The organism is Anaerobacterium chartisolvens, assembly GCF_003337415.1.
Taxonomy (GTDB): Bacteria; Bacillota; Clostridia; order Acetivibrionales; family DSM-27016; genus Anaerobacterium; species Anaerobacterium chartisolvens.
The window spans coordinates 175,385-233,055 of the sequence record NZ_QPJT01000002.1 but is presented as its reverse complement, the minus strand read 5'-3'; the positions used below and the strand labels follow the sequence as shown (position 1 = coordinate 233,055).

General features: G+C 45.3%; 44 protein-coding genes, 1 pseudogene, 1 CRISPR repeat array and 3 riboswitches. Of the genes and pseudogenes, 4 read left to right on the top strand and 41 right to left on the bottom strand.

All coding sequences use genetic code 11. The annotated features are described in order from the left end of the window. The first annotated feature begins 293 nt into the window (after positions 1-293). Both DFR58_RS02645 and DFR58_RS02640 read left to right on the top strand, forming a co-directional pair. Positions 294-902, top strand: coding sequence for a DUF4912 domain-containing protein (locus DFR58_RS02645; RefSeq protein WP_114296256.1), 609 nt, complete (start codon positions 294-296; stop codon positions 900-902). A 62-nt stretch (positions 903-964) separates the two neighbouring features. After that, positions 965-2,539: a glycoside hydrolase family 57 protein gene (locus DFR58_RS02640; protein ID WP_114296255.1), complete on the top strand. Its 1,575-nt coding sequence runs from the start codon at positions 965-967 to the stop codon at positions 2,537-2,539. A gap of 27 nt (positions 2,540-2,566) precedes the next feature. Here DFR58_RS02640 and DFR58_RS02635 read toward each other — a convergent pair whose 3' ends face one another. From DFR58_RS02635 to pdxR, 41 genes and pseudogenes are all read right to left on the bottom strand, one after another. Further along, the gene (locus DFR58_RS02635; protein ID WP_114296254.1) at positions 2,567-2,917 is read right to left on the bottom strand and encodes a cupin domain-containing protein; all 351 of its coding nucleotides are present in this window, start codon (positions 2,915-2,917) and stop codon (positions 2,567-2,569) included. A gap of 93 nt (positions 2,918-3,010) precedes the next feature. Then, complete coding sequence (locus DFR58_RS02630) at positions 3,011-3,379, bottom strand: hypothetical protein (protein ID WP_114296253.1); 369 nt, start codon at positions 3,377-3,379, stop codon at positions 3,011-3,013. Between the two features lie 76 nt (positions 3,380-3,455). Next, the gene (thrC, locus tag DFR58_RS02625; protein WP_114296252.1) at positions 3,456-4,955 is read right to left on the bottom strand and encodes a threonine synthase; all 1,500 of its coding nucleotides are present in this window, start codon (positions 4,953-4,955) and stop codon (positions 3,456-3,458) included. A gap of 168 nt (positions 4,956-5,123) precedes the next feature. After that, positions 5,124-6,299: a patatin-like phospholipase family protein gene (locus DFR58_RS02620; RefSeq protein ID WP_114296251.1), complete on the bottom strand. Its 1,176-nt coding sequence runs from the start codon at positions 6,297-6,299 to the stop codon at positions 5,124-5,126. A gap of 61 nt (positions 6,300-6,360) precedes the next feature. Next, complete coding sequence (locus tag DFR58_RS02615) at positions 6,361-7,455, bottom strand: tetratricopeptide repeat protein (RefSeq protein ID WP_114296250.1); 1,095 nt, start codon at positions 7,453-7,455, stop codon at positions 6,361-6,363. Between the two features lie 81 nt (positions 7,456-7,536). Then, a complete protein-coding gene (locus DFR58_RS02610) occupies positions 7,537-8,811 on the bottom strand; it encodes a bifunctional folylpolyglutamate synthase/dihydrofolate synthase (RefSeq protein WP_114296249.1) in 1,275 nt (424 codons plus the stop codon). Between the two features lie 50 nt (positions 8,812-8,861). Continuing rightward, a complete protein-coding gene (gene secA / locus DFR58_RS02605; protein ID WP_114296248.1) occupies positions 8,862-11,594 on the bottom strand; it encodes a preprotein translocase subunit SecA in 2,733 nt (910 codons plus the stop codon). A 20-nt stretch (positions 11,595-11,614) separates the two neighbouring features. Continuing rightward, entirely contained in the window at positions 11,615-12,181 is a 567-nt protein-coding gene (locus tag DFR58_RS02600; RefSeq protein WP_207659097.1) for a DUF5317 domain-containing protein, read from the bottom strand. Between the two features lie 121 nt (positions 12,182-12,302). Continuing rightward, positions 12,303-12,707 carry a hypothetical protein gene (locus DFR58_RS02595; RefSeq protein ID WP_114296246.1) on the bottom strand — a complete coding sequence of 135 codons (405 nt, stop codon included), beginning with the start codon at positions 12,705-12,707 and terminating at the stop codon, positions 12,303-12,305. Between the two features lie 28 nt (positions 12,708-12,735). After that, complete coding sequence (locus tag DFR58_RS02590; RefSeq protein WP_114296245.1) at positions 12,736-13,029, bottom strand: YerC/YecD family TrpR-related protein; 294 nt, start codon at positions 13,027-13,029, stop codon at positions 12,736-12,738. A gap of 448 nt (positions 13,030-13,477) precedes the next feature. Further along, complete coding sequence (locus DFR58_RS02585; protein ID WP_114296244.1) at positions 13,478-13,999, bottom strand: folate family ECF transporter S component; 522 nt, start codon at positions 13,997-13,999, stop codon at positions 13,478-13,480. 114 nt (positions 14,000-14,113) lie between these two features. Further along, a riboswitch (THF riboswitch) is annotated at positions 14,114-14,251 on the bottom strand. 256 nt (positions 14,252-14,507) lie between these two features. Continuing rightward, positions 14,508-14,675, bottom strand: coding sequence for a DUF559 domain-containing protein (locus DFR58_RS22580; protein ID WP_114296243.1), 168 nt, complete (start codon positions 14,673-14,675; stop codon positions 14,508-14,510). Between the two features lie 93 nt (positions 14,676-14,768). Then, a complete protein-coding gene (locus DFR58_RS02575; RefSeq protein WP_114296242.1) occupies positions 14,769-15,563 on the bottom strand; it encodes a HesA/MoeB/ThiF family protein in 795 nt (264 codons plus the stop codon). 8 nt (positions 15,564-15,571) lie between these two features. Continuing rightward, the gene (thiS, locus tag DFR58_RS02570; protein ID WP_114296241.1) at positions 15,572-15,772 is read right to left on the bottom strand and encodes a sulfur carrier protein ThiS; all 201 of its coding nucleotides are present in this window, start codon (positions 15,770-15,772) and stop codon (positions 15,572-15,574) included. 14 nt (positions 15,773-15,786) lie between these two features. Next, the gene (thiC, locus tag DFR58_RS02565; protein WP_114296240.1) at positions 15,787-17,088 is read right to left on the bottom strand and encodes a phosphomethylpyrimidine synthase ThiC; all 1,302 of its coding nucleotides are present in this window, start codon (positions 17,086-17,088) and stop codon (positions 15,787-15,789) included. Further along, positions 17,085-18,146 carry a thiamine phosphate synthase gene (locus DFR58_RS02560; protein ID WP_114296239.1) on the bottom strand — a complete coding sequence of 354 codons (1,062 nt, stop codon included), beginning with the start codon at positions 18,144-18,146 and terminating at the stop codon, positions 17,085-17,087. The genes thiC and DFR58_RS02560 overlap by 4 nt, the downstream gene beginning before the upstream one ends. Before the next feature lie 18 nt (positions 18,147-18,164). Beyond that, positions 18,165-19,268, bottom strand: a complete 1,104-nt coding sequence (gene thiH, locus DFR58_RS02555) for a 2-iminoacetate synthase ThiH (RefSeq protein WP_114296238.1) — start codon at positions 19,266-19,268, stop codon at positions 18,165-18,167. A 42-nt stretch (positions 19,269-19,310) separates the two neighbouring features. Beyond that, positions 19,311-20,081, bottom strand: coding sequence for a thiazole synthase (locus DFR58_RS02550; protein ID WP_114296237.1), 771 nt, complete (start codon positions 20,079-20,081; stop codon positions 19,311-19,313). 142 nt (positions 20,082-20,223) lie between these two features. Beyond that, a riboswitch (TPP riboswitch) is annotated at positions 20,224-20,328 on the bottom strand. Between the two features lie 66 nt (positions 20,329-20,394). Beyond that, positions 20,395-22,419 (bottom strand): alpha-amylase family glycosyl hydrolase, encoded by a 2,025-nt coding sequence (locus DFR58_RS02545; protein ID WP_114296236.1) that lies wholly within the window; start codon positions 22,417-22,419, stop codon positions 20,395-20,397. An 87-nt stretch (positions 22,420-22,506) separates the two neighbouring features. Continuing rightward, positions 22,507-24,138: a PfaD family polyunsaturated fatty acid/polyketide biosynthesis protein gene (locus DFR58_RS02540; RefSeq protein ID WP_114296235.1), complete on the bottom strand. Its 1,632-nt coding sequence runs from the start codon at positions 24,136-24,138 to the stop codon at positions 22,507-22,509. 16 nt (positions 24,139-24,154) lie between these two features. Beyond that, positions 24,155-29,764, bottom strand: coding sequence for a beta-ketoacyl synthase N-terminal-like domain-containing protein (locus DFR58_RS02535; protein WP_114296234.1), 5,610 nt, complete (start codon positions 29,762-29,764; stop codon positions 24,155-24,157). 233 nt (positions 29,765-29,997) lie between these two features. Beyond that, positions 29,998-35,538 (bottom strand): annotated as a pseudogene (locus DFR58_RS02530) (SDR family NAD(P)-dependent oxidoreductase); the annotation flags it as partial. Positions 35,539-35,965: 427 nt separating this feature from the next. Next, positions 35,966-36,475 (bottom strand): GNAT family N-acetyltransferase, encoded by a 510-nt coding sequence (locus DFR58_RS02525; RefSeq protein ID WP_114296232.1) that lies wholly within the window; start codon positions 36,473-36,475, stop codon positions 35,966-35,968. Positions 36,476-36,512: 37 nt separating this feature from the next. Beyond that, positions 36,513-36,863 carry a hypothetical protein gene (locus DFR58_RS02520; protein ID WP_114296231.1) on the bottom strand — a complete coding sequence of 117 codons (351 nt, stop codon included), beginning with the start codon at positions 36,861-36,863 and terminating at the stop codon, positions 36,513-36,515. Beyond that, positions 36,856-37,365: a DUF6036 family nucleotidyltransferase gene (locus tag DFR58_RS02515; protein WP_114296230.1), complete on the bottom strand. Its 510-nt coding sequence runs from the start codon at positions 37,363-37,365 to the stop codon at positions 36,856-36,858. The genes DFR58_RS02520 and DFR58_RS02515 overlap by 8 nt, the downstream gene beginning before the upstream one ends. Before the next feature lie 122 nt (positions 37,366-37,487). Next, a complete protein-coding gene (locus DFR58_RS02510; RefSeq protein ID WP_114296229.1) occupies positions 37,488-38,597 on the bottom strand; it encodes an iron ABC transporter substrate-binding protein in 1,110 nt (369 codons plus the stop codon). A gap of 54 nt (positions 38,598-38,651) precedes the next feature. Further along, positions 38,652-39,404 (bottom strand): ABC transporter ATP-binding protein, encoded by a 753-nt coding sequence (locus DFR58_RS02505; protein WP_114296228.1) that lies wholly within the window; start codon positions 39,402-39,404, stop codon positions 38,652-38,654. After that, complete coding sequence (locus DFR58_RS02500; protein ID WP_114296227.1) at positions 39,401-40,495, bottom strand: FecCD family ABC transporter permease; 1,095 nt, start codon at positions 40,493-40,495, stop codon at positions 39,401-39,403. Before DFR58_RS02500 ends, DFR58_RS02505 begins: the two co-directional genes overlap by 4 nt. A gap of 3 nt (positions 40,496-40,498) precedes the next feature. Continuing rightward, positions 40,499-41,023 (bottom strand): FmdE family protein, encoded by a 525-nt coding sequence (locus DFR58_RS02495; RefSeq protein WP_114296226.1) that lies wholly within the window; start codon positions 41,021-41,023, stop codon positions 40,499-40,501. 164 nt (positions 41,024-41,187) lie between these two features. Next, positions 41,188-41,988: an ABC transporter ATP-binding protein gene (locus tag DFR58_RS02490; protein ID WP_114296225.1), complete on the bottom strand. Its 801-nt coding sequence runs from the start codon at positions 41,986-41,988 to the stop codon at positions 41,188-41,190. After that, positions 41,985-43,040: a FecCD family ABC transporter permease gene (locus tag DFR58_RS02485; RefSeq protein ID WP_114296224.1), complete on the bottom strand. Its 1,056-nt coding sequence runs from the start codon at positions 43,038-43,040 to the stop codon at positions 41,985-41,987. The genes DFR58_RS02490 and DFR58_RS02485 overlap by 4 nt, the downstream gene beginning before the upstream one ends. Before the next feature lie 18 nt (positions 43,041-43,058). Continuing rightward, complete coding sequence (locus tag DFR58_RS02480) at positions 43,059-44,003, bottom strand: ABC transporter substrate-binding protein (protein WP_114296223.1); 945 nt, start codon at positions 44,001-44,003, stop codon at positions 43,059-43,061. 132 nt (positions 44,004-44,135) lie between these two features. Continuing rightward, positions 44,136-44,326, bottom strand: a riboswitch (cobalamin riboswitch). Between the two features lie 272 nt (positions 44,327-44,598). Next, positions 44,599-45,486 carry a transposase gene (locus DFR58_RS02475; protein ID WP_278278794.1) on the bottom strand — a complete coding sequence of 296 codons (888 nt, stop codon included), beginning with the start codon at positions 45,484-45,486 and terminating at the stop codon, positions 44,599-44,601. Between the two features lie 116 nt (positions 45,487-45,602). Next, positions 45,603-45,898: a CRISPR direct-repeat array (repeat unit 28 nt; unit sequence ATTTCAATCCACACTCCCCATACGGGGA). A gap of 177 nt (positions 45,899-46,075) precedes the next feature. Further along, positions 46,076-46,366, bottom strand: a complete 291-nt coding sequence (gene cas2, locus DFR58_RS02470) for a CRISPR-associated endonuclease Cas2 (protein ID WP_114296221.1) — start codon at positions 46,364-46,366, stop codon at positions 46,076-46,078. Positions 46,367-46,377: 11 nt separating this feature from the next. Next, a complete protein-coding gene (gene cas1c / locus DFR58_RS02465; RefSeq protein WP_114296220.1) occupies positions 46,378-47,409 on the bottom strand; it encodes a type I-C CRISPR-associated endonuclease Cas1c in 1,032 nt (343 codons plus the stop codon). Beyond that, positions 47,406-48,068: a CRISPR-associated protein Cas4 gene (gene cas4 / locus DFR58_RS02460; protein ID WP_114296219.1), complete on the bottom strand. Its 663-nt coding sequence runs from the start codon at positions 48,066-48,068 to the stop codon at positions 47,406-47,408. Before cas4 ends, cas1c begins: the two co-directional genes overlap by 4 nt. Next, a complete protein-coding gene (cas7c, locus tag DFR58_RS02455) occupies positions 48,058-48,906 on the bottom strand; it encodes a type I-C CRISPR-associated protein Cas7/Csd2 (RefSeq protein WP_114296218.1) in 849 nt (282 codons plus the stop codon). The genes cas4 and cas7c overlap by 11 nt, the downstream gene beginning before the upstream one ends. Next, positions 48,903-50,852, bottom strand: a complete 1,950-nt coding sequence (gene cas8c / locus DFR58_RS02450) for a type I-C CRISPR-associated protein Cas8c/Csd1 (protein ID WP_114296217.1) — start codon at positions 50,850-50,852, stop codon at positions 48,903-48,905. The genes cas7c and cas8c overlap by 4 nt, the downstream gene beginning before the upstream one ends. After that, a complete protein-coding gene (cas5c, locus tag DFR58_RS02445) occupies positions 50,849-51,565 on the bottom strand; it encodes a type I-C CRISPR-associated protein Cas5c (RefSeq protein ID WP_114296216.1) in 717 nt (238 codons plus the stop codon). Before cas5c ends, cas8c begins: the two co-directional genes overlap by 4 nt. A gap of 23 nt (positions 51,566-51,588) precedes the next feature. Further along, the gene (cas3, locus tag DFR58_RS02440; RefSeq protein ID WP_114296215.1) at positions 51,589-53,952 is read right to left on the bottom strand and encodes a CRISPR-associated helicase Cas3'; all 2,364 of its coding nucleotides are present in this window, start codon (positions 53,950-53,952) and stop codon (positions 51,589-51,591) included. A 264-nt stretch (positions 53,953-54,216) separates the two neighbouring features. Next, a complete protein-coding gene (gene pdxR / locus DFR58_RS02435) occupies positions 54,217-55,605 on the bottom strand; it encodes a MocR-like pyridoxine biosynthesis transcription factor PdxR (RefSeq protein WP_114296214.1) in 1,389 nt (462 codons plus the stop codon). A 119-nt stretch (positions 55,606-55,724) separates the two neighbouring features. Here pdxR and DFR58_RS02430 point away from each other — a divergent pair, with 119 nt between their 5' ends. Then, the gene (locus tag DFR58_RS02430) at positions 55,725-56,711 is read left to right on the top strand and encodes a DMT family transporter (protein ID WP_242987359.1); all 987 of its coding nucleotides are present in this window, start codon (positions 55,725-55,727) and stop codon (positions 56,709-56,711) included. Between the two features lie 244 nt (positions 56,712-56,955). Continuing rightward, the coding region (locus DFR58_RS21740) for an Ig-like domain-containing protein (RefSeq protein ID WP_170138001.1) at positions 56,956-57,671 on the top strand (716 nt) is incomplete at its 3' end.

The window sequence follows — 57,671 nt, the reverse complement described above, 5'->3', positions numbered from 1 at the left end:
TTGTATATTACTGCCTTAAATGGTCTTCGAAGATTATTATATAACAAAATCCCAAAATATCAAAATATATATTTTTTATTAATATATGTAAATAATAGGTTGAATTTAAAGCAAAACAGTATTAAAATCAAAGTATGGGTATAAAAGCATTATGCTATATAGGACGCGATAAAGATTTTACAAACATAGAGGATATAATTGCAGTTATATCCTCAATGTAAAATATTTATCGCTACATATAACAAGAGGCATATGCCGGATATCCAATTGAAATTTAGGAGGAAATAAAAAACATGTCTGAGATTCAAGCACATAGTGAGAGCTGCTTGCCTTTTGCCTGTGATAAAGCAAGAATATTGCTGCTGGCAAGGGATCCTCACTGCCTGTATGCATATTGGGAAATTCCGGATTCGAAGAAGACATCGTTTTGCGAGCACTTCGGCTTTGAATTGTGGGAGAAATCTGTGCCTGTTCTCAAGGTTTCAAATGTATCTAAAAACACCGAATTTGATATAGCTATCAATGATCTTTCAAGCAGCGCATACATAAACGTTCCCGATGCAGGCTGTCTTTATTGCGTGCAGCTCGGGAGGCTGGTTTCGGATAAATTCTTTATAAGCTTTGCCAGCTCCGATTACGTGTTTACTCCGGGCGGAAATTTAAGTACAAATACTGCTGTTTATTTTATAAACTATAAAATTCTAAAGCACAAGCAAGCCTGCGATACGGGGAATGACTGCACAGCGTCATATCCCAGCATGAAAAGCAAATTGCCTGCTCCCGCAGTCAGCTCACATGAGTTTCTGAGGACGGGGCCGGAGGAATTGCCATTAGGAATAAGCTCCGCAGAGCTTTTGGGGATACCTCCTGGCATAAGCTCCTGCAATTTGTTCAAATACTGAAGATGCCGGCCATATGCTTAGCAAGGTTTATACTTTGTCCGGCTTAGAGAGGATGAATTCCAATGGTTAAAGGAAATGTTGCCTTTATACTTCATGCACATCTTCCATATGTTCACCACCCTGAACAAGAAGGCTTTTTGGAGGAGAGATGGCTTTTTGAAGCCATCTCCGAAACATATATTCCACTGCTGAATACCTTTGGGGCACTGTCACGGGAGGGAGCCGCTTTTAAATTGAACATGTCCTTAAGTCCCACTCTTCTGTCAATGCTCACAAATAAGCTCCTCCAGTCCAGATATATAAAATATCTTGAAAACCTTATAAGCCTGTCCGAAAGAGAAATTGAAAGAACACGGAATGAGCCTGAATTCAACAGCCTTGCAATAATGTACCACGATAAATATTGCAAGGACTTAGAGGATTTTACCCATGTATACGGCTGCAATCTGGTGAATGCTTACAGGGAATTTCAGGAGTCCGGGCATATCGAGATAATGTGCAGCGCGGCAACTCACGGCTTTTTGCCTCTTATGAGCAGCAGCGCCGTGCGTGCTCAAGTGTCTCTTGGAGTGGAAATATACCTTAAGTATTTTGGCAGGCGGCCTTTGGGCATATGGCTTCCCGAATGCGGGTATACTCCGTCAATAGAAAATGTGCTGAAGGAAAACGGGCTTGAGTATTTTATCACCGAGTCCCACGGAATACTCTATTCCGACCCTAAGCCTGTATTCGGCACCAATTGCCCTGTGGTGACCCCAAACGGGCTGGTGGCCTTCGGCAGAGACCCTGATTCTTCAAAACAGGTGTGGAGTGCTACGGAAGGGTATCCTGGAGATTTTGACTACAGAGAGTTTTACAGAGATATAGGATATGACTTGGATTATGAGTATATAAGGCCCTACCTGCCCCCTGACGGTCAGAGGATACATACGGGAATAAAATATTACAGGATAACGGGAAAAACGGATCTCAAGCAGCCCTACAACCCTTTATCCGCAAAATATAAGGCCGACTGTCATGCAGAAAATTTTCTCTGCAGCAGGCAAAAGCAAATAATTGATTTGTCCCAAAAAATGGACCGGCCTCCCATAATAGTATGCCCTTATGATGCGGAGCTGTTTGGGCATTGGTGGTATGAAGGCCCCTTCTGGCTGTACTGCCTGTTTAAGAAAGCAGACTGCCGCCAGAGCGATTTTAAGCTCACAACCCTCAGTGAATATATGGAGCGCAATCCCTCAATGCAGGTATGCTCTCCGTGCCCTTCAACATGGGGGCATAAGGGATACAGCGAGGTTTGGCTGAATGAGTCCAACGACTGGATTTACAAGCACCTGGACAATGCTGCACAAATGATGTCGCGGCTGGCAAATGAAAATCCATGCTGTGAAGGCCTAAAAAAAGATGCCCTGAATCAGGCAGCACGCGAATTGCTATTGGCGCAAAGCAGCGACTGGGCATTTATAATGAGAACCGGCACAGTGACACCCTATGCCATAAAGCGCACACAACAACATATAGACCGCTTCACAAGGCTCTATAATGATATTAGTGCCGGCAATATCGACCCGTCATGGCTGAGAGGCATACAGGCACAGGACGATATATTCCCCGAGCTGGACTACAGGATATACCTGTAGTCCAACAGGCTGTGCCCGCACCGCCTGTTATACGTACAGCAAAATAACCGCAAGCATTTCCAGAGGCTCACTGCCGTTATTTTCTACCATATGGGCTGCTCCTCCGCCTGTTAAAACGGCATCTCCTACCGAAACCTCACGCTTTTCACCGTTATCGTCAATTATACCGCTGCCTTTTATTATATAAAATATTTCTTCTTCATTGTCATGCTCATGGAGCCCTATAGAGCAACCGGGATTAACGGTAATCTTGGCGCACAGCCTTGCCTTGCCCTTGAGATCCTCCTGCTTAAAAATATGAGTAATTTCAATTACGCCGTTTCCTCCGCGCATTTTTTCGTTCAACTGCTTTGTCATTTCATCCGACTTTCTAATCATTTTTTTGCCCTCCGAAAAACTTGGTTTTATATTGTGTTTATGCGTAATTCAGGGCAGACACGCAGGTCTGCCCCTGCGATTTCTATAATACAATTAGGTTTTTCTCATAAATTTAAAGCCGCACACAGGGCATGTTCCTTCAAGCTTGCCTTTATTTTTGGGGAGTCTCAAATTGTTCCTGCACTTCTCACATTTTAAAAAAACATACTGGTTTCTCTGCCGGAAGGCTGTCCTGTAAAAATACAATTTTGCAACAACCCTTTTAATAAGCCCTTCAAAAGCCTGCTTTTCCTTAAATCGTCTGCCTGTGTCCTTAGACAGCATTCTGTAAAACGCATATCCCGCTAAAGCAGCTCCTATTATCCATAAGTACTTAAATTGGAAAAATATTACAGCTACAAAAATAATAACCAAAGACAGAGTATCTGATCCATACCTTCCGTTCATAAGCTTGCGGATCACTATTTTCCCCTCCCTTGCGCCTGCCCTTCCTGCAAAATCATATATGCCGTGATTTTTTGGATAAAGCTTAATTTTCTTAAATATTCAATATTTTCTTTACCTGCTCGGCCATTTCCTCCCTGCTGCATACTCCCTTGTGGATTACCGTCTTTTTATCCAAATTTGCAAGCCCCTGAGGAATAGGCAGCCCGCATTCCTCCGATAAGGCATCAAGCAACTGGAATTCGCTTTTGCCCTCTATCTCCGATTCTCCGAATATTGCTCTCGCAACACTTTCATTAAACTTAAAAGGACTTGCGGTTGAGGCTATTAAAGAAGCTGAGACATCCCCCGTCGAAATGACATATTTGTCATAAACATCTATCCCTACCGCTGTGTGGGTGTCTACAACATAGTTATATTCATTATATATATATTCTATTGTTTTAAGTGTCTCATTTTCATTGGTATAGCCTGCCCAGAACAATTTGGAGAGCTTTCTTCTGGTATTGTCGTCAACGGTATATTCTCCATTTTCCTTAAGCTGCTCCATCCATCCCTTCACAGCGTTGGAATCATGATCTGTTATTTCAAACAGCAGCCTTTCTAAATTGCTTGAGATAAGTATATCCATTGATGGAGAAACCGTCCTCTTAAACTCTCTCTTGCTGTCATACCTGCCGGTATTAATAAAGTCGGTCAGCACATTGTTTTCATTTGAGGCACATATCATTTTGTTTATGGGCAAGCCCATTCTCAAGGAGTAATATGCGGCAAGAATGTTTCCGAAATTTCCCGTAGGCACCACCACATTGATTTTATCCCCAAGCCTTATATCTCCCTTTTTAACCATGTCGGCATACGCAGAAAAATAATAGACAATCTGTGGCAGAAGCCTTCCCCAGTTAATTGAATTTGCCGAAGAAAATTTTATGCCGTTTAAGGCCATAAGACCGTTAAGCTCAGGATTTGTAAATATAGCCTTAACTCCGTTCTGGGCATCGTCAAAATTGCCTTCTACCGCTATTGCGTGAACATTTTTCCCCTCCTGAGTAACCATCTGCATCTTCTGGACTTCACTTACTCCGTTGTACGGGTAAAACACTATTATTTCAGTGCCAGAAACATCCTTAAAGCCCTCAAGCGCGGCCTTTCCCGTATCCCCCGAGGTAGCGACAAGTATAACAATCCTGCTGTTCTCCCCTGTCTTCCTTACGGCGTTTACAAGCAGATGCGGCAAAATCTGAAGCGCCATGTCCTTAAAGGCACATGTGGGCCCGTGCCACAGCTCAAGAATATATACATTTTCATTCAGCTTACGCACGGGAGCAATGTCATCGCCCTCAAATTTTTGGCGTGCATATGCGTTTTCAACACATTCCTCTATTTCCTCATCGGTATAGTCGTCAATGTAATATTTTAAAACAGCCGTCGCCCTTTCCCTGTATGTCATATTTACCATATTGCCTATTTGCTCCAATTCAAGCTTACAGACCGATTCAGGAACAAACAGCCCCCCGTCAGGAGCTATCCCTTTTTTTATGGCGTCCGCCGATAATACTGATCCGGCTCCCCCTCTTGTACTTTTATAGAACATTCTTACGCCTCCAATAAAGTTAAAGCCGCACCCATTGCAAAATATTATTGCTCTTGGTGTTTAACGGCTTCAAAAGCAGTATAGATTTATATAATATCATAATACAAATAGGGGAAAAAGAAAAGCACAAATAATATCCTTTAAAATTGTCAGCTTGGATTTGATGTACTACCTTCTGAAAAATCTATGAATTCCATTTAGCATTTCTATCTTTTTTTTGGGGCGGGTAATGTTTAGCTTATTGAAAAAGTCAGTTGCAGCCTTTCTCCCTTCATTGATCAAATAGGCTTTTTCCTCCTCATCCAGATTAAAATCTAAAAACGATATATTGGAGGTATTAATGTCCGCAACATATTTTACCGGAGGAATACTTTTATCCACCCCAATGTCATGTACCGCACAAATCAACGCCTTTAAAATGTTTAGAGGAGTATTTATACTGAGCAGCTTTTTCTTGTCGCTCCCTACCAGCCTGAAGCCCAGCGTGGAAGCGCTGTTTTCATTATCAACAAGCCAGTACGGAAAGCCGTCAAATACTCCTCCGTCTATCATGCTGTATTTTTTTGCGTAATTGCCCTTCCACTTTTTTATTTCCACAGGCTTAAACGCAAAGGGCACGGCGGTACTCATTCTTACAGCCTTTGCAACCTCAAGCTTATCGGGGTCCATGCCGTAAAAAGCTATATCGTCAGGGAGAACTACCATCTTAACTCTGTTTATGTCAACGGCAGTCATCCGTATTTTATAACCCCGTGGATTCATTTTATCCGGCTTTCCTGTCCTTAAATCGCCAAACGTTTTTACTCCTTTTAAAAGAAGCGATTTTGACACCCATTCCTCAAGATAATCTCCGTCGCAGAGATAACCCCGCTTGCTCAATTTTGATATGTTGTCAAGCATTGCTCCCCTGTATCCGTCACATTCCATTCCGCCTCGGTTCAAGGCTCCCCGCATGTCCGTGTGACGCCTGCACAAAAAATACTCAATAGCCTTGTCTGCGTCTGCCTGCATTCTCCGGGCCTCTGTGAGCTGCCTGTTAAACTCAATAAATTCCGAAACTGCGGGCACCCTTTTGGGTATGTCCTTTATTTGAATTTTGCTGAAGTTAAACTCACTAAGTACTTTTTTTAATTCCATTGCACTGTAGCCTGCCGCTGTGAAGGCTCCCGCCAGTGCTCCCGCCGAAACCCCCGCAATGTTATTCCATCTTATGCCCTCTTTTTCGGCTGCTTCAAAAACCCCGGTATATGCGACTCCCTTAATTCCTCCCCCGCTAAGTACAATATTATATGCTTTATTTACATGCAACACTTCAACCTCTCCAATATAAATTGATCTATACATTAATATACGTAAAATGCCTCTCACAGGTGAGAGGCATTCTACGTATATTAATGTGTTGTTGTCAGGATGCTCCCAGGCTTTTCAGCCAGCCCTCGGAATAACCGGCATAGGAGCCCGACGGATACTTTTCCACAATCTCCTCAAACGCAGCTATGGCCTTTGCAGAGTCATCCAGACCCATATAGCATTTTCCGGTATAGTATATGGCTCTGTCCATAAAATTAAAGCTGTTTCCGTAAACAAAAATTTTATTAAGCTTAAGCAGGGCATCATTATATTTTTTTGAATTGGTAAGCTTTACTCCCTCGTTCATCATAGCGGTGGCAGCCTTAGGGATAATATTGTTATACATTTGCTCAAACGCACTCTTTTCACTGTCCTTAAATGTAACAGTCTTAAGAAGCACAAGCATATCCGCAGCCTCCTCATACCTCCGCTCTGCCGCCAATCTATCCACCTCGGATAGCTTAAAGGCATTTTTATAGTAGTCTGCCTCGGCATTTGATGTCTGAAGGCTATTCTCAAGCTTTTGGTATTTTATATTTAAATCTTCATACATTGCTCTGTATTTATCATTCTCCAAATTATCGGTGTCCCCGGCAATCTGTGAGTTATTCAAAGCAGCCGCAGGTCTGTCCTGAACAGACCACGCAATACCTCCCGCCGCAAAGAGAATTAACGCGCCTATGGCGGCACTTGCGATATACCTTATTGCATCTCCTTTAACACTGTCTCCAAATTTAACAATACGCCCCATCATAGAAGGATCTTTCTTTTTATGTCCGCCTGTTCTCCTATCCTCATCCGGTGACAGGGAATCGGAGTTTAAAAGCCTTAAATACCTCATGGCTCTTACACTGTTTTTTTCAGCATCAATTACCCTCTGAAACATTTCGGCGGCTTTTGCGGGTTCTTTCATATAGCTGTAGCATATGCCGAGAAGGTTGATTGCCTCATGAAAATCAGGGTTCATAGACACAGCCTTCTTAAGCTCAATTACCGCAATATCCTCACTTCCGCCTTTAAGACTTTCCAGAGCCTTATTATAGAGCATAACAGAATTTTTTATATTGTCAGGAAGGTGTGTATCATCCTTACCTATGCTGTCCAAGTTAATAGAAGTATAGTCCTGCAATTCCTGTTTCAAGCTAATCAAAAAGAACACCTCCTTGATAAGGGCAGCTCATAGTTGGGCCTCCCGCTCCGCCGCGATAAACACTTTTTCTCCCATTGGCTTTTAAATGAAGCAGCCCCTGACCTCCCCTATATAATAAAGAGACCCGAAGGCACACACAACGTCATTCTCCGAGGCCATATCCAATGCAAGCCTCACAGCCTCTTTAATTGTATCACCAATTATTACATTTTTACAATAGCCCTTTAAAAATACCGCCAGCTCATCCGCCGGCAAAGCCCTCTCGCTGTTTGGGGAAACTGTTATAAAGCAATATGCTATGGGAGCTATGACTTCTATTATTGTATTATAATCCTTATCCTTTAAGACTCCTATAATAAAAATCTTTCTCCTGCCCTGAAAATATTTTTCCATTGCCGCATATAATGCCCTTGCCCCTTCGGTGTTGTGAGCCCCGTCAATAAGCACGGCGGGCCTGTCCCGCAAAACCTCAAGCCTTCCGGGCCATTTTGCTTTAAAAAGCCCTTCCCGTATAGAATGTGCGGGTATATTAAAGCCCTTTGCGCGGAGAATCTCACAGCATTTTACAGCCATTACGGCGTTATTTGCCTGATGATCTCCCATAAGGGTGATTTTTAATCCCTTGTATCCCTCACAGTCAAAAACCTGCCCCTTTATTCCAGATTCAACAACATTTATTTCTTCAAGGCTTACACTGTGCATAACAGCTCCCTGTCTGCGGCATACGTCAATAAAAACCTCTTGCGCTTCCTCCTGCTGGGGGTATATTACCACCTCTCCTCCCTGCTTGATAATTCCCGCCTTTTCAAAGGCTATCCGGGACAGGGTGTTTCCCAATATGGATGTATGGTCAAGGCTTATTGTCGTAATAACTGAGACACACGGCGTTTTTATTATATTTGTAGAATCAAACCTCCCGCCTAAGCCAACCTCCAGCACAACTATATCGCACTTTTGCTCGTAAAAATACTGAAACGCTATGGCAGTAACTATTTCAAATTCAGTGGGGTGATTGTCTCCTCGCTCGACCATTGTATCAGCCATGGATTTTACAAGCTCCGTTATCCTCGCCAATTCCTCCGGAATTATCTCGGTAGCATTTATTTTTATTCTCTCTGTAAAACGCTGAATATAGGGCGAGGTATAAATCCCCACTTTATACCCCGCACTCATTAAAATACTGCTTATAAAAGCTGACGTAGAGCCCTTGCCGTTAGTTCCCGCCACATGCACATACTTAAGCTCATCCTGAGGATTGCCCATCAGCTCCATAAGCATCCCTATATTGTGAACGCCCAGCTTACTTCCGAATTTAAGTGTATTGTGAATATATTCAAGTGCCTCTGTGTAGTCCATCTATTCCTTCAATGCAAGAGAATGCACATCCTCCTCTTTTTTTGTAATTGTTAATTTGCCCCGCAGCACCTTTTGTACTTTTTGCCGCTTCCGCAAGGGCAGAGGTCGTTTCTGCCGACATGATCTCCCTTTACCACCGTCTTCTTTACCTCTTCCTCTCCATGCCTTGCATTGACAGGCTCGGCAACCTTTTCACGCTGGGGCAGGTTTTTGGTGTCTATATGTGAATTCAATATCAGCTTTACGGCATCCTCATGTATGCTGCGTATCATCTCTTCAAACATTTCAAAGCCCTCAAACTTATACTCAATTACAGGGTCTCTCTGTCCGTATGCACGAAGCCCTATTCCATGCTTGAGCTGATCCATGGCATCTATGTGATCCATCCATTTCTGATCAACCACCCTTAAAAGGATTACCCTCTCGACCTCACGCATAAGCTCACTGCCGAATTCCTGCTCCTTAAGCTCATATTTTTCATTTGCAAATTTAAGCAGAATTTCCTTTAAATGCTCTTTATTCATCCTTTCAAGCTCTTCTATTCCGAAGTTAAGAGAATCCTTAGGAACGAATGCCCCCTCGACATGAGCCTTTAAGCCCTCCCAATCCCAGTAGTCGGGATGTGGATTTTCACCGCAGAAGGTTTTAACGATGCCGTCACAGGTCCCCTCCAGCATTTTTATAAAGGAATCCTTGAGATTTTCGCCATCTAACACCTGTCTTCTCTGCTTGTAAATTATTTCTCTCTGCTTATTCATTACATCATCATACTGAAGCACATGCTTTCTTATATCAAAGTTCTTTCCCTCAACCTTTCTCTGAGCGTTTTCTATTGCATTTGAAAGCATTTTATGCTCTATGGGCTGATCGTCCTCTAAGCCAAGCATATTGACGACATTTGTAAGCCTGTCGGAGCCAAACAGCCTCATCAAATCGTCCTCAAGGGATATATAGAACCTTGATTCTCCCGCATCTCCCTGCCTTCCGGCACGTCCCCTTAGCTGATTGTCTATGCGCCTTGACTCATGCCTTTCTGTACCTATTATATAAAGCCCTCCGGCCTCAAACACCTTTTCCCTCTCGGCCCCCGTCATTTTTTTATGTTTATCATACAGCTCCCTGTATGAATTTCTTGCGTCTATAACAAGCTCATCCTCAGTTTCATTAAAGCCGGTGGACTGGCTGATAAGCTCCTCGGAATATCCTGCCTTCTTCATCTCCTGCTTGGCCATAAACTCGGCATTTCCGCCCAGCACTATATCGGTACCGCGGCCTGCCATATTGGTTGCAATGGTTACAGCCCCGAACTTTCCGGCCTGTGCGATTATTTCGGCCTCCCTTTCATGGTACTTTGCATTCAGCACCTGATGGGCTACGCCCCTCTTTTTGAGCATTGATCCGAGCAGCTCCGACTTTTCGATTGAAATTGTGCCTATAAGCACCGGCTGTCCCTTTTTATTGCACTCTACAACCTGATTTATAACGGCGTTCAGCTTACCTTCCTCATTTTTATAAACACTGTCGGCGTTATCCTTTCTTATCATAGGCATGTTTGTCGGTATAATTATGACATCGAGCTTATATATTGTCTGAAATTCCTGCTCCTCAGTCTGCGCCGTACCTGTCATGCCGGACAGCTTTTTATACATTCTGAAATAATTCTGAAAAGTAATAGTGGCAAGGGTCTTGCTCTCCCTCTCCACCTTTACTCCCTCCTTGGCCTCAATGGCCTGATGCAGCCCTTCGCTGTAACGCCTGCCGTACATCAGTCGGCCTGTAAACTCATCAACTATAATTACCTCTCCGTCCTTTACGACGTAGTCAATATCTTTTTTCATGAGTCCGTGCGCTCTTATGGACTGATTTATATGGTGCATAACCGTCATGTTCTCTGTGTCGGAAAGGTTTTCTATCCCGAAATACTGCTCTGCCTTGGCTATGCCCTTGGCGGTCATTGTCGCCGTATGGGCCTTTTCGTCAACAATATATTCCTCGTCGAGATCATCGTCGTGCTTTTTGTCGTCCGACTGCTTATAGACCTTCGCTTTAAGCCTGCTTGCAAAGGAATTGGCTTTTTTGTACAAATCAGTGGATTTGTCACCCATTCCCGAAATTATCAGAGGGGTTCTGGCCTCATCTATCAATATGCTGTCAACCTCGTCCACTATTGAGTAATGCAGATCCCTCTGCACCATATCCTGCTTGTATATAACCATATTATCCCTTAAATAGTCAAAGCCGAACTCATTATTTGTGCCGTAGGTGATATCACTGGAATAAGCAAGCCTCCTCTGCTCATTATCTAAATCATGGACAATGAGTCCGACAGTCAGGCCCAAAAATTTGTATATTTTGCCCATCCATTCGCTGTCACGCTTTGCAAGGTAATCATTTACGGTAACTACATGCACACCCTTTCCTTCAAGTGCGTTGAGGTATACCGGCAGAGTTGCCACAAGCGTCTTTCCCTCTCCTGTTTTCATTTCGGAAATTCTTCCCTGATGAAGCACAATCCCGCCTACAAGCTGAACATCAAAATGCCTCATGCCCAGCACCCTCCACGAGGCCTCCCTTACAACCGCAAAGGCTTCGGGAAGCAAATCGTTCAAGGCCTCCCCCTTTGATATTCTCTCTCTGAACTCATCCGTCTTGCCCTTGAGCTCGGAATCACTCAGCTCTTTGATTTTAGGCTCAAATGAATTTATCTGATCCACTAAAGGCATTATTCTTTTTAATTCCCTGTCACTATAGCTTCCTATTATCTTTTCAATAAATTTCTTCATTTATTTAAACCTCCAAATTATTAATCTATTTTAAGAAATTGCCTTATAGGCAATATTCCCCGCCCTGCAACAGCCTCAAGAACTACACAGAAGAGTCCTAATGTAATAATCAGATCCCCTATGCTGGCCACACCTACCCAATACCCCAGAAACCCGGGTATGTGTATGATGTCGGATAGAAAGGGCAGCCTTACCTGATGCCATTTTTCAAAAATCATATGCCTGAAGGAAAGCTGTGAAACCATATGGGAAAGCCCCGCTTTTTCTATCATTTCCATGCTTACGGGCATTTTCCCCGCGTTTGCAAGCATTACCACGGCATTTGACAGACAACCAAGCCCAATAAAAAGCATTCCCACATAGCGCCTGTTATACCACAATCCGATAAGCAGCATACAGAAGGTAACAAGATTAATCCAAAAAGAATACCTTTGAACAAATCCGTATTTGCTTCCCGCTATCTGTGCCGCCGACAGTATTACAAACGCGGCAAGAATGAGCCATGTCTTTTCAAATTTAAGATTCAGTAAATTTGATATTCTGCCTTTAACAAGAATGCCGGCAATAATAGCGGCAGCTATAGCCATAAGGTATATCACAATTCCACCCCGTCTTTCATTATTTAAATTATTACAGTCAAACCGGCTGTTATAAATGAGCGCTCTATGAAAAAGGATATACTGCTATATGAGATATGCCGGTAATTCCTTAGCATGGAGGAGATGTATCCGATTTTCTAATAATATTTTCCTTTTGAGACTTATGAAAAAGCTTACCGAGAGAATTTGAAAAAGCACATAATAAATCAGGTCCTTTATAGAGGCTTGCAGTATCTATGGAAATATCCTGCGGAATATATGAGTCAGACAGGCTTAAAGAGGCAGTACCGATATTCCCCCCCGCAACCGCAGACACCTTTTGTGAGCCGCGCTTAACGGCATCACCTTCCCGCAGGCCGTAAATATGCTCTTTTACCGCATCCAAGCCCCCGCCTAAGCTGCGGCCGTTATTGGCACACAAATAAAGGGTGTAAATATTCCAGGGAATATCTACGGCCCCCTCCGAGGTCAGGGTGGATAATATTATTAAGCCTATAAAAAGTTTCCTGAGCATAAAAAAATCTTCCTTAATTTTTTTAATTCTATTCCTTGCCTTCCATTCTGTCAAAAATCATTTTATAGCCGTCCGCTCCATAAACAAGACATCTGTTTATCCTGCTTATTGTAGCAGTGCTGACACCCGTTGCCTCAGCAATTTCCGAGTATGTCTTTTTATCCTTAAGCATTCCGGCAACCTCCAGCCTTTGAGCAAGAGCCTTTATCTCCGCCACCGTGCAAATGTCCTCAAAAAAGCTATAGCACTCGTCTACATTCTCGAGAAGCAGTATTGCTTCAAACAGCCTGTTTGTATGTTCATCCCTTATCTTGGAATTCATTACAGCATCACTCCATCCCGTAAAGCCGAGATTTATTACATAGTATATTTTAACAGTTTAAATATAATTATACTCACGATAATTTTAATTCAAAAAAGCAGCGATGTCAAAATGAATTTTGCAAGTCAAAATGAATTTTGCAAGTCAAAATGAATCGGCAAATGAATTTTGCCATTCACGTTAATATATAAATTGCATATCATGTATAAGGAGAGCTCAATAAAACAATCTTTTCAGGAGGTGCAGTTATGTCAGAAGATAGAGGCGGAGGATTTTTCGGTAATTCAACCGTACTTTTTTTCATTCTTGTATTTTTACTTCTTTTCTGTGGCGGTATAGGTTCGGTATGCGACTAAATTCATAATCATACCCCATAAGAGACAGCACACTAACATAAAAAATCAACGCCCCTGCCATAGATAGACGCACAGGGGCGTTGATTTACACGTTAATTTTTACCGGCTGCCGGCATATGAGTTCTCCATAAGCCTGAACCTATGCTCCTCCAGACAGCCTGAATAAATATCACCTGTACAGGCAGCATAACTATGCCCTTAACCAGCCTCTGTGCGGCAAGAACAAGTGCTCCCTTGCCGGTTATTATAGACAGCCAGAGGGTGTTTAAGCCCAAATCTATAAACGCTACTATAATAAATACCGCAATAACGGTTTTTATAAGGGACCTGGGATTATTATGCAAAAATATGCCGTATACAAACCCCGTAAGACATGCACTGAGTGTAAAGCCGGGGAAATACGCACCCTGAGGAAAAACCATCATGCCCGTTATGTCGGCCAAAGCCCCTGTAAGAGCCCCCGCAAGCGGCCCGAAAAGCATTGCGGAAAGCGCAATGGGTATAAAGCCAAGACCAATCCTTAAAATAGGAGTTTGAATAGAAAGAAACCTTGTTAAAATAACCTCTATGGAAATCAATAATCCAATGGATATTATAATTCTGAGCCTGTTCACAAAATCACCTCCTCTCTTTATATGGCCGTAAGCCACATAAAGAACTTTTCATTTGTTATGATGGCAAAAAGCTAAAGCAGCTTTTCCCTTCATAGCTCACGGAGGCTCTTTTGTGACAGCGGAATGCGAAAATTGCACCGCAAACCCTTTAAAATCACCAGAATTACATTCAGGCTGCTTTTTAACAGGATTTTTCGTCCAGCGGCAACTTCCCGTCCGACTGGCACTTAACGCGCAATTCCCTACTCTGTCCATATATTATTTATTAATATTTAAAGCAAATTTATTTTACACAATCCTTAGAATAAAATCAATAAATATTTTGACCTTGGGTGCATAAATTATATCTGACACAGCATTTCGGAAAATCGCTATAGGGATTACAATTGAAGCACCTTTTTCACATAACAGCATAATTATCCAAAAAAAAATGGTTAAAAAGAGCCAATATATTATGGCGTTTTATTCCAAATTCAGATTTTTAATAAGCTCCCTATCTATCTTCCCCTCACTTCGAGGGGAAGGAAAAGAAGGTCCATGTAGGTTTTGCTGGTCTTCTAAGTAGCAATACTGTTTTCGCTTTGCTGCAATAAAAATCAGCTATATACCTACTTATGGCATATTGCCTTAAAAACCGGTACCCTCCCAACTGTTTATTTCCGATTTTATCCCACAACTCCTATTCTCCACTTGTAGGATGTCTCCTCATTTTCTTCTCCAGTGCCCTTCTTTTTTTTTCCCTCAATGTGAGGGGAAGATAGAAGGGGAGTTAAAATTTACATTTTATATCATATTCCACAGGCTCATGTATGACGGGGTTGTCTCCGCACAGAGGGCATGACGCCTTTTTTCTCCATTCAATCTCTCGTGCCTTCATTTCAAGCCCATCAAAGGTCATAAGCCTGCCCGAAAGCGTTTGTCCCATTCCGGCAATAAGCTTTATGGCTTCAAGCGCCTGCATTGATCCTATAACTCCCGCAACAGGCCCAAGTATTCCCGCCTGTCCGCAGGAGGGCACAACCCCATCCCGCGGAGGCTCGGGGTACAGGCAGCGGTAGCACGGCGTCGCGCCGGGGACAATTGTCATAAGTATGCCCTCAAAGCCCAGTACAGCGCCCTCGACAAGTGGCTTCTTCATAAAATAGCACAAGTCGCTTATAAGGTATCTGGCACGGAAGTTATCCACTGCGTCAATAACCACATCGTAGTCCCCGATAAGCTCCTCCGCGTTTTGCGCGTCGAGTCTCACCGAATGCTTTATTACCTTCACATCGGCATTTAAGCTTTTTATCTTTTGCTCTGCCGAATCAGTCTTTTTTCTCCCCAAATCCTCTGTAAAATGGATTATCTGCCTTTGAAGATTTGATATCCCCACGGTATCAAAATCCACAATCCCAATTGTTCCCACCCCTGCCGCGGCAAGGTAATAAAGAGCAGGCGATCCAAGCCCCCCCGCTCCGACAACTAAAACCTTTGATTTAAGCAGCTTTTGCTGACTCTCATATCCAAATTCCTTAAGTATTATCTGCCTTGAGTACCTTAAAACCTGTTCTTCATTCAGCATACTTAAAATCACCCGCCGCCCATAAATTTAACTATTTCAATATTGTCGCCCTCACGCAGTGTTATCTCCGCCCATTTCTCTCTTTTAGGGATTTCATGGTTGTACTCCACAACCACGCTTTCGGGGTTTATGCCCTTTAGCTCAACAAGCGAAAGTATGCTGGCTTCCCCGTCAAGCTCCATATGCTTTCCGTTTATCCTGACTCTCATTGTATACCCCCTTTTTACAGTATGCTTATGCTTTCCCCTTTAAGCACCTTATTTACATTCCTCATAGCGCACATTTTTCCGCACATGCTGCAGGAATCCTCAAATTCGGGCTTGGAGCTTTCACGATACCTTCTTGCCTTTTCCCCGTCGATGGCAAGCCCGAACATTCCCTCCCAGTCAAGCCTCATTCTGGCGTCGCTCATTTTAAAGTCCCATTCCCTGGCGCCCTTTATTCCCTTTGCAATATCCGCTGCATGAGCGGCAATCTTAGACGCGATTATTCCCTCCTTCATATCCTCAAGGTCAGGCAGTCTCAAGTGCTCCGCAGGAGTAACATAGCAAAGGAAATCCGCTCCGTTGGCGGCGGCAATTGCTCCTCCTATTGCACTTGTTATGTGGTCGTATCCCGGTGCCACATCCGTTACAAGGGGGCCCAGCACATAAAAAGGCGCACCGTGGCACAGCCTCTTCTCCATAATCATGTTTGCCGCTATTTCATTTATTGCCATATGCCCCGGGCCTTCAACCATAACCTGCACATTTCTGTCCCATGCCCTCTTTGTCAGTTCTCCCAGTACAATAAGCTCCTCTACCTGCGAGGCATCCGTAGAATCGTTTATGCTTCCCGGACGACATGCGTCGCCTAAGCTTATCGTGACATCATATTGTTCAAAGATATCCAGCAGCTCGTCATAGTACTCAAAAAAAGGATTTTCATTGCCTGTAATCTCCATCCATGCAAATATGAGCGAGCCTCCTCTCGATACGATGTTTGTCAGCCTTTTATTCTTTTTAAAGCGTTCGGCGGTAGCCCTGTTTATTCCGGCATGGATTGTCATAAAATCCACCCCATCCTTTGCGTGCTTTTCTGCAACATCAAGGAATTCCCTTGCCGTAATTTTTGAAAGCTCCTTGTCATAGAAGCCCACCGCATCATATACCGGGACGGTGCCGATCATGGCGGAGGACATTTCCACCAGGCTTTGCCTAAATTGCTGCGTTTTTCCATAGGAGCTTAAATCCATAATGGCCTCGGCCTTTAGTGCGATAGCCTTTTTTACCTTTTCCAGCTCAAGCTCAAAATCACAGCAATCCTTTGATATACCCAAATTGACATTTATTTTAGTTCTTAGTCCCTGTCCTACTCCCTCGGGTTCAAGGCTTTTATGGTTTTTATTAGCGGGAATTATTATTTTGCCTTCGGCCATAAGCCGGCGTATTTCCTCAACACTTATCATCTCTTTTCTGGAAACCGCCTCCATTTGAGGTGTTGTTATACCCTTTCTTGCAGCATCCATTTGAGTTGTATATTTCATCTTGTTATGCACTCTCCCATCTTATTATTTATGCTTCTAATCTTTTGCTCTATGTTTTCGGCACCCACTATTTCAGTAACCATTGCTATGCACTTAGCCCCCCTTGAAACCACCTCGTGCATATTGCTTTCCTTTATGCCTCCTATTGCCACAAACGGTATGTCAATGTTGTCCACGGCGTATTGCAGGTACTCCAGTCCGACGGGATCACATACGTCCTTCTTTGTAAAGGTCTTATATATCGGGCCTACGCCTATATAATCCGCTCCTCTTGCGACGGCATCCTGCGCCTGTGCGGGAGAATGGGTGGACAGCCCTATTATCATTTCCTGTCCCACAAGCTCTCTTACCTTTTCTATGGGCAGGTCGTCCTGGCCTATGTGTACTCCGTCCGCTCCCACCATCATTGCCATGTCTATGTTGTCGTTAATAATAAAGGTTACGCCCTCACGCCGGGTAAGCTCGCGGAGCTTGACACACTGACTAAATTTGTCGGCCAGCTTTTTTTCCTTCTCCCTGTACTGTATTATTTTTACCCCGGCATTTATCATTTCCTGCACTACCTGTATATTGCTCCTGCCCTTTGAGAATTCCTCCGCCGTAAGGCAATATAGCCCCGCGCCCAGCTTCTGCCTCCTTGACCGCCCGCACACCAAAAGGGCGCACTGCTTTTCAAGCCCGTAGCATGAAAACCTGAAGCCCTCATAGTCCTTAGCCATGTCATATTTGCAAAGAGGCTTTAAGCTCTCCTCCACTACTCGCAAAGCCTCCTCGGCTCTTTTAAAGTTAGCCGCCACAAGCTCATCCACCCGGCTCTTTTGATCTATCTTAAGCTCTCTTGAAACGGACAGCCCCACATCCTCCTCCGCTCTCCTGCCATCAAGGCACTGATTCATGTACGGCATTATGCCTTTTCTTATATCATGCCTCAGCTTTTTGAGCTTTTCAGACAGCTCCCTGTTATCAAAATAAAATCTCGTTATATCCTCCGCAACCCGAAGGCCCTCGGATGCTCTGTTTATATTGGCATCTATCAGCCTGAAAAGCTTATCCGACATACCCCGTCAGCCCCCCTTCTAAATAGCCTGCCAGTCCTTGAACACAGGCTGGTACCCCTTGCTGTAAAGCATGTTCCTTATTTCATCCACACTTCTTTTATCCGAAATATCAAATTGCTTCTCACTTTTTTGTTCGAGCGCGTGCCCTCCCACCTCTGTGGAAGACCCTGCGGACATTTTGGTTATTCCCATCCCCACAAGATTATCCCTGAATTCGGCTCTTTCTCTGGTTGAAATGGTCAGTCCCGCCCTTGGAATAAAAAGCCGCATTGCAAGCATTATCTGTACAAGCTCCTTATCGCTCACATGGCATTTAGGCTGGAACTGTCCCTTATGCGGCCTGATTCTTGGAAACGATACGCTGATTTCGGTATCAGCATACTTATCCTGCAGGTAGTGTGCGTGCAGGCCTGTAAAAAACGCCTCGCTTATCCAGTTGTCAAGGCCTAAAAGCGCACCTATGCCCACACTTCTCATGGATGCCATACATGCACGCTCAGGAGCGTCAAGCCTGTACGGGTAATTGCTTTTAGGGCCTTTTAAATGCAGCGTGCCGTAAACTTCCTCATTGTATGCCTCCTGATATATGGTAAAGCCGTCAACTCCCGCATCCACAAGCTGCTTATACTCCCCCGTATTCATGGGGTACACCTCTATGGATATCGAGGTGAAGTATTTTTTAAGCACCTGCACGCACTGGATTATATACTCTAAAGAGCTTTTCTCCCTTGACTCGCCGGTAAGGATTAAAATATGCCTTAAGCCGGTAGCAGAAATTATTTGCGCCTCCCTCTCCACCTCCTCCGGCTCCAGCCGCTTCCTCACTATTTTGTTTGTGGTATTAAAGCCGCAGTATACACACTGGTTGACGCAAAAATTAGCCAGATACATAGGGGTATACAAAAACATCACTCTTCCGAAATGCTGAAGCGTAAGCTGCCTTGCACGGCGCGCCATAGCCTCAAGGTGCTTTGCCGCCTTAGGCGACAGGAGGGCAAGGAACTCCCTTTCACTTAGATTTTCCTTATTTATGGCCCTTATTACGTCCTCCTCGCCAAGCTCCTTGCAAAAGCCGTCAATGTCCTTATCTCTCCAGGACAAATATTTTTCATAAAAACTCATTTATAAGACACTTCCTTAATTTTGTATGATTATTATGGGGTATCAGTCATCCAAAAAACCCGTCAAGGGTGATGAGGCCTCGGCATATTCCCTTACCGCTCCGCCCTCCGCAAGAAAAGCCTTTCTTCCCGCCATAACCGCAAGCCCAAAGGCCTCTCCCATGGCGACGGCATCTCCCGCAGTTGCTATCGCAGTGTTTACAAGCACCGCTGCCGCACCCATTTCCATTGCCTCGGCAGCCTCCGAGGGCCTTCCTAAGCCTGCATCCACTATAATGGGGAGGTCTATTTCATCAATAAGAATCTTTATAAGCTCTCTTGTCCTAAGCCCCTTGTTTGTTCCTATGGGAGCGCCCAGAGGCATAACTGCGGCGGCTCCTGCATCCTTAAGCCTTTTGGCGGACATTAAATCGGGGCTCATGTAAGGAAGCACCGTAAAGCCTTCCCCCGCCAGTATTTCCGTCGCCTTTATTGTTTCGTGGTTGTCGGGCAAAAGGTACTTGTTGTCTGAAATAACCTCTATTTTTATCCAGCTTCCGCATCCGCAGGCTCTGGCAAGACGGGCTATCCTCACAGCCTCCTCCGCATTTCTCGCCCCCGAGGTGTTGGGCATAAGAATACACTCTTTGGGGACAAACTTAAGTATATTCTCATCCTCCGAGTCAAGGTCAACTCTTCTCAGTGCCACAGTGACCACCTGAGCCCCCGAGCTTTTTATTACCCCGGGAATAATGTTGTTTGAGCAAAACTTTCCCGTACCGATGAAAAGCCTGCTTTCGACCTCTCTTCCTCCAATAACCAAGGTATCGTTCATAGACTTTATAACCTCCCTTTCTTAGATGTATTCCTTACGGGTCAAAAAAATTTCTTCCAGCAAGTTATACCCTCCATGTAAAATCTTTATCGCTGCATATATAAAAAATAAAAAAAGCTTACCATGAAGGGTAAGCTGATAGACAAAACTCAACTCGCTTCCCTACGATGGTACTAACCATGTCAGGTTCAAAGGGTTAAGACTCTCGCCTCTCTCAGCCTTTTTTAAGGCACCCCCAGCAGCAATATTAAATTCAATATCAATTATAACCAACCAAGCCCATTATGTAAAGCTTTTTGATCAAGCCCGGGTGCTATACCTTTTCCAAAGCCAGAGCGGTGCGGCTTGGAGAATAAATAATAATGCCCGGCTTATCGCCCTTTTCAGGAAGGCGGGTTGTGCGGTATACTATGTCCCGCGCTATCCGGGACTGTCCCCCAAACCGCTTATCGTCGGTGTCAAATACAACGCGGTATTCTCCCTCCTCCTCGACAGGAATTCCAAACTGTGTAAAGGAAGTAGAGGGATTGAAGTTAAAAAGGAATACAACCCCGCTCTTGCTATATGCCATAATCTTGTCTCTCTCATCAATCCAAAGATTGGTGGCATATCCTGTCCCCGGGATGTTATAGCTCTTTGCAAAGGAGATCATGTCACGGTCAAACGCGTATAAATACTCATACTTCAAATTTCTGTTTTCCGCCAAGCTCCACTGGCGGCGCGCGTACTTATAGGACCAGCCGTTTCCCTCCCTTGGGAAGTCAATCCACTCGGGGTGCCCGAACTCATTTCCCATAAAGTTTAAGTACCCTTCTCCCGCAAGGGTCATGGTAATAAACCTTATAAGCTTGTGAAGGGAAATAGCCCTGTCTATGTGAAGGCTGTTGTCCCCCTTCGCCATATGCCAGTACATCTCCTTGTCCGCCAGCCAGAATATTATGGTCTTATCTCCCACCATAGCCTGATCGTGCGATTCGGCATATCCTATGTTCTTTTCCCCCGCCCTCCGTGTGGTGAGCTCATGCCACATGCGGTGCATGGACCATTCCTCGTCGGAGCACTTGCGCAGCGTGCTTATCCAGAAATCCGGCACTCCCATTGCCAGCCTGTAGTCAAAGCCTATTCCACCATATTCGATTGGAAGGCACATTCCGGGCATTCCGCTCATATCCTCCGCTATAGTAACGGCATCGGGACGCACCTCCCTTATCAGCTCATTTGCAAACTGCAGATAGGTAACGGCATCCAGATCGGTATCCATGCTGAAATATTTTTTGTAATTGTCAAAGGCAACTCCCAGACCATGATGCTTATACAGCATAGATGTAATGCCGTCAAAGCGGAACCCGTCAAAATGATATTCCTCCAGCCAGAATTTTATGTTTGACAACAGGAAGTGTATCACCTCATGCTTTCCGTAGTTAAACAGCTTTGAGTCCCATGCCGGATGGTCTCCTCTGCTGCCGGAGTGAAAGAACTGATACTCCGTTCCGTCAAATTCATTTATGCCCTCTGCAAAATTCTTAACGGAATGTGAATGCACAAGATCCAGCAGTACGGTAATACCCATGCTATGGGCGGTGTTTATCAGCTCCTTCAAGTCATCGGGAGTTCCCATCCACGAGGAAACGGCGAAAAAGTTGGACACCTGATACCCGAAGGAGCCGTAGTAGGGGTGCTCCATTACCGCCATTAGCTGTATTGTGTTGTAGCCATTGGCCTTCACCCTGCAAAGCATATTATCGGTAAACTCCTTAAACGTGCCTATGCCTTCCTTTTCCTGTGACATGCCTACATGCGCTTCATAAATAAACAACGGCCTTGAATGGTCAACATAAAAATCCCCGTCGGTCCAACGGAAGGGCTCAGGAGGCTGCCATATTTGCCCCGCAAAATCTCCCGTGCCGGAATCCTTATCTATCCTCTTTATGTATAGGGGTATCCTGTCCCGTGAAATACCGTTAGCCTTTACGCGCACCTTGACGCGGGACATGTGGGCCAGAGCATCCTCTCCCGGAATAAAAATCTCCCAGCAGCCGTTTTCCTTTTTATTCAGAGGATGTGCTTTAGTATTCCATTCATTGAAGTCGCCGATAAGGTTCAAAGCTTGGGCCCCCGGAGCCCATTCCCGGTAATACCAGCCTCCGTCGGCTGGATGAAAACCAAAAAACAAATGTCCGTTTGCAATAGCTTTAAGATTGGGTGCATCTCCGAGCAATGCCCTTTTAACAGCACTATACCTGTCCATGCGCAAACCGATGTCATACTCGAAGGGCTTAAGCCACGGATCAATCTCCAGCAATTTAATGGCCTCGGCTTTGTTTAAAACAGCCTCCATCAAAAATCACCTCTCCCCCTTGTAAAGATTTCAAAAGCATTATATTATGTTCCATGCTTAATTTTACCATATACAATATATAGTATGTCATACCTGCTCCCAAAACGCAATACCGCGTGCTATGCTGTAATTTCTCTGTCTGGGGGAAAGCGGGACACCCATCTGGCTTATGAGATTTGAACGAAGCAGACAGGCCGCACCATTCATAATATGAAATGCCACCTCGGCAACCCTGCGTTTTTGCACATCCTCCATATATGTCCCCTTTACCCAATTGTTAAATGCGCCCATAGACTGTCCGCACCATATCTGCATATCCATATGCCTGTCCCGGTTGCCTGCTATGGACCAACGCGATGAATTACCCAGATACCACCTGAAAATAAGCGCCATTTTGTATTTTGCATCCTGCTCCGCACGCACAAGCTCCTCCGAGGCATTGATCTCAAAGTATTTTACTACCTCCCTCCATATATCCAGGAGTCCCGCTTTGAACATTCTCTTTTCAAGCCTCTCTCTTTCAATGGGGGGAATCTCCTCTATGCATGAATACTTCTTGTATAATTCATAAAGCTTATGCGCATTCATTGGAAACATTGTCCCCTTCTTCAGAACCTGCACCTTTGCCCCAAGCTCAAACATATCGGCGCAGGGCGCCATCATTATGTCCGCCATGCCCGTATCTGCAAGCGTTTTGCGTACGTAATCCGAGGTGCCTGCTTCTATGCAGGCCTGATTTACCGACCCTGTAACAACATAAGCAGCTCCCATTTGGAAGGCTGCCAGCGCAGCCTGTGGAGTGCTTATTCCTCCCGCAGCCCCAATCCTTACCGGCTTTGAATACCCGTACCGCTCCTGAATGCTGTCGCGCAACGCGATTATCGCAGGAAGAAGTGAGACCAGAGGACGGTTGTCGGTATGTCCTCCCGAATCCGCCTCTACTGTAACGTCATCGGCTACAGGCACCTCCCGCGACAGCTTTGCCTGCTCGGCAGTTATCAGTCCCTCCTCCAGAAGGCCCTTTATGATATCCTCCTCGGCAGGCTGCATAAATTTGGTTGCTACTTCTTCTCTGGACACCTTTGCAATAATTTTATGCCCTCTTTCCACTGTCCCGTCAACGGATTTTTTCAGACCTGAAACGCGGTAATAAATCAGCGCAGGCGTCATTGTTATAAAAGCGGACGCTTCGATAGTCCTTACCTTATTTTTAAGCAAAAGCGCCACAAGCTCAAACTCTCTCTTTCCGCGTCCCGAGCCATGCAAAAGATTTACCGCGTAAGGCCCGTCCGGCAATGCCTTCTGAATGGATGTAATTGCCTCCTTTATCACATCCATGCTCAAGCCTCCCGAGCCGAACGACCCCATAAAGCCGTTTCTCCCCAATTCAACCACCATCTCCACAGAGGAAATCCCGTTGGCCATTGCCCCGCCCATATAGGCATAGCGAGTGCCGTAATCGTTGATAAAGCCTCTGTCTCCCAGCTTCTCCCCGCTAATGGAAGGAATGAAGCCGACACAGCGGTACACAGGTTCCCCGGCAGTATCCGTACCGCTGTGGAGCTTTCCTCCAAGCGCAGGCTTGAAGCCGTCGTCGGTTTCAACCACATAGCACTGCTTATCCACAGACCTTATTATTTGCTCTACCTGCTCCGGACTCCCGGCTATAGCTCCGCATTTCCACAAAAGCACATCACATTCTCCATTTTCCATTGACATTTCCACGCTTTCCTCCTTATTCAATTGTTAAAGATATATTTTCCGTCCTCAGTACGTTCTTATCTCCCCAAAAGACATTGGCATCCACATAAAAGCAAAGCTGCGGCTGCCGCACTATTTCCTTGATGCTTATATGAAAACGCAGCATTGAGACCGCCCTTTCAACCTGCCCGCGGAAAACGGTTTTCATGGAGGAATCCTTTATTGACCCTATATTCATAGACGGGTATTGGCTTAATACACCCGAGTAAGCTGCAAAAAAGAACAGGCATTGGTTAACCGCATCCAGCATAAGGCTTCCTGGAAAAACAGGGTCATTTTTGAAATGTGCGTCAAAGGCCCAATGCTCAGGCAAGAGTTCCTTTTCAGCCCACACTTCGCCCAAGCCGCAGCTCCCCCCTGTAAAATTTATTTCCTTAATCCTGTCAACCATCCTTGCGTAAGGAGAAATAAAATACCTTTTTGAGCGGGGAAGCGAAAATTCCTGCGAACCGAAGCAAATGTCAAACCTCCCGTTGTAAAAGCTCTCCATATCCTCTTTTTCAAAGCTGCTTTTGCTGCATACAGCATAGGGGGTGAAACGCTTTTGCCGAGATGTTTCTGCACTTGCCGCCGTTTGGGGCTTTGTAATAAGGCCCTTTGAGTTTTCGAGATCCTGTGTTGTAAAAAAGCCTCCCATTGCATCCATGCTTAGGAACAGGCGATCTCCGTGATAGCATTTATAGGTTGCCGATACCAAAGTGGTGTCTCCGCTTTTAATAAAGGAATTTATTTCAAAAACTCCCCGTATTGTGTCCCCTACCCCGGGAAGGTAATCATGAAAGACTGTTTTTGTATCTGCGATTCTGTACCGCAGGCTCCCCTTAGAGCTTATATCTATTCCTATATAGCTCACAAGAAAAATACCTATCTGTGCCGATTCGGTAAACATAACCGAGGATACTCTTTCTCCTATTGCAAATATGCAGCTTTTATCAATATCATATTCCATCTCAATCATTGACGGCTTGTAGCACCCAAGCTCGGCCTTTATTGCCGTAATTCTGGTGACAAAAAGAAACGGCGGGGCGGGCATTCTTCCCCGGACAGGATAGCTGTCAACCTCCGCATACTCATTTCCGAGTACTTTTGACATGCTGCCGCAAGTCATCTCTATTACCTCGTCATAATCCCATATGCATGGGCGCTTTTGTTCCATCCTCAACGCAAAGGACGTACTCCCCGAGCCTTTTAATTTGCGGGCAAATTCACTGTGTGCAAGGGTTTTTACATATTGCATAAGCATATCCTGATTTTGCTGGTATTGCACAAATGCCTGCACATTCTGTGACATAGCCTGCATACAAAGGCCTTTAATTCCTCCGTATGCCTGTGTATACGCCACCTCCTCCCGAGCTGCTGCCGGCGCAGCGGGATGCAGCGGCGCAGCCTCATGCAGCGGCACCGATTTGTGCAGAGGCAATTGCTTTTCCTCCAAAGCCTTTACCCTCTGCCTGTTTTCATATTTTGCCACATTATCCCTGTGGTGGGGAAGCCCTGTGGAAACGGGCCTTATAAAGCCCGGCCTTTCGTCAATGCCTGCATCCTCAGACATGCAAAGCTTATCGGTAGAAACAGCAAGGTTATGCGATACTATTTTGCTCAGAAACCTGTACCAGTTGTCCTCAAAAAGTCCTTGAGAGCCGTGGAGAGATAAAATAAGCACATCATTTTTATCAAGAGTGTTTTCAGCCCATTTTGTGCAAAGCTCATTTGTGCCCAGATTGATAAATATTCTTCCTCCATCGTCATAGGCTGTGTTTAAAACGCCTGCGAAATCAACCGTCTCTGTTAAAATTCCGGCTATATTTCTGGAAAAGGCCTCGTTTGTATTTTCCATGGGCGCTTTAAAGCAGGTGCTGTACAGCGTAAACGGCAGCCCTTGCTTTATATGCATCCCTCCGGCGCGTTCCATATTATAAAGCTCATCATAATACAGCCCGGAAACAGGGGTATGGATGTGTGAGCTTCCGTCAAGCTGCATCCTGTAGCCTCCCAGCCTGCCAAGCACCCTTCGGCACGCCTCCCTTTCTCCCGAAATAATCACATCGGTGGGAGAGCCTATAATTGAAATAAAAACCATTGCCTCGTCCTCAACGGCAGCCCTTACATCCTCCACCGGTTGAACCACATACCAGTTTTCCCAGCATTCCACCTTATGCCCAAAATATCTTTCAAAAATATTTTTGTCATTTACAAATTCCGCGTATTTATCAAGCTTTGAAAGTACTCCCTGCACTCTCCCCTCCTTTCCTTCGCCATAGTCCAGACTGTCGGATGCATACATGGAGGCTATCTCCCCCATGCTGGCCCCTATAAGCATATCCGGCAAAATACCTGCCTTTGTCCTTACAAGCTCCATTGTCATTTTAGTTATGGAAAATTCAACAAAATATTCTTCAAAGGAGGAATCTCTTATTTTATCCTCAAACTCCATATATCTTTGCCTGTTTTCGGGGTCGGCCTCCAGAGACTGTCCCAGTATATATTTTAAATCAGGATACATAAGCAAAATGTCAAAAACCCTGTCCGGTGATACCATACGCCCCGGCGGGCACATCCACACCACCTTTTTGTCTCTCCCTGAGGGCTGCGGGGTAAAATAGCTACCGCGCCGGGACTGCCATGGTTTATTAGAGGAAAAGGCTTTTTTCATTCCCTCTACCGCCATATGAATTTCTTCCAGCAGCGACTCCTTTGATTCACATACCAGAGCAATAGTCAGAGCCCTCTTTAGCGTGTCCCTTTTTTCCAGAAGCCTTATGCTGTCCCGCGAAATGCGTTTTAAGCTTTTGTTTCCCGACGCTTCCTTTTCCAGACTCTTCAGGCTCTCTTCAAGCTCCTTCTCACATTCTCCGGCCACAGCCACCATAACCGTTGAGGTATGTGCCGGCTTGCCCTCCTTGTCCCCAATACCCTCCCTGTAATCGGTCAATACTATTTGGGAGCAGTTTCCGTTTGATGTAAAGCTGCCCACAGCCGAAGCCCTTTTATCTCCAAGGCACATCCACGGCTTTAAGGAAGCGGCGTTATCCGAAGGAAATTTTACTTTATAATAAAGCTGCAAAGCATTTTTTATTACGCCAGCGGCGGCGGTAAGGCTGAAGCAGCATCCCAAAACCTGCTCAACACTGCCTGTCTGTACAGCGTCAAGGAGCTGCGCGTGCTTTTGGGAATAAAGCCTGAGAGCCTTTTCCTTCTCTCCCGGGTACAGAGCATGGGGAAGCTCAAGGTATCCAAGCTCCTTTTGTCCTATTTTTGCCTGCTCTAATGCCTGAAGCATATATTCCTCAATTCTGGCTTGGACATTTTGCCCGTCGGCGCCTGCACCCGAAGCTCCGCCCGACAGAGCAACCCCCTCCATCAAGGCATAAATCCTGTTTCCCTCGCTTTGCGCCTTGTCCTTACGCTTTAATACCAATACCGCCGCACCTTCTCCAATTCCCCATTCGTTCAGATGCTGCAGTCTGCCAAGCTCCTTTTGCATAAAAATATGCTCAAGCTCCCCCGAAAGCTCTACAGAGCCTATTACCGCGCAATCGACAGCCCCCTCCCCCAGTAAGAATTGTGAAAGCTCAAGGGCGCGCGCTATAGAGTTCTCTCTTTCCATGAGCATAAAAGAAGGCCCTTTAAACTTCCAGTGAGCAGAAATGCGGTTTACTCTTACATTCGGGATGATTCCCGTGACGCTGTTTGTGTTTTCCTTTTCCATCTCCCCTTCGCGTACAATCCGAAATACCTCCAGCACCTGACGTTCATTCAAATTGGGGCAGCTCTGCCTTATACTTGATATTATATCCTCTTTTATTTCTTCACTGGCCATAAAATGCAAGTCCGAAAAGTCCTGAGAGCAATTGATAATAACGCAGGTGTTTTTACAGTCCCCCGGCCTTATTCCCGCATCCTTCAAGGCTTGCTCCGCCACATTCAGGAGCAGCATATCCCTCCTTAGAAGGTATGTGTTCTCCTTAGGCGCAAACTTGTATTTTATAAAATCAAAAGGAAAGCTGTTGATATAAGCCCCCTCCGGCATTTCACACAGACCCAGAGCCTCAAGCTGCCGGGAGTTTTGCTGTATATCCCTCCATCGGTAAGTGTCGGGCGTCTGGCGCACAGGCTTGCCCTTTAGCAACACCCTGAAAAATTTGTTTACCGAGTCTATAGGCCCTATATGTATGCCCATCCCTACTATTGCAACAGAGGGCAGTTCCTTGCTTTTAATCCCCTCACCTGCCGGTTCACGCTCTTTTATGCCTGTCTCAAGGTCTTCCTCCGGCCGGTATTCGCTTAAAACCAGATGCGCATTGATTCCCCCGAATCCGAATGCATTTACACCCCCGCGCTTTTTTCCGCCTTTCATAGGCCAAGGCATATTCTCAAGAACCATATCATCCCCGGAAAAATAACCGTCAGAGGATTTAAGCGCTTCGTTAACCCGCACAGTTGCGGGAATTATGCCATTTCTCATTGCTAAGATGACCTTTGCAATTGCGGCATTTGCCGAAGCGGTAAAAAAGTGCCCGGTATTGCCCTTTAATGCGCCAATCAGCGGTTTTACCCCTCTTGGCTTAAAAAAGCCCGACAAAGAATCCAGCTCCGCCTGATCACCGGCTCTGGTGCCGGTGGCATGGCATTCAATATAATCTATTTGATCGGAAACCCCATCTCGGTATGCATCCTCATAAGAAAGCAGCTGCCCTGCAGGATCAGGCGCCAGAATAGATTTGCCTCCCCCGTCATTGGACCATCCCACGCTTTCTATAACCGCCAGGATAGTGTCGTTATCCCTTACCGCATCCTCAAGTCTTTTTAAAACAAACGCGCCCGCACCCGAGCCGGCAATAAGCCCTTTGGAATTGCGGTCAAACGGGCGGCTTTCCCCCTCGTTGCACAAAACACCCAAAATGTCGAAGAGCCCGCAATTTCCCGCCACAATTTCATTTGAGCAGTGTGAGCCGGCAATCATAATATCCGCCCTGTTAGCCTCAAGATAAACAGAAGCCAGCTTTATTGCATATAGCGGAGTAGCACACGCAGAGTTAAAGGACAGCACCGGCCCTCCCAAGGAGAGTATCCTCGCGACTGCCACAGGAGGCTCGGTATCTGTAAAAGCCCCCGCCTTATCCACATTGTCATTGCTTTTAGGCAGGTTCATTACAAAGCCTTGATCCTCCAGCAGATCGCAGATCTGCATTTGCAGGTCATGCTTTAAAAAGGAGTTCATTATATCAACATTCTCTTTTACAGGCATACTTAAGGTTCCCATAACCATTCCCGCACGCCTTAAGACATCACAGTTGCCCATATATCCGCTTTCCTTAAGGGCTTCCCTGCAGACGTAGGCAGTCCATTTATACAACTGTCCCAAGCCCTCCAGCTCTTCAAGCAGCGGAGCCTCAAAGACGTTTCTGAAAAACTGCTCTCTCTTCTCCTGCTCCGATGTAAGCGCTCCTCTTTCAATAGTTCTTCCCTGATAGCTCTCAGCAGTTGTAAGAAGCTGCTTTCCCATTATTTTATCCCAGAACGCAGTCTTATCTGTGTAGCCCGGAAACAGGCAGCCCATCCCCAAAACAGCTATTTTGCCCATGGCCCTCCTCCTTATATTTTTAAGTATTATTTACTTTGCTACGCCCTGACAAGCTCCATTGCATTCATATCTACCTTAGGAAGCACAGGGTAATCAGTGCCGTTGACTACAATCTGGCGAACTCCGTTTCCATGCTTATAGCACAATTCATCTACCAGATATGCCACTCCTGTTTCCATAGGAATAATTTTTGCCCCTATATTCCTTAAAATCATTTTTAAGGTTTCTTCCACCATTCCTCCATCCCAAGGCCCCCAGTTAATGGACATGACCATTGTACCGGCAAACAGCCTGCCGTATTGATGCGCAAATTTGTTTAATACCTCATTGGCCATAGAGTAGTCGCTCTGGCCCCCGCTTCCGAAAAAGGCCGCCACCGAGCTGAAAAGCAGCAAATACCTAAGCTGCCCCTGATCTATGCTGTCAAGGATGCATTCTAAGCCCTTCACCTTTGTATTAAATACCGCTTCAAAATCCTCCTGCGTTTTTCTATGGATTTTTTTATCCGCCAAAACTCCCGCACCATGAATAAGCCCCGTTATTTTCCCAAGACTTGAGGCTGCCTTTTCAATGCATTCCTTTACCGAAAATGCATCGGTTATGTCGCAGCTCATATAAACGGCACGCCCTCCCGCTTCCTCAATTTTTTTAAGGGTTTCCTTTATTTCTATCCGGTTTGCAATTAAATTTACCGTTTTATCAAGCTCGGCTGGCTTAAGAGCATTCCCCCTGCTCCTTGCGTCCTCCATAACCTGTTTTCTCAGCAGCTTCTTATCTGCCGATACAGGGCTCCATTCATCAATGTCCTCATTAAGAGCGGTTCTTCCCAGAAGAATAAATTTGCATCCAAATCTTTTTGCCATGCCTATTGCGCATTGTGCCGAAATACCTCGGCCCCCTCCCGGTATAACAAAAACATCCTCCTTTGAGGGCATATTCCCCGAAAATTCCGTATCATAGCTCTCTTTGAGTCCCAGAGTAATCCTTTCTCCACTTAGTCCTCGTCCTATCTCGACAGCGTGGGGATTTCCATCGTACAGCTCCTCCATAATATAGCGGGCTGCCTTTTCAGCACCGCATTTGGGATGAATATCTACGGTGCGGCACAATACGTTGTTCCATTCCTGAGAAAGCGATTTGCCAAGCCCAAAAAGGCTCCCCTGAAGCACCGCCGCTGTAGAACCTCCACCTAAGCCAAGCTCCCCGTCCATTCTAACAACATTTATAAAAAAGTGCTTTACCTCTTCCTTTGCGTTAAGGTGATGGCTGTAGAAATGCTTAGCCATAAAAAACGCCGAGCTTGCCATTCCCAATTGGGACTTGTCAAATACCTCTTTTATATTTTCCATATCCCCCGCACATGGAAGTATGTTTATAATTCCACATAATCCCCCCGGTTGACCGGCAATTGTTCCAAAAAGCTCTTCAACGTCTTTCTCATCAAAACCTTCTTTCATATTCTCCAGCCTGACACTTGCGGGTATTTTATATTCATCACTTTCCCCTGCTTGCAGTAAAACAGGCGAAAAGCCTTTCTCCATTAAAAGCGGGAACAGCTCCTTCCACACCCCGGTTTTATCACAGGTAACAATGACATTTCCTCTTCTGAGTGTGTTTTCAGGCTGTACCTGCCCCAAAGGCATATCTCTTTTTTCCACCTCAAACCGCTTTATTTCTCCCCTTTGTCCCTCCTGAACGGCTGCGCCTCCCTTTGCGCTGTACCGTGAATGTAAATAACCGATAATACCCTTTAAGGTGGAAAGCCTCGACAGTGAATCAAAATCATCCTGGTTAAAGCCCTCAGGCATCTCATTGTTCAGAGCCGAAAAGATTTCCACTCTCTTTATTGAATCTATTCCAAGATCGGTTTCTATATCCATATCCGGCTCCAGCATTTCCTCCGGGTACCCTGTCTTGTCGCTTATGATGCGTAAAAAGGTGCTCTGTATTTCCCTTTCAAGAGGAACGGGCATTGCCGTATCTCCCGAGGCAACGGCACCGGGCGTGGTCTGCTCTTCCGCGGAGCAAGCACCTCTTCCCTCGGTGGCATACCTTCCGTCTATATATCCGGCAATTTCACGTATTGTTGAAAAGGCGGCCAGCACCTCTACATCCTCCTGCTCAAAGCCATTTGCAATACTGCTGTTCAATGCGGAAAATATTTCAACTCTTTTTATTGAATCAATACCCAAATCGGTTTCTATATCCATATCCGGCTCCAGCATTTCTTCAGGATAACCCGTCTTTTCACTTATAATTGAAAAAAGCACCGGCATATAGCTCTTTGAAGGTTCTGCTCCCGCTTGAGGCTTAACCGCTTCATGAGTCTCACGTGCCAAAGCTGTGGTGTCGGCCTGCAATCCGGTATTTTTTGCCTCCGCAGCCCGAGGTATGCGTTCCCTCTCTTCATGCAGGCTTTCAGCCATAGAAGGTATTAGCTCTTGCTTACCGGCCTTATGCTCGATAAATTGCGTATTGTCAAGCTCAGGCTCCCACCTGTTCTCCGCTTCAAAATATCTTTCAATAAGCTTGGACTGTTCACAAAAGAAGGTATTGTAGGCGTCCATGCTGTTTTTCTGAAATTGCCCGGTGATATCTATATAGCGGGACATGGAATCCATTACCTTTGCCACATGCGGGTCTTCTTTCAAAGACTGCGCAATTCCGGCCTGTCCCGCAGATATTTCCTTCAATACATCCATTTGCCCCGACTGGCTCTTCATAAACTGCTCAAAAACGCCGGTGTTGAGATTCTGTATTTCATAAATAGCCCACAGAGAATCCTTTCCGCCGGCTTCCCGTATTATTTTTGTTTCCCCCTCTTGTGTCGGGGCCTCATATACTGTCCTTACTTCCTCACTTTTACCGCCTGTCATTGCACTGCCTCCTCCATCTTCTATTACTTCCGGCTCCCCTGCAAAGGGCAGGGGCCTTTTTAAACAAACATCATCCACCTCATCAAGAGCCCTATCCATTTTCTTCTGCTTCTCAGGAGTAAAAAACAGAGTAGGCTTTACGGTATATGTTGAAATACTTTTAGCCTTGCCGGATACACAAAGCTTTCTCTGATACCCGTCCTCCTTCAAATTCATGCCCAGCACCTTCAGCCTTACCAGCGTCTGGCGCATCTGTACTTCGGCATCTGTCCCCGAAGAAGGGTTTATGCTTAAAATATGGCAATCCTTTTTACCGAGAATTTGCTCTACTAAAGAGCTCAGCACCTTTTTAGGCCCTATTTCTACAAATATTCTGCCTCCTGCACCATATATTTTTTCAATCGCGCTCTGAAACAGTACGGGGCTTATAATCTGCCGCGCGAATATGTCCTTTATATCTGAGGAGCTTTCAGGGTAGAGCTGTGCGGTAGCATTGCAAAAAACATTACTTTCTATGTCATGGAAGGAGCTGCTTTTTATAACCTCCGAAAAAGCTTGCTGGGCCTCCTTCATAAGAGGGGAATGGAACGCTCCGGAAACATTCAGCCTCTTTCCTCTTATATTTTCTTCCTTTAATTTTTTGTCTAATTGTTCTATTTGTCCGCTATCCCCCGAAACGATTATTTGCGAGGGGGAATTCTCATTTGCTATGCAAATTCCGCTAAAGCCGGATATAAGATCCCTTGCCGTTTGCAAATCAGCCCCTATGGCCAGCATAGAGCCTCTGTCCTCTTGATGCGACAGCCCTCCCGACATAAGGCTGCCCCTCATAACGGAAAGCCGTGCGTATTCGGTGTCGTGTATAGCTCCGGCGGCCCAAAGCGATGTCAGCTCGCCAAAGCTGTGACCCATAAAGTAATCCGCCCTAAAGCCCCTTCCCTCCAATATTTTGTAGATGCCGCCGCACACCGCGGCAAGGGCAGGCTGTGTATAGCGCGTCAGCGTTAATTTTTGTCCAAGCTCCTCAAGCCTTTCCTTTTCATACATTGAAGCGGGATAAATAATGGACGAAACAGGCACATCATTGTTATCCAGCAAAGCATTATCCACTAATTCAAGCATAGAGCGCATATCAGGATAGTTCTGCGCCAGGCTGCCAAGCATTTCAACATACTGTGAGCCCTGTCCCGGGAAAAGAGCCACTACACTTCCCTCGACCTCAACAGCTCTTTCTCTGTAGTATATGCCCAAGGCAGGGTGATCCCACTGCTCTTCAGTTTTGTTTTTAAGCAGAGGCAATGCCGTTTGCAGAATGCTGTATGCATCCTCAGCGTCCTTTGCAACAAAGCCTATTCTGGCATCCTCAGCCGGAATTTCCCCTTCGCCCGCCGCCAACCTGTCAAGCACTGCCCTGCCATTCTCCGAAAGCTCCTTTATCAAGCCCTCGCAAAGCCTGGCTAAATTCTCTCTTGAACCTGCATGGATAACCACCTCTCTGGGCATATGATGCATTCTGTACGCTCCCTTGTGGTCTCCTCCATACTCCTCAAGCACAACATGAAAATTAGTGCCTCCAAAGCCAAAGGCACTTACGCCGGCCCTCCTCACAGGATTGCTTCTGTTTACAATCCATGGCCGTGGTTTATTTATAATATATAAGGGTGAATCTTTTAATAGAGCTGAGGGGCTGTCAACATTAATGGTAGGCGGCAATATCTTATGATGCAGCGCCATAATAGCCTTAATCATTCCCGCTGCTCCTGCAGCCAGACGGGCATGTCCTATCTGACTCTTCACGCTTCCTAAGCCTATTGATTCGTCGTCTGCACTATAGCTTCTGAAAAAGGCAATAAGAGAACTCGCCTCCGACTCGTCCCCCCGCTCGGTTCCCGTGCCGTGTGCTTCTATAAGTCCGATTGTTTTCGGATCTATCTCCGCCTGTTCATATGCCCTTTCCATTACCTTTATCTGGCCTTCTCTGCTGGGTGCAAAAATGCTCTTGGCCTTTCCGTCGCCCGACGCACCTACAGAACGGATTACTGCATAAATCCTGTCCCCGTCTCTTTCGGCATCCTCCAGTCTCTTTAAAACCATCATTCCTATTCCGTCACCCATAATCATTCCGTCGGTGTCCTTGTCAAAGGGTCTTGAAAGATTTGATTTTGATATTGCAGGGGTCTTGGAAAACGAAATAAAGGAAAAGGCGCTGCAATCAAGATTCACTCCCCCTGTCAATACGATATCGCAGCTTTTGGACTGCAGCTCATGAATTGCATACTTTACCGCAGACAGGCTGCTGGCACAAGCGGCATCCACCGTACAATTAGTTCCTGAAAAATCAAAACGGTTGGAAATCCTTCCTGCAACCACATTTGCAAGGTATCCCGGGTTACATGCCTCATTCCAGTCAAGCTCAACATCCCTGAAGCGTTCAATAACCCTTTCTGCAATATCCTCAGGAACTCCGCTGTTTATAAGTATTTTACGTATTCTTGGAGCTTCAAGACGGTGGCTCAGCGAAAAGGCAGTCTTTCCAAGTCCGGCAGCAAGTATAACACCCGTCTTATCACGGTTGAACGGCTTGGCATTCTCTCCTATCATATCGGCATCCATCAGCGCCTGCTTTGCCACTACCAGAGCAAACAGCTGATCCACAGCTACCGACTCCATAACCTTAGGAGGAATTCCAAATTCAGCAGAATCAAAATCTATGGGAGACACAACTCCTGCTTTATATCCATAGGTCTTGTCTCTTGCTGACGGATCAGCGTCATAAAAATCCTCTAAATTCCAGTAATCTGCCGGAATGTCCTTTATGCAATTCTTCCGGCTCAGTATATTGCTCCAGTATTCACTTAAATCCACTGCATCCGGAAACAAAGCTCCAATCCCTATAACGGCAATATGTTTTTCCATACATTTCTCCTTAATAATTAGTATTAAATAGAAATTATCATATATGAATGTTCAAGTCAAATTCATTATAATGCTATTAAGTTAAATTATTGTTGTAAATGTAATATTTTTAAATAAAAAAGTCTTAAAATAGAACATAAATACATTCCATTTAAGACTTTAGAAATCAGCTTTTAATTTTTTGTTTTACAATTGCGGGGCTTTTTTGGCCTATATGTGTAGCGATAAAGATTTTACATGGAGGATATAACTTGATGGAAGAAATTTTTTTGACCCGTAAGGAATACATCTAAGAAAAGCGCCTGATGACATACCCGTGAGACATTTCCCCGCAAGGCGTCTTTTCGTTGTAGTTAAAAATTTCTGTAAGCAATTATATCCTCTATGTTTGTAAAATCTTTATCGCATCCTATATATATCGGTTTGCCAGATCGTTCAAAGCTCTGCCGCTGACCCTGTAGACCGTCCATTCATCCATAGCAGCCGCCCCCATTTTCTTATAGAAGCTGATGGATGGCTCATTCCAATCCAGACAGGCCCACTCAAGCCTTGCACAATTCCTCTCCACAGCCAGCTCTGCCATGAACGACAGCAGCAGCTTCCCCAATCCCTTTCCACGCAGCTCGGGTCTTACGTATAAATCCTCGATATATATTCCGGGAAGTCCCTCAAAGGTAGAAAAATTATGAAAAAACAATACATATCCTACAGGCCTATTCTCATATTCCGCTATAACAACCTCCGCGACCCTGCGTTTAAATATTGACTCCCGCAAAGTCTCCTGGGTTGCCTTTACCTGATCCAAAAGATTCTCATATTCGGCCAGCTCCTTGATAAATTCTAAAATTAAAGATACATCTGCCTCTTCGGCAAATCTAAGCTTAAAGCCGTCTGCCCTTGTGTCGGTCAAATTGTCCATAATACAGCCTCCAATTATTCATATGTATTTTTCACATTCAAAAATAATGGGTACTTAGCATAAGGTCTGCAAGCCTTGCAACCTCCTTTGCTTCATAGGTCCTCTCAAATTCCTCATTTGCCTGCCCGATATCGAATCCATAGGCCCACAGCTCCCACACCAGCCTTTTTAATGAAGGGTATTCCTCCGAATACCTCGAAATGTCATAAATTAAGCTTGAAATTCTTCTATACTCCTCTTTTTTGCTGTCCTTGTATTTCTTATACTCCTCAATATCAGCAAGAGGCAGCAAAGCCTCGGCATTTTTTCTCCTGCTGCTTTCTTCGCCGCCATCACTCTCCATAATGCTTATAAAATGACGTAGGTTTTTACAAAACTGCTTATACATAAAAGCTCTCCCTGAACAGCTTCAAATTTACCGTGAAAGCCGATTTAACTCGTTCAGCTAAATCCTCCCTGTTCACAACCTTATCTATCAATTCCGCAAGCAAAGCTCTGTCGGCTTTCTCAATGAGAATTGAAATATCCTCTATGTCTTTTTGTGAATACCTGCCGACCTTACTTAAAATAATATCTTCCCTTGAAAGCACAAAAACATTTTTATAGTCCTGAATTTTCTTCGCCCTGCTTGTAAAGTCCTGAGGTATGGTTGTAAGGCACAAATCAAGAAAGTCATATCTGTCAAGTATTCTCAGCAGCCTGCCCATACTTGAAGCATATTCCATATCAAGCAGGTCAAAATCTGTAGTCGCTCTGCTTAAATACTCACCGACAATACATCCCGATCCTCCAAGCAGGTATATAGGAGGATAATCAATGCCTTTCATTTCAGCGAAATCATCCATGTCCCTCAGTATTTGTATTAAAATATCCCTGCTTTTATTTTCCACAGCCACTCCTCCATAAACAGCATGAGCAATAAATTATGCAAATACACATAATTTATTCTATACCAAAAGCTCGGGGTTAACAATATTACTTAAAGGCCATTTTTCAGCAATTTTTATTAAGCTTATGGAAGGGTCAGCTTTTTAAACTCACCGTAGCTTTCCGCCATCTGTGCATACAGCTCCTGTCCCACAAGGAATTTATATATCTCATTCGCCTTTCCCCCCGGCTCAACATCCTCAAACTGCCCGGGGTACAGAACCTTTCCTATATAGTATGCGTCCGCCATAGCGGTATCGATGTTTGTTGTATAAAAATTATAGGGAAGCTGTGAGTATATCTCTCCGTTTTTAAACGCCGAAAGTGCCCCATAATATGACGGGTTCTTACTGTAGTCCTCCTTAACCATTTGCAGCCCGCTTCCATCTATAAATATTTTATCAGGATTCCACTGCAGCAGCTTTTCTTTATCTATCATAACCGTCCCTGTTTTTCCCGTCTCGTCCGCCACATTATTTGCGTGTACCGCATCAAACAGCGCATATCTGCCCTGTGTGCTTTCAATGCCATGAGCCCCTTTCATTCCAAGCCCTCCTATATAGGCGGAAGGCTTCATGCCGTCGGGAATATCCTTTGTCCTAGAATCCAAATCATTTTTGCATTTCTCCATATACTCTACAAGCTCCTCGGCCCTTTTCTCCTTTCCCGTAAGCTTTCCTATCAGCCTTAACGAGGAGTACACCTCGGGAGAAAACACAGAGGTTTTTCCGTAGCTTATTGCAGCCACAGGTATTCCTGTCTTTGCCTGCAGGCTGTCTGCGGCAGCCTTGTCCGATGCATAGGTGGTGAAAATCACTTCAGGCTTAGCCGCAAGTATCTTTTCGGGATCAGGCGCATTGTTGGGCCCACCCGGACCTATCACAGGAAGGCTTGCTAAGGATGGGTTTGCCATAACATAAGGCTTTCCCTGAGCTTCGTTCTTGTCCATTTGCTCAACGCCAACTATCATATCAATGCTGTTGAAATAGCAGCACAGCCTTAAAGCACCCGGCCCGACAGCCACCACCCTCTTCGCCGCGGAATTAATCTCAACCTGCCTTCCCAGAGCATCGGTAACAGTAACCTTATCCGTGTGTGATGCCGCACCCCCGGCAGGCTTTGAGGAGCAAGCCCCGAAAGCCATTGACACACACACAAGCATTATAATTATTAAAGACCTATTTATCTTATTCATTCTTAACACATCCCCCTGAATTTATTAGTTAAATTAATTGTACTTTGAGCTAACTTATACAGGCACTACAACAGGAACGTCCCCTATTCTGCCGACTTGCACACGAACAGAATAGACATCTTCAATATTCCCGGCAGTCATAACCTCAATGCCTCCCGCCGTAAAAATTTCCCCGTCCTTCAGCAGCAGAAACTTATCGGCAAAGCGTATTGCCAGATTGACATCATGCATTATGACAACCGCGGCAATATGCCGATCCTTAACTGCCCTTTTTATAATTTTAGCCACCTCAAGCTGATTTTTCAAATCCAGACTGCTTGTAGGCTCGTCAAGAAGCAGAAGCTCCGGCTTCTGAGCCATTGCCCTTGCTATCGCCACCTTCTGCTGCTCTCCCCCGCTTAATTCATTGAGGTATCTTAGGGAATACTTCTCCAGCTCAAGCATTTGTAAAGCCTCGCGGGCAATTTCCAGATCCTTTTGGGAAGCCTCCCATTGTATATACGGCTTCCTTCCGAGCAGCACTGCATCAAAAACAGTGGTTCTGACACTTTCATTGCGCTGCGCCACATAGCCTATCCTTTTTGCCAGCTCCCTTCTGCCAAGGCTTAGCGCGTCATCGCCTCCAACATAAACCGTGCCCTTATAAGGCTTTAAAACCCGGCCCATGCATTTTAGCAAAGTAGATTTCCCCGCCCCGTTAGTCCCCAGCACCGCAAGAAAATCCCCCTTTGAAACAGAAAAATTTGCATCCCGGATTACTTCACGGCCCGGATATTTAAATGACAGGCCTTCAACCGTCAATATCATTTTTTACTATGCCCCCTCGCAAGTAAATAAAGAAACAGCGGGGCGCCGAAAAAGGAGGTAATTGCTCCCACGGGCAGCACCACAGGCGCAAGCATGGTCCGCGCCAGAGTATCGGAAACCAGCAGCAAAAGGGAGCCCATAAGCGCCGACGCAGGGATGAGATAGCGATGGTCCCCCCCTACTATTCTCCTCATTATTTGCGGGCCCACCAGACCTATAAAGCCTATAATCCCCACAAAAGAAACCGCTGCGGCAGTAATTAAGGACGCGACAAACATTCCTCCCAGACGCACATTTTCAACATGGACTCCCAGACCCTTTGCAGTCTCCTCTCCGCTGTCAAGAGCATTATAATCCCATCTCCTGAGAATGAAATAAACCAATGACAGGCTTATGAGACATGCCAGAATAATTACCTCTCTCCACGAAACCCTTCCTAGATCTCCAAATGTCCAGAAAACCGCCGCCGCTATTTGTACATCCTGAGCAAAATACTGGATCAGCATGGTTCCCGCCGAAAAAAGCGAGCTTAGAGCAACGCCGGCTAGAACCATTGCCTCGGGTGAAAACCCGCGCAGTCTTGCCAAAAGCAGTATAATTGCCATTCCCACCATAGCCCACACAAAAGCAAAAGACGTAACCACATACGGATTATTTATAATTACCGCGTCAGCCCCGGCGCTCTGAATACTTCCGGCACCGAAGACAATAATGGCAAGATTTGCTCCAAAGGCCGCCGCATTTGATATTCCAAGGGTTGACGGGGATGCCAGAGGGTTTCTTAAGTTATTCTGCATTACACAGCCTGCAACAGATAACCCCGCTCCTGCTATAATGGCGGCCACAATTCTCGGCAGACGAATCTGCCATATTACGAGGGCGGAAATGTCCGTACCATATCCTAAGACCGCCTGAACCACCTGAAGCACATTAAGCTCGGCTGATCCCGCATTTACCGCAAACATTGAAGCAATGGCAATGAGTAAAAAAAGAAGCATTATTACGGCTTTTTTTCTTGCCGTAAATTTATGATACCCGAGAACACTGCTCTCCTTTCTTGCCCATGCCTGTTCAAAGTGGTTTATACCCATCGCTTACCAACCTCTCGAATAGTCCTTGAAGCAGTCAAGGCATACCCTTTTTCCGTCATTTATCCTTATTTTATGCTCAGGCGCACCCTCACCGCATATTTCGCAAACCACGGTATTAAAAAGCCTCGCTTTTTCAGGCAGCCCAAAGGAGGGCTTACTGAAATTAAAAACCTCATCAACGGGTGAGCTCAATATGTACTGCTGACGCTGTGCGCGATCCATTTCTCCCTTAAAGGGCTTTACAATCATTCTAAGGCTCTCACCGCTTGTCCTGCTAAAGAAGCTGAAGGCCATTTTACCCGTGGCTTTATACATTAGGTTGCCCTTGCCGAAGGTGCATCCTGTGATAACCTGAATGGCATCCACACCGCAGGCATCGTTTTCGGTAACGCATACAACCTCCTCGTCCTTAGAAAACGTAATACCCATCTTTTCCATAGCCGCCTCGCACGCTTTGAAGCCCATAGCCAGGCCCGGACACTCATGCCCGTGAAACTCCACTGATTTTTTCCATAATTCCTTATCCATTTTATCCTCCCTGTAGTGAAAAAATAAAAACCACAAAAAGCGCCGCTCCTTACGGCATCCCTTCATGGTTTCAATTTAACTTAGCAAAATTTAAAATTATAATAAAGCCTTCGTGGCTTCGTTTCTGTCGAATACTTTATCATATTATAGTCAGCGTGTCAAACTCACCATGTTTTCCTCAAGGGTATTAAATGAGGCTTGTCGGTCAGCGGATTTTTCATAATAAAAGCATTTAAGCCATACACTCTGCGTATATTTTCTTCCACTATAACCTCATGCGGCCCGCCCTCCTTAAATATCCTTCCCTTATCCATCAATATAAGTCTTTCACAGTATTGTGCCGCCATATTCAAATCGTGAATGCTCATAACAACCGTAAGCCTGTTATCCTCTGTCAATTTCTTTAGTATCTCAAGAATCTCTATCTGGTGATGAATATCCAATTGTGACACAGGCTCGTCCAGAAGCATGACATCCGCTTGCTGAGCCAGCGCGCGCGCAATAATTACCCTCTGCCTTTCGCCTCCGCTTACCATTCCTATGTTTTTATGCCTCAAATGCCATATATCAGTAACTTGCATGGCATACTTCGCAATACCCATGTCATAAGTACTCTCACACTGAAACCTTTTTAAATAGGGGCTTCTTCCCATTAAAACAATGTCCGTCACGGAAAATTCAAACTCCAAATTTGTATTCTGAGGCACATATGAAATTTTCTTTGCCAGCTCCTTATTTGAAAACTCTGTTATGTCCCTTTCACTTAAAAACACCTTACCCTTTTTGGTTATAAGGCTCCTTGAAATGTTTTTAAGCAGTGTTGTTTTGCCCGATCCGTTGGGACCGATAATTCCATAAAAGCCGTTACTATACAAATCAAGCGTGACATTCTCCAATACCCTGTCTTCACCGTAATTCCAATCAAGCCCTTTAACGGAAATCAGAAGCTTATTATTCTCATTCATCCGAACACCTTCTTTTTGTTCTTATATAGAAGATGTATAAAATATGGGGCTCCAAAAATTGAGGTTATTGCTCCTACAGGTATTTCCACAGGGGGAACGGCATTTCTGGCAATAGTATCGCAGGCCACCATAAAGCCCGCCCCGACAACCGCCGACAGCGGAAGCAAGCCCCTATGATCGGAGCCGGTGACAAGCCTGACGGCATGAGGTATAATAAGCCCTACAAACCCTATGATTCCGCTGACCGATACACACGCGGCAACAATCACAGAGCACACAAGCAGGAGGCATTTTTTCACTCCCTCAACCTCAACACCCAAGCTTTTAGCGGCTTCCTCACCTGTCGACATAATGTTTAAGTCCCTTGCAAAGGCAGTTATTACAACGATACCGGCAAATACTATGGGAAACAGAATGGCAACCTGATTCCAGCTTGCCGCTGAAACACTTCCCATTATCCAAAACACTATTCTTTCAACCTGCTTTCTGTTAAAGATCATCATGATTGAGACCAGTGACGACAGCATAAAGCCGAAGGCTATTCCGGCGAGCAGCAGCGTAGTTGAAGGAACTCTGCCCTCCACCCTTGCTATGGAATACACGCAAATCATAGTTAATACTGAGCCTATAAAAGCAAACACCGTTATAATGCCGACTCCCAAAAATGCATACTCCAACCCTAACGCTATGGCAATAGAAGCGCCAAGAGAAGCACCTGAGGATATACCCAGTACATACGGATCCGCCATGGGGTTTTTAAACATACCCTGAAGCACCGCTCCTACTACTGAAAGTCCCGCTCCAACCAAAGCGGAAAGAATAATTCGAGGCAGCCTGATATTTAACACGATCATGCTGTAGGCAGTATCTATATCACCTGACGGTATCAGTCCTCCTGCAAGCGGTATGCTGTGCAGCATAATTCTCATAGCCTTAATAAAGGATATATTGGCGGCACCCGTGGCAGCGGAAAAAATAATCAAAGCCGCCAGCACAACGGCTGAAAATACAAAAGCCAGTCTTAAGCTGCGTCTCTTTTTAACAAAAGTCATTTTATTTTTCACACCTCTTTATTTAAACACCTCAGAATGAATTATCCGTGCAAGCTCCTCAAGTCCTTGGGCAAGCCTGGGGCCCTGCCTGTCAAGAAGATTGTTGTCAATCTCATACAGCCTACCCGCCTTTACCGCCTCTAATTCCTTATATCCGTTGGTATTCTCTATTCCCTGCTTTGAGTTATAGTATTTTGAGCATATAATAATCTCAGGCTTCTGTTCGATGAGCTTTTCAAGGCTGTACGCCCATCCCGTAACATCGTCTGCCGTATTCCTGCCCCCGGCCATTTCAAGCATATTCCCTATAAAGGTGTCCCCACCTGCGGTATAATCCCCTGTTTTTCCGAATGAAACAACATAATAAACACTTGGCTTAGGCTTGTCCGCTACCTTGTCAAGCACATTCTGAACCTTTATTTTCATTTCAGAAACAAGCTTTTCGGCATTTTCTTTTGCGTCAAGCACAGTGCCCACTTTTCGGATGGTATCATATACGCCTTCAAAGCTTTCCTCCCCGTAAAAGACGGCAACCTTAATGCCCAGCTCCTCCAGCGTTTGAACCGTCTCTTTGGCAAAATGCGTTGATGCTATCACAAGATCCGGCTTAAGCTCTGCGATCCTCTCAATGCTCGGCTCTGTAAGAGATCCTATTGAAGCAATGTCCGCTGCCTCCTCTGGAAAGTCGCAGTATTCCGAGCGTCCTACAAGCTTTTCCGACCTGTCCAATGAAAATACTATTTCTGTAATATTAGGAGCAATAGATATTACTCTTTGTGGCTCAGCGGTTATTTCAATCCGCCTGTCGTACGAATCGGTAACTGTAATTGGAAAAGAATTTGTGACTGTGCCGTTGCTTTTTTCTCCTGTACTATCATTTAAGATGTCTGTATCAGAGCATCCTATAAATGACAGCGCCATTACAACCCCTAAAATAAAAAGCAGCAATCTTTTTTTCAACATGCTTAACACTCCATTCTGCATATTTTTGCAACGAAACACCAAAACCTCCCAACATAAACAGTCGAGAGGTCAGACATACTATTAAAAACCATGCGTAATAATACGCGGCACCCCCTATCGCTCGTAGAGTTTACGGTGATACACAAACAGGCAGGTCTTCTGGCTCAAGCGTCATCATTCTCCTCACCTTCCCGGCTTCGCAGTGGCATATACAGAGAACTCGTCTTTTACAGCGGCGTGACCGCGCGGGATTTGCACCCGTCTTCCCTTTTAATCCATACAATTCATACAATTCATACAGCACCTATTCGTTCCAATATTTAGTTTTTACCATATTATCATATGCAATATATTGTGTCAAACGGGGAAGGGGAAGGAAGGGGGACGCTTCTGTTTTGGCATCAGATAAATGGAGGAAAATAGTAAATGAGGGGGTGCTTCTTGCAACTTGGTGATGTTCATTTTAGAGAATGCTCCTTTTATTAAGTACCTTAGTTTTTTGAAGATTGCTTTAGGCACAGCAAAAACAGACCGCTACATCCTATGCATGGCCTATTTAGAAATGTAAATCGTCTTCAAAGCTTTACCTTAAAGTCTATCCCATTTGAATTAATGAATTGAAGGCATTGTTATACCGTATGTTCTCTTTAAGCAGCTTAAATCCCTCATTTGATAGTCTTGATACGCCGCCAACCGACATATTGCCTATATATTTGCATATGCTTTTATATGTATACCCACACAACACCCTCATTATATAAGTCACAAAAGCTCTATTACTGCTGGTTTCGCGGCTGTGCTTCCTTCTTAAGCATTCTTCAAGTCTTTCCCCAAGAAATTGTCCTACCTTTCGCATTATCTCCTCAGGAGCTCTATTCCTTACAATATAGCGTTTTTCACTGTTGTATACATTTTCAGTGTATGCCCTTATAATACTGGCATCCACTTCCTTCATTATGCCGGTATCTCTCATTGACTCTGTAAAAGCCCTGTATTTTTCCCGTGCTGCTTTTTTGTCCACGCCAAAGTGAGCAAGTATAAAGCTTACGTCCACTATTTCTTCAAGATCCTTCCTGAGCCCCGTATATATCCCGTAGGATGAATACCTGTAAAACTCCTCTCTTCCAGCGTATTCAGGCAAATCCTTAGCGTTGTTGTGGATATATGCCGACAGTGTCAGGCTGTATGTATCACTGTCTACTATAGAGCTCGCGAACCTGCCCTGATACAGGTGCCCATGGCGGTTGTATTTCCTGTTGAAGTACGCGACATAGGCATTGTTGAGGCAGCGCATGAATAACGATATGTCATATCCGCAAGGGTTTATATAAATATGTACATGATTATCCATAAGGGTATAAGCGTATATTTTACAGTAGTATTTATCTTTATACCGCTTAAGCAGGGCAAGATAGTAGTCCTTATCCTCGTCGCACTGGAAAAGGTCTATCTCGCTTATGCTTCTAGACATGATATGATACATGCATTCTTCAGATTTTTTCCTTGCTGCTCTTGGCATTATACCCACCTCTTGGGTCTATTATATAAGATTAGGCATAATCTGTCAAGAACAAATGTTCTAAGGTAGGGAGCGTCCCTTTTTACACCCACACTCCCCATACGGGGAGCGACAACTCACCTGTTTGTTTTGGCACTACCGCGCGCATTTCAATCCACACTCCCCATACGGGGAGCGACATCATTGCCGGGGTCACCGTAATGTCTCTTGCCTATTTCAATCCACACTCCCCATACGGGGAACGACTATATAATTTATGTCATAAACAAATTCATTTTTTATTTCAATCCACACTCCCCATACGGGGAACGACCTTCTTTTGCCGACACCCCAAAAGCCGCAGTAAGAATTTCAATCCACACTCCCCATACGGGGAACGACAGCGAAATTGCACAATTTTACATTGCCTCTCTTGTGCAATATCCACAAATTTTATAGCAAAATGAACACAATTCACAAAAATATTCCTATATGCCTTCCAAATTACACTTTAATCCGACATTTTTTTAGGTGCGAATGTCCCGTGGGATTTTATGATCGCTTCACATTCGCACTAAAGAATAAGTGTCCCCTCAATATCAACTCCCGGTTTTGCTCCTATGTGCTCAACCTTGCTCCGATAATTGTCCCCCAGATAGTAAAATCTCAGACTGTCCTTTTTCTTGTCTATTATCCCCTCAAGCTTATTTTGAACCTCCCGGCATTTAGCCGCATCCAGAATACACTCAAACACCGAATTCTGCACACGCTGCCCGTAGTTTTTACACTGCTTCGCCACGTTGTGCAGCCGCTTTCTGCCCGCAGCAGTTTCAGTATTAACATCATATGTTATCAGTACCAGCAAACAATATCACCTCATTTCCACATCAGAGGAGGATATTCATCCAGATCCCCCCGCAGGAACCTTGCCAGAAGAGTCGCCTGCACATATGGCACAAGCCCCCACTCCACCTTTTCGTCCAGAAACGGATGCGTCATCTGCTCCCTTTTCCTTTCCTGCCATGCAGCCAGTACCGTTTTCCGCGTCTCATCCTCCATAATTACGGCGCCGTTTTCCCTCTTTACAAAGCCCTCACCGTTGATTGCCTTCTTGTTGATAAGCGAAAGCACAAACCTGTCGGCAACCAAGCACCTCAGCTCCTCCATTAAATCCAACGCAAGCGAGGCTCTCCCCGGCCTGTCCCTGTGCAGGAAGCCCACATAAGCATCCAGCCCCACAGCTTCCAGTGCGGCTGCACAGTCTCTCGCAAGAAGCGTATATGTGAATGAAAGCAACGCATTTACGTTGTCGGTGGGAGGACGTTTATTCCTCCCATTAAAATAGAAAGATTCCCTCTGCTGCAAAATAAGCCCGTCAAATTCACCGAAATACATATTTGCGGCATTTCCCTCAATACCACGGAGCTGTTCAAGCTCCCCGCAGTATACCACTTCCTCGAGCTTCTTTGTCAGCATGGAGGAAACCTTTTTCAGACGTTCCGCATCAAGCCGCATACCGTGATCTCTGGCGGCCCTTTCCAGTATCCATTTTGCGTTGTATATTTTCCCGATAATAAAATTCCTCGCGACGGCACAGCTTTTCTCTTCGCTGTCGGATATGCGGTACTGCTCCTTCCTCAGTGTAACGTTTCCCCGGCTCTCACCCACCACTCGCGCAAGGAACCTTCCCGACGGTGTCAAGAAGCTTAAGTCGATGCTTCTCTTCGCACACGCTCCCATAAGCGCGGGGCTTGCCCCCGTATACCCGAAGGTAACAATGGCCTCCAGATTGTGCAAAGGCAGCCTTTTTACAGTCTCCTCGTTTTTTCGTATCAGTACTGTCTCTCCGTCTAATGCAAGGTAATTGTCGGGAGTTATTATGTAAAGAGTGTTAAGCAGCTTTCTCATTGCTCTCCCCCAATTCTGCCCTTTATGTATTCCGATGCATTTTTTGCCTTGCAGAGCTTAGGCAGGCATAATTCCTTAAGCGAACACGCCCTGCAAAAGCTGCCTGTTTTTACTTTTGGAGTGTGCCTCCTGCGATACAGCTCATGCATTTGCCCGGAAATTTCCTTCACCATGCCTCTTAAGTCCTCTCCAAACTCCACCTGAAGTCTGTGCTTGGTTTCTCCGTAGAACATGTACCCATCTGGTATATGGGATACCAGCATTTCCTCAAGGCACATGGCCTGAGCGCACAACTGCAGCTCATCCGCCATGTCCTTTTTGGGCTTCCCTCTCTTGTATTCTACAGGCACCGGCAGGAACCTGCCATTCTGCCCGAAAAGCTCCACTCCCCCTTCGTCCTTGTGAAACTCCACAACATCGCAGCAGCCAGACAACCCAAGCTCTCTTGAGGCAATCGCCATTCCCCGGGTAATGAGCAACCCTTTTCGCTTTTCACTGAGCTTTTCGTTGTGCGCCCTTTCGTGAAGGATATTACCCTCTACCGTCCGCAGGTTTTCCTGCCACTGCTGCTCGATGTGGATAAGAGCCCACTGCCTGCGGCAGAAGGCGAAGTGCTGTATCCCAGAAAGCAGGAGATAGTCATCCTCATTATATTCCATTGTACTCCTTCATCTCCAGGCCTTCCAGCCGATCAACAGTTATTTCATAGTCTCCAAAGCTTTTGGGACTTGCAACCCCTTCCTTCGGTGAAACCTTCAAGCATCTATGAACCTTTGCGGAGGAATACTGTCCGCTTCTGCAATTGTGCCTCCACCAGTATACCTTGCAAATCTCCATGCTTCCGTCGGGTCTTGCCGAAGAGCTATCATTATCGAATAAAGAAATTAATGCCTTTTTTATTAGCTCTGCGTCCTCCTCCGAAAACCCTGTTCTCTCTGCAAGCTGGCAGTTAATGCTTCCATAACAGGTATATAGTCCGAAATTTACCCTGTGCTTCATTCCCATCGTATCGGAGGATTTCTTTTCACCAGTCACGCTATTGACACTCTTTGTAATCTGGATTGATTCTATATCAATAGGAGAAGCACTGAAAGCAGGATGAAGGGAAACGGGTCCCCTTACTCCTACTGATACATCCTCCCCGCCTTTAAAGGCAAATACTTGTCCGAAGCTCCGTACATCAATCCATTCTTCACATGCAGCTCTTGCATATACATCCCTGTCCTTTTTAGCCTTATTTAATCCCTCACAAGCATTGGCCCTATCTTTTAGGCTCTTGAATCCGTCCACGCACTTATCATCCGACTGGACAAAAACCTTCTGTCCCATATCTATAAGTCGATTACGAATTTTTCTTTTAATGCACACGTCCGAAACCTCTCCGTAGCCCTCATAGTTTTCCCTTGGTCTGTTGCCGTTCAAGGGATCACCGTTCGGATTTGCATTTGATACTGAGAAAATAAAAGCAAAATCAACCTTATTTTCAAACTTACTCATTCTAATTCCCCCTTATCCATTTCTTCATTATTTGTTTTTTCTTCCTGCGCTCCGTTATCATCGGATGCTTTTCTGCTCTCTTTAAAATACTGCAACTGGCTTGCATACCCGAGTAAATAGACCTCTGATAATGCATCATTGGTAAAATTATTAAATGTTATTTTGTCCGTAATCTCGATTATGGCGTTTTGATAACGGTTTGCTCTTGATCCCAGCCTTTTTATATAAGGGTCAAGTCTTTCGTTGATTATCACCCAGGTTTTTGAAGGCCGCTTTGAAAACTGGCAGTGATACCTTTCGGCATTGGTCTGCCTGCCCTTTTCTCCTGCTACAAATAACGCATACGCTTCCAATGCATGCGCGCAGGCAAGCAATCTCCCGAAAAGATAGCTTCGGTCATTGGTTTGTTCTATAGACATACTCCATTTCTCTCCCTCTTTATCGTTATAATATTTTCTTATTAATGCACATGCAATACTTAAGGTTTTCTTATACTCCCATGGCTCCATCGCTACAGGGTTGGAACCCCTTGCTGCGGCACATCTGACTATGTCGGAAGGAATTGCTGCTCTGTCAATGATACATGGCAGTAGCCTTTCCACCGTGGCCTTTTTTAACTTGTCACCAGCACTGCTGCCATAGGCTGCAAATACTATATCTTCAGGTGCCGGTGCTCCGTAAAAGTCAACATACTTGTTCTTTGGTTTCCCCTTTTCATCCTTTCCGTCTTCAACCTTCTTATATTGGTGATGCCAGCAGCAGGTACTGTGCCAGTTGTTCAAGCTACCCAGAAGCTCGGAGCCTTTAAGTTCCCTATAATAAATTACCGACAGACGTCCCGGCGTAGCAGAATCCACTCCCATTACTACCACATCGTCATTGTCACCCAGCTTGCTTCCGTAACCTGCCATTGACTTTCTAAATCTTTCAGCATATTCCTCTCTTGTTGAGTTCTCCCCCGCAAGCTCCTCCTGAATCAGCATGTCGAATCCATCACCCATAAACGGCGGCATAGGCTGGTCTTCTATACCCCAGGCTACAAATGCCTGTTCTCCGTTTCTATGTCCCTTCTTATCCAGCAGCCATCTTAATGCATTATGTGCCTTCTGTGAGGTTTCATATCCCACAGCCAAAGCCTGAGTTCTGTCTTTGAACCTCCCCCTGTATGTAAAACCCGTTGAGTCATTTGCCGAAATCAATTTCGCTTTGTCACCACTGTTTCTGATCTTTGACGGAGCCTTTTCGGTACATGGCACTTCTGTTCCCTGCACATAGCAAAGCCCTCTATCACTCTGACAAGAACGATAATAGCCTATAAAGCTGTTCCAAACACTCTCGGAAAGCCAGACGCTTTCAGGCTTGCCGCTGCTGCGCTTTACTCTGAAGCGTATAAACGCGTCCTTCTGAGAAATGGAAAAACTTTTAAAATACTGAGGCATACTGTCGGCAGCTCCATTCCATTTGTCAAGCAGCTTTCCGTCATCACCACAGTGCAGGATTCCCTCCCTAACCAGATCCGCTATAAGAGTGCCCTTCTTTAAATACTTCAGCACCGCTCTGATCTGGGGAATACTGAAATCGGAGCTGTGCCAATCTTCAAGCTGGCTTATATACCTTTTATAAAACTCCATGCCCTTTTCTCCCCCGAACCTTTCATAATCGCCCGCCAGATACTGGAGCTTGTCAAAGAGAGGGTGAGGAGGCGGAAATGTACCGCTTCTCGTAGCAGAATCCTCCGTACACGGAATTATGGTTGTACCCTCCTCCTTCGGAAGCACTCTTGCCTGAAAGTCCACCCATTCCCCATCCTCTGTGATCATTGCCTCAAGCTGTGCAATCTGGGTTGTGTGGGAAATTGGAAGCAGGGGAGTTTCACCGAATTCACTTTTTCCAACTTTACTTTCACAGTTTTCATAGGTTTTATAGAGCATGCTCATCCAACTCATAGCTTTTCCTCCGCACACAGCTCGCTATATCCTGAGAGGTTTGTCCCCATTGAAAAGCTTTTTGCCTTTTGCTTTCCGGCTGTCCTCAGCATGGTACACTCCTCCGGCCTGATTAAGCTGATTACTCCGTTTTTCATAACAGGTGTCCATAACCTGATTGTCAGCTCGTTCTTTCCTGTCTCATCGGGATACGAAATACCGTGATACATTACACCGAAAGAAAGCTCCGGGCAGTTGTCGTAAGCTCCCTCACCTTCACCGAAGGTGCAGGGCTCAACATACCCTTGACACTCACGGGTTCCAAGAAAGATATCACGCCTTCCTCCCCGCTCTAACATACGCTTCGCAATCTGAAAATGCTTATGCTCGTTCCTGTCGCCCTCCAGCTCGGGCCTGTTCCCATTCCATTCAAAATGCGCCTTTACCTGGTACTCTACAGACTTCAGATAAGTATAAATTGAAAGCGTGTTTCCTCCTCCAAATTCAATAGGCCGGATACCCTTTGACTCTGTCTGAATGCAGTTAATTATCCTTACCGCGTCTACATACCACATAAGTGTGGGCTTGAAATAGACACTTTCCACAATTCCCTTTAGTGCCTGATAGGTCGGTATCTGATAGCTGAATTTTTCTCCCCCGGTACGTGTTATAGGATCGCTGAAAAGCGCATACTTTCCATAAACCCTGAACGAAATGCTGTTTTCGTATTTCATTGACCTTCCCCTTTCCTTATAGATTACTGCATGTAGTTCCATACGCTTTCCGGCTGTCTTTCAAACACTACCCCATGCTCTTCGCTGTAAAACCCGGACGGTAAAGCATATCCTCCTGTTAACGGCAGTAAAATCAACTCATTTTTAAGCTTTTGATTATCCTGCTCAAATAGATTTACCGAATACTGTGATGCGAGCTTAAGCTGATGAAGCCTGTCCTTCAATGGAGTATTTCCCATCAGCTTTCCAATGATCTCCGCACCTTTACCGTGCGGTACTATAACTGAAACCGTCACACTGTCTATTGCTTTGAACAGTCCTCCTGCTTTGTGGAAAGCCTGGTTCAGAATTAAAGACGGAGGGTATTTCTTGTTTCTTTCCTTGTAGCCTGTATATCCTTTCCTATTAACAGCAAGCAGGTCATAAAGCTTGACCTCCTCCTTCTTTACAGGGTAGCTCATTTCATCATTCTGCCTGAACTCATTATAATAATATGTAAAATACCGCTCAATGGCTTTGGGCGAGAGCGGATCATTGTCAAAAGCTCCGGGCTCATTCCGGATTTCGTCAAGCACGAGTGAGCCCATCCTTTGGCCTATTTCTATATCACGCAGCCTTGTCAGATTTTCGTCTGAACTTTTAATAATATAAACAGGGCCACAGGGATCATTCCCATGCCTGTTGCACCTTCCCGCCGCCTGTGCTATGCTGTCGAGCCCGGCAGCAGAACGGACAACACAGGAAAATGAAATGTTTATGCCCGCTTCTATAAGCTGTGTACTGACACAAATCACTCTTTTATCCTCAAGCTTTTCAAACAAGCCCTTGATAACTTCCATCCTGTGAGCCTGGCACAGGTATGTGCTTAAATAGAATACTTCATATTGCTTCTCCTTCGAAAGCTCAATATTGAGCTTCTTCAATGCCGTAAAAACATTTTCCGCCGCTTTTTTAGTATTCATAATGATAAGAGCATTCTTAGGGTCTTTATCAAACACAAAGTTTGCAAGCCCGTCTGCATCATACCCTGCTTCGGTACGGGTATCAATTATTTGAGTCCTTTTAAGCTTTTGGAATATTTCCTTACAGTTTTTAACTATATCTATGGGCTCTCCCATCACAATAGGATACTTCGCCTCGGCAAATTCCGGCTGTGTAGCCGTACATAACACAATTGTGGAACCGCATATACCCGACAGGAAATTAACCGCCGAGTTAAACATATCAATGCATCTTGGAGGAATGGACTGTATTTCGTCAAAGATGATCACCGATTTGGCAAGGTTGTGCATTCTTCTGTTTGCTCTGGTCCCGCCCTCAAACAAAGTATTCAGAAACTGTACCATAGTTGTCATAATAATCGGGGAATTCCACCGTTCGGTCAGCAGCTTGTGGCGCTCCTCATCACTTACCAGGCTGGAATGGTGCTCCAGAATCATATCATCCTGCTTCAAAATATCTCTTATTTCCTTACAGTTCTGATCAATTATAGTGGTATACGGTATAATGTAATAGATGTGTTCCATATGATGCTCTTCAGCATGATGCAGAGCAAAGCGCAAGCTGCTGAGTGTCTTGCCCCCTCCCGTGGGAACCATAAGCCGGAAAACTCCCTGCCTGTTGCCTGCAAAATCCTTGCACTGCTCCGATATCTCAGACCTGAGCATGTTAATCTCACTATCCTTTTTAAGTCCCGACAGGTGCAGCTCAAGCCTGTCAATAAGCACCTTCCAGTCGCGCTTTTTGTCCGGCTCGGACTGGATTTCCTGCTCAAAGCAGTAGGTGTCATATCTGTCGGCATCCAAAAGTGCGCTCAATAGATATCTCTCCAGAAGTCCTATATAGAAGCTGATTTCTTCAGCATTTCTCTTTTTGCTTAGTTCTATAATGCGGGTCATAAGCCGTTCAATTTCGGCCGCCGCATATTTGAAGTTATCACAGGCGTGAATGTCGGGGCACTCACGCGGGAAGTTTGCCGCACATTCCTCATAGCCTACATCCGTTTCCGGGAAGATTTTCTTATGAAACTCATCCTCACCTTCGGTTGTTATGCAGTCAATCAGCCCTCCATGATGGGAACGGATTGCCAGCGCAATTATTCTTGCCGTCCTTTGCTCCAACGGCTTGGGTGTATCAAAGCTTTTTAGCATAAACTGTGCGCCTATTTGGGAATGCCAGGTATTACCGTCATCCGAAAGTGCATTTTTCTCAATATACCGCTGAAAATGCTCCTTACATTTCCCCATATCATGGTAATAGCCTATAAGCTCAGCAGTGTTTGACGCGCCTATCTTTGCGCCATACTCCCTGCAAAGACGCGCAACCACCGTTGCATGATCCCTGACTGACTGCTCCCTTCCAGTCTCATGGTTTTTGTGTGCAAGCATATATCTCCCCCTTCAATTACAATAATTACAAATTCCATCTTATTCTTACCTTTTAGCATATATTTTGCATTATATCATCCGTTTTTAACATGAACAAGCATAAATTTACATATAAGGGGACGCTCCTGCTTCTTTATTTATTTGAATTAACTTGTATATATTTAGAATAAAACCTTCACCACACATGTATATGATGTAGTGAAGGTTCTCCGCCAATAAGCATATTTGAAAAAGCAGGAGCGTCCCCTAGGGAGTCGCAGGACGTCAAATCATACTATCCATAGCATCACGCAGCATGGTGATACCTTCGCGAATCTCATCATGTTCCAGATGGCCATATCCAATGAGAAGCTTGCTCTGATGTGCTTCTCTTACAATGCAGTGCTTTTCAACCGGCGTGATATAAATGCCGTTCTGGAGACAGCCTTTCCTGAAAGCCTCATCAAATTGTATTCCGGGAAAGTCCACAGCTACATGCAGCCCGGCAGCATCTCCGTAGGGAGTCCATCCGCTTCCGAATGCCTCCTTGAACAATTCAAGTAATACGCGCCTCCGTTGTCCGTATATCCTACGCATTTTTTGTATATGTCTGTCCAATTTTCGTGTTCTCATAAATTCGGCTAGCGCTGCCTGCTCAAAGATTGGATTCTGAACATCCATGTAGGTTCGAATATCGCTCCATTTCCTGTGCAATGGCTTCGGGAGAACGACATATCCAATTCTAAGCGCCGGAAAAAGGGATTTACTGAAGGTTCCGACGTAAATTACATTCTGCTGATCCATTGCATACAGAGGTGAAATGGGTTCTCCGCTATACCTGAATTCACTGTCGTAATCATCCTCGATGATGTACACCCCGTTTTCTCTGGCAAAACGTACAAGCTCAGCCCTCCTCGCAGCGGAAAGAATCCCGCCTAAGGGAAATTGATGCGATGGTGTTACATAAACGGCACAGGGGTCTTTATATTGCAGATACTGCGTCATCATCCCCTGATTATCTACCGGTATGGGTTCGATGAGGCATCCTTTTTTCCGGAAGGTCTGAAGCATGCCGCTGTGACACGGGTCTTCCATCAGTACCTTCCCGCCCTTCCCGCACAGCAGCTCAGCCAGAATATGAAGTGCGTGGGTCGCACCTGAGGTTATAAAGATGTCCTCCGCATTTATCTTAAGACCGCGGCTGCGAAAAAGCCATAACGATATTTCCGTCCGTAGTGCAGGGAGCCCTTGCGGACCGGTATATCCATATAACTCACTCGGTGTTTCCATGGAGGCTTTATGCAGAAACTGCCGCCATAAATACTGTGGAAACTGCCTCAAATCCGGTCGTCCTGTCCTGAAATCTGCCTTTATCGTATATGCCTGCGAAGGCTTCTCTCGAATCACAGCCTGTTCGCCCTTTTTCACGGATACGCCTTCCGCAACCTGTGTTGCGGCTCCCTGACGGCTTATAGCGAAGCCTTCGGCAATCAGCATATCATAAGCCTCTCCCACTGTGTTGCGGGAAACGCCAAGTGTCTTTGCCAACTCACGAGAAGAAGGCAATTCATCCTTTGCATTCAGCTGCCCATCCATGATTTGCTCTCTCAGCTGTGCATAAATTTGTCGTTTGAGTGGTTGCTCGCTTTTCCGTTCTAATTTGATTCCCAACATATTGCCTCCAACTGGTATGGTTCATTCCGAGTTACACTGGCACTTCTATTATACCAGTTTTCTTGTTAATATTATATCCGTAAGACAGAAAAAAGCAAAAAATTTATGGAGGAAACATTATGTTGAGACATTTTGACATGAAAAAATGGGCGGGACCGGTTTGTTTATTTCTAGCGTTTTCGCTGGCGGGAACGAGTGTCGTCACGGCGAGGCTTGTTTCTGATAAGCTCGGCATATTTACCATTACATCAGTCAGCCTCTTATTTGCATTTCTCTTTTTATTACCTGTATATGCGAATAAGCTGATTAGCAGTCTGCGGTCATTGTCTGCCAAGGATCTTCTCTTTCTTGGGTTACAGGCCATGTTCGGCATTTTTCTGTTTCGCATATTTCTGCTGAATGGGCTGCTCTTAACCAGTTCCATTGAAGCCGGAATTCTGACAGGTGTAACTCCTGCTATTACAGCGGTTTTAGCAATGGTAGTCTTAAAAGAGCCGGCCAATGTAAAAGCCCTTACAGGAATAATTGCCACTGTGGCCGGCGTTATAACGATACAAGGGCTGTTTAATATCAGCAGCGGTTTTTCTTTAGTGCATCTTTATGGAAATTTGCTTGTACTGTGTGCGGCAGCAAGTGAATCTGCTTTTAATATCATTTCACGCTTTTTTTCCGCTAAAGCTGAGTTAAATAAAAAGCTAACAGTCCCCCCGCCTGTTCAAACGGTACTGGTAAGCTCAATGGCTTTCATTCTCTGCCTTATTCCGGCACTTTTTGAAGCTCCCATTCAGAGACTATCCGCAGTAGGCCTAAAAGAATGGTTGTCACTGGTATGGTATGGGGTCTTAGTCACAGCACTGGCGTTTATATTCTGGTATTCCGGCATTAAACGCTGCGGTGCTTTTACCGCTGCTGCCTTTTCAGGCATGATGCCATTTACATCGATGATTCTGTCAGTAATTATATTGCGTGAACAAGCTGGATGGCATCAATGGCTGGGCGGAATATTGGTATTAACCGGCATGATTTTAGTGGGAACCACCACGACTCCTGCCAGAGCTTCAAACCTTCAGAAACTAAACCGTATTAAGGAACAGACGGTGGAATAGTGCTTGCTATAAGGGGACGCTCCTGCTTCTATCCAACTCCCTCACACTTCCTCACAATACCTTTTACGCACATTTTCTTTGATTATGTATGTCCTCAAACCCTTTAAAATCAACGCTAAGGAGCTGGTTCACATTTATGCGGTGTTTTACAGAAAGGGCTAATTAAAGTATAATAATTATAGAACATATGTTTCAAGGCATCGCCTTTAAAGGCAACAAAAATAACAATATGGAGGTATGAACTATGAAATTTTCAAAAGCACAATCAAGCTCCCTTTCCGGGTGGAAAGTAAAAGCATCCTTACTGGTATGCTGCCTGTCAATTCTGTGTACGCTGGTTGCACCCTCAAATCTTGGTTCGGTGTATGCTGCGGGCTCAAGCTCAGCCACACTGTATGCCGTCTCCCCCACAGACCAGAACCTGAGTCTTGCAAACCCATCAGTTGCAGCACCCGGCGGACGCGGCTACATGACTCCTCAAGCTGTAATAGCAAAGGATTCCGCCGGCAACCCGCTCCCCGGTATCCCCGTCACATTTGAAGTCCCTGCCAACGGCTACCTGACATGCGTTATGCGAGGATATAATAAAAATACAATAACGGTGACTACAGACTCAAACGGAATGGCCTCCGCTGCAAATACTCACCAGAGCTTTCTGGGAGAAGGCTTTCAGGTATACTCGCAATACCCCGCCATCACTCATACATTGCAGGTGAAGGCAACCGCTCCCGGCTCCAATACAGTTTCCTTCAACGTAAATGTAGCGACGGTAATTCCGGGAACCACGCCTGTTGATCCTCCTACCAACAAAATATTATCCTCACTTTCCCCCATAGATCAGAACCTGAGTCTTGCAAACCCATCAGTTGCAGCACCCGGCGGACGCGGCTACATGACTCCTCAAGCTGTAATAGCAAAGGATTCCGCCGGCAACCCGCTCCCCGGTATCCCCGTCACGTT

Excerpts from the sequence above, each read along its gene's own strand:
- cas3 (WP_114296215.1), bottom strand. The coding sequence starts at position 53,952 with ATGCTTGCACACAAAAACCATGAGACTGGAAGGGAGCAGTCAGTCAGG.
- DFR58_RS02480 (WP_114296223.1), bottom strand. The coding sequence starts at position 44,003 with ATGTTGAAAAAAAGATTGCTGCTTTTTATTTTAGGGGTTGTAATGGCG.
- cas8c (WP_114296217.1), bottom strand. The coding sequence starts at position 50,852 with ATGAGTTGGATGAGCATGCTCTATAAAACCTATGAAAACTGTGAAAGT.
- cas4 (WP_114296219.1), bottom strand. The coding sequence starts at position 48,068 with ATGGAATATAATGAGGATGACTATCTCCTGCTTTCTGGGATACAGCAC.
- DFR58_RS02600 (WP_207659097.1), bottom strand. The coding sequence starts at position 12,181 with ATGGCTATAGCTGCCGCTATTATTGCCGGCATTCTTGTTAAAGGCAGA.
- DFR58_RS02545 (WP_114296236.1), bottom strand. The coding sequence starts at position 22,419 with ATGGAGGCTGTTTTAAACAAAGCCGAGGCCATTAAATTGCTGGAGATT.
- DFR58_RS02575 (WP_114296242.1), bottom strand. The coding sequence starts at position 15,563 with ATGCTGAATGAAGAACAGGTTTTAAGGTACTCAAGGCAGATAATACTT.
- cas5c (WP_114296216.1), bottom strand. The coding sequence starts at position 51,565 with ATGAAATACGAAAACAGCATTTCGTTCAGGGTTTATGGAAAGTATGCG.
- DFR58_RS02500 (WP_114296227.1), bottom strand. The coding sequence starts at position 40,495 with ATGGGTATAAACCACTTTGAACAGGCATGGGCAAGAAAGGAGAGCAGT.
- DFR58_RS02475 (WP_278278794.1), bottom strand. The coding sequence starts at position 45,486 with ATGTATCATATCATGTCTAGAAGCATAAGCGAGATAGACCTTTTCCAG.
- DFR58_RS02640 (WP_114296255.1), top strand. The coding sequence starts at position 965 with ATGGTTAAAGGAAATGTTGCCTTTATACTTCATGCACATCTTCCATAT.
- thiH (WP_114296238.1), bottom strand. The coding sequence starts at position 19,268 with ATGAGTTTTTATGAAAAATATTTGTCCTGGAGAGATAAGGACATTGAC.
- DFR58_RS02525 (WP_114296232.1), bottom strand. The coding sequence starts at position 36,475 with ATGGACAATTTGACCGACACAAGGGCAGACGGCTTTAAGCTTAGATTT.
- cas1c (WP_114296220.1), bottom strand. The coding sequence starts at position 47,409 with ATGAGAAAGCTGCTTAACACTCTTTACATAATAACTCCCGACAATTAC.
- DFR58_RS02510 (WP_114296229.1), bottom strand. The coding sequence starts at position 38,597 with ATGAATAAGATAAATAGGTCTTTAATAATTATAATGCTTGTGTGTGTG.
- cas7c (WP_114296218.1), bottom strand. The coding sequence starts at position 48,906 with ATGAGTAAGTTTGAAAATAAGGTTGATTTTGCTTTTATTTTCTCAGTA.
- DFR58_RS02520 (WP_114296231.1), bottom strand. The coding sequence starts at position 36,863 with ATGTATAAGCAGTTTTGTAAAAACCTACGTCATTTTATAAGCATTATG.
- secA (WP_114296248.1), bottom strand. The coding sequence starts at position 11,594 with ATGAAGAAATTTATTGAAAAGATAATAGGAAGCTATAGTGACAGGGAA.
- DFR58_RS02645 (WP_114296256.1), top strand. The coding sequence starts at position 294 with ATGTCTGAGATTCAAGCACATAGTGAGAGCTGCTTGCCTTTTGCCTGT.
- DFR58_RS02610 (WP_114296249.1), bottom strand. The coding sequence starts at position 8,811 with ATGGACTACACAGAGGCACTTGAATATATTCACAATACACTTAAATTC.
- thiC (WP_114296240.1), bottom strand. The coding sequence starts at position 17,088 with ATGAAATATACAACTCAAATGGATGCTGCAAGAAAGGGTATAACAACA.
- DFR58_RS02550 (WP_114296237.1), bottom strand. The coding sequence starts at position 20,081 with ATGAACGATACCTTGGTTATTGGAGGAAGAGAGGTCGAAAGCAGGCTT.
- DFR58_RS02535 (WP_114296234.1), bottom strand. The coding sequence starts at position 29,764 with ATGGGCAAAATAGCTGTTTTGGGGATGGGCTGCCTGTTTCCGGGCTAC.
- DFR58_RS02590 (WP_114296245.1), bottom strand. The coding sequence starts at position 13,029 with ATGAATTCCAAGATAAGGGATGAACATACAAACAGGCTGTTTGAAGCA.
- DFR58_RS02620 (WP_114296251.1), bottom strand. The coding sequence starts at position 6,299 with ATGTATAGATCAATTTATATTGGAGAGGTTGAAGTGTTGCATGTAAAT.
- DFR58_RS02560 (WP_114296239.1), bottom strand. The coding sequence starts at position 18,146 with ATGTCGGATAAGCTTTTCAGGCTGATAGATGCCAATATAAACAGAGCA.
- DFR58_RS02635 (WP_114296254.1), bottom strand. The coding sequence starts at position 2,917 with ATGATTAGAAAGTCGGATGAAATGACAAAGCAGTTGAACGAAAAAATG.
- thrC (WP_114296252.1), bottom strand. The coding sequence starts at position 4,955 with ATGTTCTATAAAAGTACAAGAGGGGGAGCCGGATCAGTATTATCGGCG.
- DFR58_RS02490 (WP_114296225.1), bottom strand. The coding sequence starts at position 41,988 with ATGAATGAGAATAATAAGCTTCTGATTTCCGTTAAAGGGCTTGATTGG.
- pdxR (WP_114296214.1), bottom strand. The coding sequence starts at position 55,605 with ATGTTGGGAATCAAATTAGAACGGAAAAGCGAGCAACCACTCAAACGA.
- thiS (WP_114296241.1), bottom strand. The coding sequence starts at position 15,772 with ATGAGAGTCAGGATAAACGGAAAGCATATGGAGCTTGACGGGGAAGCC.
- DFR58_RS02485 (WP_114296224.1), bottom strand. The coding sequence starts at position 43,040 with ATGACTTTTGTTAAAAAGAGACGCAGCTTAAGACTGGCTTTTGTATTT.
- DFR58_RS02430 (WP_242987359.1), top strand. The coding sequence starts at position 55,725 with ATGTTGAGACATTTTGACATGAAAAAATGGGCGGGACCGGTTTGTTTA.
- DFR58_RS02495 (WP_114296226.1), bottom strand. The coding sequence starts at position 41,023 with ATGGATAAGGAATTATGGAAAAAATCAGTGGAGTTTCACGGGCATGAG.
- DFR58_RS02505 (WP_114296228.1), bottom strand. The coding sequence starts at position 39,404 with ATGATATTGACGGTTGAAGGCCTGTCATTTAAATATCCGGGCCGTGAA.
- DFR58_RS02595 (WP_114296246.1), bottom strand. The coding sequence starts at position 12,707 with ATGCTCAGGAAACTTTTTATAGGCTTAATAATATTATCCACCCTGACC.
- DFR58_RS02540 (WP_114296235.1), bottom strand. The coding sequence starts at position 24,138 with ATGTCAATGGAAAATGGAGAATGTGATGTGCTTTTGTGGAAATGCGGA.